This is a genomic window from Mycobacterium sp. FW102-FHT13B02 (genome assembly GCF_058790275.1).
This window is the reverse complement of record NZ_JBYTCM010000001.1, coordinates 511064-561340: the sequence shown is the minus strand read 5'-3', so window position 1 is coordinate 561340 and position 50277 is coordinate 511064. Positions and strand designations below refer to the sequence as shown.

The window sequence follows — 50277 nt, the reverse complement described above, 5'->3', positions numbered from 1 at the left end:
CTCTTGGCCACCAACACATTCTGCCGAAACGCCAGGTCAAAACACCCAGACACGCTCAATCAAAACGCAACAACCACTCAGCGCGGAAAATCGTGCACAAATCGCTCAGAGGGAGTCGACGAAAAGCTTGTGGATGCGCCGGTCGCCGGTGACTTCAGGATGGAATGACGTCGCCAGCATGCGGCCCTGGCGGACCGCGACGGGATGGCCGGCTGCGCGGGCCAGCACCTCGACGTCAGGCCCGACGCGCTCGACCCACGGCGCCCGGATGAACACCGCGTGCACGGGATCATCCAGCCCGACGAAGTCGAGGTCATCCTCGAAGGAATCGACCTGGCGACCGAAAGCATTGCGCCGCACCGTCATATCGATGCCGCGGAGCGGTAGGGCCTCGCGTCCCGGCACGCCCGCGTCGTTGATCTCGGTGGCCAGCAGGATCATTCCGGCGCACGACCCGTAGCACGGCATCCCCGCCGCCAAGCGGTCGCGCAGCGGCTCAAGGAGTTCCAGCTCGCGCAGCAGGTGGCTCATGGCGGTGGATTCCCCGCCCGGAATCACCAGGGCGTCAATGGCATTCAGCTCGGCGAGCCGCCGGACCGTGGATACCTCGGCGCCCGCCTCGCGCAGAGCAGCCAGATGCTCGCGGGTGTCCCCCTGCAAGGCCAGGACACCGACGTGCGGGCTCACTCGGCCGGTGGGACGAAGCCGCGGCTGTAGCGGGTCAGTCCCTCCTGCATCACGGCGGCCACCATATCGCCGTACTGGTTGAAAATCTTGCCCTGCGTCAACGCTCGGCCGCCGCACGCCGACGGCGACGACTGGTCGTACAGCAGCCATTCGTCGGCCCGGAACGGCCGCATGAACCACATGGCGTGGTCCAACGAGGCGATGTTCATATGTTTGCGTACCTCAAGATGATTCACCTGCGCCGAACCCAGCAGGGTCAGGTCACTCATGTAGGCCAGTGCGCAGATGTGCAGCACGTGGTCGTCGGGCAGCGGATCGCGGTGCCGGAACCAGACCTGCTGCTGCGACGCTTTGCCGGGCACCCGCGCCACTTGGTCGCGCGGCACGATGCGCACGTCCCACTCGGCGAACTGGGCGAAACCGGCGTCGTCGAACGCGCCGGCGGACCGGAACCCCGTCGACAGGTCGGGCGGCGGCGGCACCGGCATGACGTCCTGATGCTCGATGCCGGACTGGTCGGTCTGAAAGGACGCCGACATCGAGAAGATATTCTCGCCATGCTGGATCGCGCTGACGCGGCGGGTGCAGAAAGACCCGCCATCGCGAATGCGCTCCACCATGTACACCGTCGGTGCGCGGGCGTCACCGGGACGCAGGAAGTACCCGTGCAGTGAATGCACCTGATACTTCGGTTCGACGGTGCGCACCGCGGACACCAACGACTGGCCGGCTACGTGGCCACCGAAAGTGCGCTGCAGGAAACCCGATTCCGGGCTGAAGACGCTGCCGCGGTAGATGTTGACCTCGAGTTGCTCGAGGTCGAGTATCTGTTCGATTGCCATCTAGCTCTGTTCTTCGCGCAAGCGGCTCATCACCCTGTTGGGCCTACCAGCCCCGCTCGGCGAGCCGATGCGGCTCCGGCACGTCCTCTACGTTGATGCCGACCATGGCCTCACCCAGACCACGCGACACCTTGGCCAGCGTGTCGGGGTCGTCGTAGAACGTCGTCGCCTTGACGATGGCCGCGGCGCGGGCCGCCGGGTCACCGGACTTGAAGATGCCGGAGCCGACGAACACGCCCTCGGCGCCCAGCTGCATCATCATCGCGGCGTCGGCTGGGGTGGCGATGCCACCGGCGGTGAACAGCGTCACGGGCAGCTTGCCGGCCCGTGCGACCTCGACCACCAACTCGTACGGCGCCTGCAATTCCTTTGCGGCAACGTACAGTTCGTCTTCCGACAGCGACGTCAGCCGACGGATTTCGCCGCCGATCTTGCGCATGTGCGTGGTGGCGTTGGACACGTCACCGGTGCCGGCCTCACCCTTGGAGCGGATCATGGCCGCACCCTCGTTGATGCGGCGCAGTGCCTCACCGAGGTTGGTGGCGCCGCAGACGAACGGCACGGTGAACTTCCACTTGTCGATGTGGTGGGTGTAGTCCGCCGGGGTCAGCACCTCGGACTCGTCGATGTAGTCCACGCCGAGGCTCTGCAGAATCTGCGCCTCGACGAAGTGGCCGATGCGGGCCTTGGCCATCACCGGGATGGTGACCGCATCGATGATGCCCTCGATCATGTCCGGGTCGCTCATCCGCGAGACACCGCCCTGCGCGCGGATATCGGCGGGTACGCGCTCCAGCGCCATGACGGCTACGGCGCCTGAGCCTTCGGCGATACGTGCCTGCTCGGGCGTGACGACGTCCATGATGACGCCGCCCTTCAGCATCTCGGCCATGCCGCGCTTGACCCGGGCGGTGCCCGTCTGACCGCTGTTATCCGCTGCGGTATCCACTGCAATCTCCCTCAAGAATTTGGTACAGGCCAAGTCTAGTGGCCGGACCAAATCGGTTATCCGCGCAGGTCACCTGACGTCACCAGATGGGCTGCGGTTCCGCACCCACGCTCGTCACCGGATGTTTGCCGTCCGCCAATTCGCCTGCGAGGGAAAGGTATTCACCGAGCTGTAATGGATAGACAGTCTCACCATCTGCGGCCAGCCGGGCGATGACCGCCGCGTCGCACCAGCGGTGGGCGTGGATCGACTGCCTTTCCACCGTGGTGTGGCCACTGGTCACCGGCTCGAAGCGTGAGGTGCGGTACACAAAGAAGAATTCCTCGCTGCGGATCACAGACCCGTTGAACTCGAACACCGCCTCACGGCGCCACACCGGGCCGGTCAGGTCGACAGGGTCGACCTGCAGTCCGGTCTCCTCGGCGATCTCGCGGGCGGCCGCGTCGGGCAGTGACTCGTCCGGTTCGACCGCGCCCCCGACGGTGAACCACCACCGCGGCGCCATCAGCGGGTCGGCGGCCGGGTCGCTGCCGCAGAACAGCAACACGTGCCCGTCCTCATCCAGCAGCACCACCCGGGCCGACGTGCGCCGTCCCACCGCGCCGGGCTCGTGCCGGGACGCCCGCTCGACGATCTCGAAATAGGTTGGCATGGCCGCGGTTCCGCCAAGATGCAGCCAGCGCACCAGCGTGCGCTCCCGCAGCGCCAGGGTGTCGCGGACGGCATCGTTGTGGAAGCGGCGGGCCAGTAGCACCCGGGCCTCGGCGTCGGCGAGCTCGGCGACCAGGGTGACCGGGATGGACGCCGGGTCAACCTGCGCCAGGGCCGCGGACAGTTCGTTCTCGGCAGCCTCGCGGGCCGCGCGGGGTGCCCGTTCGGCGTCGTCGGCCAGTGCCGCCAGCCGGCGGCCGGCCGGCCTCGACCCGTACGCGTCGGCCGCGACGGCCCGGGCCACCACCGCGCGCCGGGCCAGCGCCCCGTCCAGGGCCTGCCACGACAGGTCATAGCGGACGTGCAGCCGGTCGAGCCGGTGCGCGGTCTGATAGGCCCACACCACGGTGATCAGGACCATCGCCGCCAGCAAGGCCAGCGCGATCACCAGAAACCAGTGCCCCATGATTATTTCTTCTTCGCGCAAGCGCTCATCAGCCGCCCTCCACCCGGACCTTCGTGCCCGACCCCGCGACCGTTTCGTAGACCAGCATGATCTGCTGCGCGACCACCGACCAGTCGTAGCGGCGCACCGCCTGGCTCGCCGACTCGGCGTAGCGGCGACGGGCCGCGTCGTCCGACAGCATCTCGACCAGCGCATCGCCGAGGGCCTCGGCGTCGTCGACCGGCACCAGCCGTCCCGTCTCCCCATGGTCGAGCACGCGCCGGAAGGCATCCAGGTCACTGGCCACCACGGGGGTCCCCGCCGCCATGGCCTCGACCAGCACGATGCCGAAGCTCTCACCGCCGGTATTCGGGGCGCAGTACACGTCGGCGCTGCGCATGGCCGACGCCTTCTCGGCGTCGTCGACCAGGCCGAGGAAGCGCAGGTGCCCCGCGTGCTCGCCGACGGTCTCTTTGAGCGCCTCCTCGTCACCGCGGCCGACGATCAGCACCTCGACGTCGGGGCAGGCCGCCACCAGCTTCGGCAACGCACCGACGAGCACCTGTATCCCTTTACGTGGCTCGTCGAACCGGCCGAGGAACAGCACGGTCCGGCCCGGCCGTGGGTAGCCGGGCAGCAGCGGTGCGTCATCGAATGCCGACACGTCGACGCCGTTCGGAATCTCGACGGCGTCCGACCCCAGCGCCTCCATCTGCCAGCGCCGCGCCAGATCGGACACCGCGATGCGGCCCATGATCTTCTCGTTCCACGGCCGCAGAATCCCTTGAAAGACGTTGAGCGTCAACGACTTCGTGGTCGACGTGTGGAACGTCGCGACGATGGGACCGCTGGCCACCATCAGCGCCAGCAAGGACAGACTCGGGGCGTTGGGCTCGTGCAGGTGCAGCACATCGAAGTCGCCCTCGACGATCCACCGTTTGACCATCCGGCGCGTCGCTGGACCGAACCGCAGCCGCGCCACCGAGCCGTTGTACCGGATGGGCACGGCCTTGCCGCCGGAGACGACGTAGTCCGGCAGGTCGGCGTGCGTCTCCGCGGACGACGGCGCCAGCACGCTGACATCGTGGCCGTAGCCGCGCATCACCTGGGCCAGCTGCAGCACGTGTGCCTGAACGCCACCCGGTACATCGAACGAGTACGGGCACACCATGCCGATGCGCATCAGTCGTTCCCGGCCAACCGGGCCCGACGTTCCTCGGACAAGTCGGCGAGCCACTGGGGCTGCAGCATGTGCCAGTCGGTGGGATGCGCCGCGATACCCGCCTCGAACCGCGTGGCCAGATCCTGGGTGATGGCCACGACGTCACCGCTGGACGTGTCGAGCGGTGACGACACGTCGAACTGCCAGTCGTTGGGTTTGTTCCAGCACTGCACGGTCAGCAGCGTCGCGCCGGTGGTGACGGTCAGCTTGGCCGGTCCCGCCGGCATCCGGGTCGGTTCGCCGAAAAGGTTGACCTGCACGCCATTTCGGGACAGGTCCCGGTCTGCCATGAGGCACACGACGCGGTTTTCCCGCAGTCGCTCGGTGAGCACCTCGAACGGCGGACGCACTCCCCCGGTAAGCGGCAGAATCTCAAACCCGAGGGACTCTCGGTACTCGACGAAACGCTTGTACAGCGACTCGGGCTTCAGCCGCTCGGCCACGGTGGTGAATCTTCCGTACTGGTGCACCACCGAGACGCCGGCCATGTCCCAGTTACCGCTGTGCGGCACCGCCAGGATGACGCCTTTACCGTTTTCGAGCCCCGCTGCAATGTGCTCGGTGCCGACCAGACAATGCCGGAGCTTCTCGCCCAGGGTGCGCTGGTTCATCGACGGCAGCCGGAAGGCCTCCCGCCAGTAGCGGCCGTAGGACGCGAGCGAGGCGCGGATGAGTCGGCCCGGCACCTTGGCCGGCCGGACGCCCAGCACCCGGGCGAGGTTCTTGCGCAGCTGCTCGGGACCGCCACCGCGCGCCGCGTACAGCGCGCCCGCGTCAAACATGTTGCGCGCGGCGAACTCCGGCATGGTCCGCACCAGCCCCCACCCCGCCGCATAGCCGAGGTCTTTGAGGTGCTCGCCCATCGGAACCTCAAAACCGCCGAAGGACGGAACCCCACCGGTGGGCACACTCATCCCTGCTCCTTCGTGGGCGAACTCGAGGGAAGCGGCTCATCGGCGCCCGGCGAGCGGCGCACCGAGGCGACGCGCTGACCCAGCGTGATGACGCTGGCGACGGCCAGCAGCCACATCGCGATGGGCAGTGCCAGCGGCAGCGGATGGATCGGCAGGTCTGAGAACCCGGCGCCGACCAAAACGATGATCAGCCGCTCCGGGCGTTCGATGAAGCCGCCGTCGGCGTTCAGCCCGCTGGCCTCGGCGCGGGCCTTGATGTACGAGATCACCTGCGAGGTGACCAGGCAGATCAACGTGGCGATGGCCAACGGCTTGTCGTGCATCTCGAACGCGACCCACCACAGCAGGCCGCAGAACACCGCGCCGTCACCGATGCGGTCACAGGTCGCGTCGAGCACCGCTCCGAGCCGCGTGCCATAGCCGCGTTCGCGGGCCATGGCGCCGTCGAGCATGTCGGCCAGCACGAAGAACCAGACCGCCACGGCGCCGTACCACAGATGTCCGGTCGGGAACAGCGTCAGCGCACTGATGACCGACGCGGCGGTACCGATGACGGTGACGCTGTCCGGCGTCAGCCCGATGCGCAGTGCGCCCCGGGCCAGCGGGCGGCTCAACTTGGTGTAGGCCGCGCGGGTCAGCAGGTAGAAGTCGCTCACGGCAGGTTGTCTTTCCCGTCGCTACGCTCGCCCCGGTTGTCTTTCCCGTCCTGCGCCGCCCACTCGTCGGCCAGCAGCTTGCGGGTGTCGCGCAGCAACTGCGGGATCACCTTGGTACCGCCGATGACGGTGATGAAGTTGGCGTCGCCACCCCAGCGCGGCACCACGTGCATATGCAGATGGTCGGCCAGCGAGCCACCCGCCGAAGTGCCCAGGTTGAGGCCGACGTTGAAGGCGTGCGGATTCGAGATGGCCTTCATCACGCGAATCGCCTTCTGCGTGAACGCCATCAGCTCACTGCTCTCGGCCTCGGTGAGGTCCTCGAGCTCGGAAACCTTCCGGTACGGCACCACCATCAGATGCCCCGGGTTGTACGGGTACAGGTTGAGCACCGCGTAGACCTGCTCGCCGCGCGCGACGATCAGGCCCTCCTCGTCGGACATCGTGGGAATGTCGATGAACGGCTGCTTCGAGCCCGCGGAGGTGCCCTCACCCGCCTTCATCGGAGCGTCGACGATGTAGCTCATCCGGTGCGGCGTCCACAGCCGTTGCAGATGGTCCACTTCTCCGACGCCTCGGTCCACGATGCTCCGATCCTCGGTCACGCCTGTGCGCCCCGCGCCTCGTTCACCAATTCTGCTGTCGGGAAAGCATTTTCGCGGCGCGCGATCCACCCGGTGATGAGATCGACAGCCTCGGCCACCGGGACGCCGTTGACCTGCGTGCGGTCACCGAAGCGGAACGAAATCGACTCGCCAGCCGCGTCCCTGTCCCCCGCCAACAGCATGAACGGCACCTTCTGGTTGGTGTGGTTGACGATCTTCTTGGCCATCCGGTCGTCACTGCCATCGACCTCTACCCGCACGCCACGCGATTTCAGTTGCGCCGCAACGTCATACAGGTAGTCCAGGTGCGCGTCGGCGACCGGGATGCCGACCACCTGCACCGGGGCCAGCCAGGCCGGGAAAGCGCCGGCGTAATGCTCGGTGAGCACGCCGAAGAACCGCTCGATGGACCCGAACAGCGCGCGGTGGATCAGCACCGGCCGCTGCCGGCTGCCGTCGGCCGCGGTGTACTCGAGCTCGAACCGGTCGGGCATGTTGAAGTCCAGCTGGATGGTCGACATCTGCCAGCTTCGGCCCAGCGCATCCTTGACTTGCACGGAGATCTTGGGACCGTAGAACGCTGCGCCGCCCGGGTCCGGCACCAGGGCCAGGCCGGAGGCCTCTGCGACCTCGCGCAGGGTCTCGGTGGCCTCTTCCCACAGCTCGTCGGACCCGACGTACTTGTCCGGGTCCTTGGTCGACAGCTCCAGGAAGTAGTCGTCCAGGCCGTAGTCACTCAGCAGGTCCAGGACGAACTGCAGCAGGCGAGTCAGCTCGTCGCGCATCTGCTCGCGGGTGGTGTAGATGTGCGCGTCGTCCTGCGTCATACCGCGCACGCGGGTCAGGCCGTGGACGACACCCGACTTCTCGTAGCGGTACACGCTGCCGAACTCGAAGAGCCGCAGCGGCAGCTCGCGGTAGGACCGCCCCCGCGACCGGAAGATCAGGTGGTGCATGGGGCAGTTCATGGGCTTGAGGTAGTAGTTCTGCCCCGGCTTGCGCAGCGTGCCGTCCTCGTTGAATTCCGCGTCGATGTGCATCGGCGGGTACATGCCGTCGGCGTACCACTCCAGGTGCCCCGAGGTGATGTACAGCTGCTCTTTGGTGATGTGCGGGGTGTTGACGAACTCGTAGCCGGCCTCTTGGTGCTTGCGCCGCGAGTAGTCCTCCAGCTCGCGGCGCACGATGCCGCCCTTGGGGTGGAACACCGGCAGACCCGAGCCCAGCTCGTCGGGGAAGCTGAACAGGTCCAGCTCCACGCCCAGTTTGCGGTGGTCGCGGCGCAGTGCCTCCTCGATCAGCTCAAGGTGCTTGTCGAGGGCCTCCTGCGACTCCCACGCCGTGCCGTACACGCGCTGCAGGCTGGCGTTCTTCTGGTCGCCGCGCCAGTACGCGGCGCTGCTGCGGGTGAGCTTGAACGCCGGGATGTGCTTGGTGGTCGGGATGTGCGGACCACGGCACAGGTCACCCCAAACCCGTTCGCGGGTGCGGGGATTGAGGTTGTCGTAGGCCGTCAGCTCGTCGCCACCGACCTCCATGATGTCGGCGTCGCCGGACTTGTCGTCGACCAGTTCGAGCTTGTACGGCTCCTTGGCCAGCTCTTCCCGGGCCTGATCCTTGGACTCGTACACGCGGCGATCGAACAGCTGGCCGTCCTTGACGATCTTCTGCATGCGCTTTTCGAGCTTGGCCAGGTCCTCGGGCGTGAACGGCTCCGCGACGTCGAAGTCATAGTAGAAACCGTCGGTGATCGGCGGGCCGATGCCGAGCTTGGCCTCCGGGAACAGGTCCTGCACGGCCTGCGCCAGCACGTGGGCGCACGAGTGGCGGATGACGCTGCGGCCATCCTCGGTGTTCGCTGCGACCGGGATGACCTCGACGTCCGCCTCAGGGGTCCAGGACAGGTCCCGCAGGCGGCCGTCGGCGTCCTTGACCACGACGATGGCGTCGACCTCGCCGCGCTGCGGCAGCCCGGCCTCGCGGACAGCAGCGCCGGCGGTAGTCCCGGCAGCGACCCGGATCGGGGCTGCTGGGGCGGGGCTGGCGGCGGCGGTCATCGAGACACTCCTACGGGTTAGGTGACGATCGCGACCATGCTATCGGCACCGGTCATCGCTTCGCGGCGCAGCGCCGCCTCAAGGCTGACCCGGCTTGAGCTTCACGAAGAGGGCTTCGGCCTCGGCGAGCACGGTGTCGCCGTCCAGGAGCGCGCCGGTGATGAAGATCTTGCGGCCCTCGACGCGCTCCAGCGCCGCCGTCGCGTGCAGGTCGCGCTCGACGGGAACGATCTGCCGGTAGTTGATGTGCAGGTAGGCGGTGCGCTGGAACGGGCTGTCGGTGAGCCGGTAGGCGGCATGCCCCAGCACCGAGTCGAACAGCAGCCCGATGGCACCGCCGTGCGCGGCCCCGTTACGGCCCAGGTGAAAGCGCCGGAACCGGACCGGACCCGCGATCCGGCCGTCGTCGGTGACCTTGAGATTCGACGGCACGTTCAGGACGTTGCCGCGGTTGGGCAGGTCCAGGCGACGCCCGGACGGTGAGTGCCACTCATCGGCGCGGTAGGGCGCCAACAACGCGTTGGCCTGTTCGATGAGGTTCGCCGCCTGGGTGATGACGTCATCGGGCGCGTCGGCGCCGCGAGCGTTGTCGCTGATCGTCCGGACGGATTCGACGAACCTGCCGTAGTCCGGGCCGCCTTGAGTAGTCGGTTTGGGCGGGTTGAATCCCCCGCCTGCATGCACGGCCTCGGTGTTGTCCACCTGTTTCTCTTATCACGGTGGCAAGGTGGCCTTATGCGACTGAGCGACCTGGCCGGGCTGGCGTTCACCTACCCCGATGTCGGAGCCACCGCCGGCGAGTTGCCGAACGGCTATCACCACGTCCGTGCGTCAGGTCAGATCGGCTCGGGCCGAGCACGATTCGACGAGGCGGCCGACGCGGTGCTGCGCTGGGGCATGCAGCGCGGTGTCGGGATGAAGGTGGAAGCGACCACCGCGACGGCCGCGGCGGGCACCGACATGCTGGGCCATCTCGGTCCCGTGTCGGTGCCGTGTCGCGTGGTGTACGTCATCGATGAACCCGACCGGCGCGGGTTCGCCTATGGGACGCTGCCAGGCCATCCGGAGTCCGGCGAGGAGCTGTTCAGCGTGCGCTACGACCCCGCCACCGACGCCGTGTACGCCGACATCAGCGCGTTCTCCCGGCCGGCGCTGTGGTGGAGCCGGCTGGGTGCGCCCGTCGCGCGGGTGGCGCAGCGCATCATCGGTCGGCGCTACCTGCGCGCGGTCTGAACGACTTGCCGTCCAGCCGCAACACTGTTCAGTTGTCAAGGTGCGCAGCAGGTTTCAGATAACGCGTGAGGCGGCTATGCGGCCACGTCGAGTCGTATGGTGCGGCGGTTGTAGGCCGGGATCGGGTTCCGGTGGGGGTCGACGGTCGCCGGTGGGATGAGCCAGGGGTGTTTGCCCAGGCCCATGACCACGTCCCAGCCGTCGTGATGGACATTGGCATGACAGGCCGGACACAGCAGGCAGCCGTTGCTCAGGCTGGTTTCCCCGCGGTGGGTCCAGTGCACGATGTGGTGCGCATGGGTGCGTCCCACTCCGCACCGATCCAGCACTCCGGTCACCGTGTTATGTCTCAGGACATCGGTGACAGTCCCCCGACCTCGGGGCGCGGGTAATCGCCGACTCCAACCGGCCGCCCGACGAGGCCGCTCCGACCACGTGACCGTCATTCGCGCCGACACCGCCGACCACGTGTTGTAGCTTTCACACGAAACTGACACGGCCAAGGAGTGCTGGGTGGAGCCGACACGATTCGGGCACTACGAGCTGCGCGAACTGATAGGCCGCGGCGGCATGGGCGAGGTGTACATCGCCTACGACACCAACACCCAGCGCACCGTCGCGCTCAAGGTGCTGCCGCCACACCTGGCCAAGGACCCGGTGTTCCAGGAACGTTTCAAGCGCGAATCGCAGGCCGCAGCGGGTCTGAACGAACCGCACGTCGTGCCGATTCACGGTTTCGGCGAGATCGACCACCAGCTCTACCTGGACATGCGGCTCATCGAGGGCCGCACGCTCGCGGAGATCCTGGCCAACACCGAGCACCGCCCCAGCCCCGAATTCTCCGTCGGCGTCGTCGAGCAGATCGCCGCGGCTCTGGACGCCGCGCACGAAACCGGGCTGATCCACCGCGACATCAAGCCCTCCAACATCCTGGTGACCGATCACGACTTCGCCTATCTGATCGACTTCGGGCTCGCCCGCACCGCCGGCGAGCACGGATTGACCACGGCCGGAAGCACTCTGGGCACGCTCGCCTACATGGCGCCCGAGCGGTTCGAAGGCGGCCAGGCCGACCCCCGCTCGGACATCTACGCGCTGGCGTGCGTGCTGTACGAATGCCTCACCGGCCGGCGACCGTATCCGGCCGACAGCCTGGAACACCAGATCGCCGGGCACGTCAGCGCGCCCGCGCCGAAACCATCCGATGTCGACCGGCGGCTCGCCGCATTCGACGACGTGATCGCCAAAGGCATGGCGAAGAAACCCGGCAAGCGTTACCAGCACGCCGGCGAACTCGCCACGGACGCCCGCACCGCACTGACCACACAGGTCCGCGTCGCGGGGCGGACCGGCCCACGAACCGGATCAGGACGCCATGCGGTGCAGTCCGCCGAGCCGAAGCGCGGCACCCGACGCATCGTGATCGCCGTCGGCGCCGTGATCGTGCTGGCGGCCGGCGCCGGCACGGCCTGGCTCTACTGGTCGCGGCAGTACCAGGTCGGACCATCGGGATCGGTCCCGTCGATCGCCGCCAAGGTGCCCGCCGATCTCAGGGATTCCGGCCGGCTGGTGGTCGGGGTCAACATCCCTTATGCGCCAAACGAATTCAAGGGACCCGACGGAAAGTTCACCGGCTTCGACGTCGACCTCATGACCGCGGTGAGCCGGGTGCTCGGGCTCGAGCCGGAGTTCAAGCAGATCGGCATCTCGAAGATCGTCCCGTCGGTCCGCGACGGCGTGATCTCCGTCGGGGCGTCGTCGACGACCGACACCAAACAGCGGGAGAAGTCAGCCGACTTCGTGACGTACTTCAAGGCCGGCGTCCTGTGGGCGCGCCGGACCGGATCAACCGTGGACCCCAATGCCGCGTGCGGTCTGCGGGTCGCCGTCCACGTGGGGTCTGTCGAGGAGACCGACCATCTGCCGGCGCGCAGCGCCGCGTGTGTCGCGGCGGGGGTGGCACCGATCGAGATCGTTCCCATCGCCGGCCAGGACGGCGTCACGGCGGCTCTGCTGGCAGGCACCGTCGACGCGATGGCAGCTGACTCACCCGTGACCGGCTACGCAATCAAACTCAGCGGCGGCAAGCTCGAAGCGGCCGGCGAAATCGTCGACGCGCAGCCCTATGGGTGGCCGGTGCCCAAGGGCTCGTCGCTGGCCTCGGCGTTGCAGTCGGCGCTGACCCATCTGATGCGGACCGGCGAGTACCGGGCGATCGCCACCAAATGGGGTGTCGAGATGGGCGTCATCGACAAACCGGTGATCAACGGCGCGCTGCGGTAGCCGTCACCTCGGTCCGAAATCAGCTCGCCGAGGTTCGCGGCGGTGCCGTTCGGCCACAACTGCCGCGGCTCGATCATGAGCCAACATCAAGACAAGCACACCACCTGCCCGATCGTTGGTTACCGTAATGAAGTGCTGAGCGCCCTCAACGAGCTTGTCGAGAGGGTCGCCCATACCCTGATGGCCGCCGACCAGGGCAACTACGTCCCGGCCAGCGAGCAGGCCTTGGCCGACGTGGCAGCGCATTTCGTGCTGGACGTGGCATTTCTTCGGCACAACGATCACGCGATCGGCGCGACGATCCTGATCGCGCAATGGCCGGCCAGGACCTACGTTCCGGACCCTGATCCGATCGGAACGGTTTACTTCAAAGACGCCGATCCGGTTTTCGCGATGGCCGAGCACGTCAAAGAACCTGTGATCTTGCGGCCGGGGGCCGAGCCGGATGAATACCAGCAGCGCATCGAAGAAGGCACGACCGTCCCCGCCGTCTCGATAGCCGCCGTGCCGATGAACGTCACCGACAAGACCGACGGATCCGCCGGCTTCATCACAACGGGCACAATGGGTTTCATCAAGTACGGCGACCTCGCGTGGACGGATGATGAGATCACGGCACTGAAGGTCATCGCCACCATGTTCGCTCACCTCAAGGCGCGCGTTGAAGCACAAGAATCGGTCAGGCACCTTGCCGAGCATGATGATCTGACGGGCTTGTGCAATCGCCGAAGTCTTCTAGACCACCTCGAGCGCCGGCTCGCGGCCGGTCAGCCGGCCCCTGTCGCAGCGCTATACATCGACCCCGATCAACTCAAAGTGGTCAACGATCTACTCGGTCACGACACCGGGGACCAGGTTCTTGTCGAGCTCACCCAGCGGTTGCGCGAGCACGCCGCCGGCGCCGCCTATCTCTCTCGCCTCGGTGGCGACGAGATCGTCGCGGTGCTCAACGCACCAACCACACTTGCCGATGCCTATGAATACGCCGAACAGCTGCGCGAGACGTTGGCAGCGCGGCTGATGCTCGGCTCGTCCTACATCAGGCACAGAGTGAGTATCGGCGTTGCCGTAGGGACTCCAGGAACCGACTCCGTGTCTGACCTGCTCAAGTATGCCGAGCACGCGTTGACTGCCGCGAAGGCCGCCGGCGGCAACACCGTGATCGCGTTCAGCGACGAACTGGCGGCGCAATATTCGCTCCAGACTGACATCGAAGTGCACCTCCAAGACTGCATTGACAGCGGCGCGCTGCACCTCCAGTACGTGCCCGAGGTCGATCTGCGCAGTGGAGAACTCGCGGCGATGGAGGCGGTGGTCCGGTGGAACCACCCCACGCGCGGACTACTGGTCCGCGACGAGTTCATGCCTGTCGCCGAAGCCACCAATTTCGGCGGTGCCGTGGGACGCGAGGTCATGCGGATGGCCTGCGAGCAATTCCAGCGCTGGCGGATCGAGGGATTAGCGCAGGATGTGATGCTCCGCGTGAAGCTGTCCCCCGCTCAGGTTGTGACCGACGGGTTTACCGACCATCTCACCGCGACGCTGGCCCACTTCAACGTTCCAGCGGCCTCGCTGTGCCTGGAACTGCCTGAAGACCTGCTGGTCGCCGAGGCTCAGCGCTGCAGCCAAATTCTACTGGCGCTGAAAGACATCGGCGTGCAACTGGCGTTGGACAACTTCGGCACCGGATACAGCTTCCTGCCCAGTTTGAAAGAGCTGCCGATCGATTCGCTGAAAGTCGGCCGCGCCTTTGTCCAGACGCTCGATCACGACGGTGAGAACGCCTTGTTCGTCCAGTCGATCGCTGCCCTGGCCGACGCGTTCGGCCTCGAACTGACCGCTGACGGGCTGGAGACCGAGTCCGCAGCAGAACGACTCGTGGCAATGGGTTACCGCCGCGCACAAGGACTTCTGGTGTCAGGTCCGGTTGACGCGAACGGCATGGAAGCACTCCTGAAGGCGCCGAAACTGCGTGCCCCGGCCGCCTGAAAAGACGACCTCAAATGCAATGGCCCGATGGGATCCCGCCCGAGATCCGCAGAGCTTGAACACATACCGGAACTAAGGCTCAGGCGGCAGATAGGTTGCACGGCCAGGCCGAGTTGCTGGGTATGCACCCACACCGACTCGGCGGCCGATCCTCCGGTTGCGTAATCCCGCAGCGTGCTGCCGGTGGTGGTGACGACGGCGAGCGCTGAGCTGGCGGTGATGCGGCTGCGCATGTCGTCGCCGAGCGCTTCACCCGCATTCCAGTCGGCCAGTTGCGCCGAATCGATGTGGTACCTGTACGCACGAGTGATCGCCACCAAATGGGGTGTGGAGATGGGCGTCATCGACAAACCGGTGATCAACGGCGCGCTACGGTAGCCCTCACTTCGGTCCGAGGTCGGCGCCCAGCCACTTGCGGCTGACGGCTGCGTAGCCGCCATTGCCTTGAATGGTGCTGAGCCACTGGTTGATTCGCCCCTGCAGCGCTGTCGCGCCCTTGGGCATCAAGTAGGCCTTCTGCGCGTCGGTGAAGGGCCGGTCGGTCGACACACCACACAATTGCGGATGTTGCGTGACCTGCCAGCGGATTTCGCTGCCGTCGGTGACCATGACATCGGCCTTGCCCTCGATGACCTGATCGAAAATGGTGTTGTTGTCGGGATACCCGACGATGGTCGCGTGGCGCAGGTTGGCCCGGTCGAATTGTTCGTTGGTGCCACCGGGGTTCACCACGACCCGGACTCCCCCGCGGTCGATGTCGGCCAGCGTCCGGTACTTCGCGGCGTCGGCACACCGCACCGCGGCAGCCTTCCCGTCGCGCAGATACGGGTCGGAGAACAGCGCCTTGGCAGCGCGGTCGGCGGTGACGGTGATGCCGCCGACCGCCAGGTCGCATTTCTGCCCAAGGTCGGCCATGAGGGTCGGCCAGGTGGTCGGCACCAGCTGTAGATAGGCACCGGTATCCCGAGCGAAATCTCGGACCAGATCGATGTCCATGCCGCTCCACTGACCGTCGGCATCACGGTAGGTGAACGGCCGGTAATCGCCGGCGCTGCACACCTTCAACGCCTGGCCCGGGGACTCTGCCGGCGGCGAGCTGCACGCCGCAGCCAGCGTGACGACCAGCGCCGACGCACCGTGAATCACTATGCGCCTCATGCAGCCAGACTCTCATGCGACCGCCACGTCGCCTACGCTGGCCATATGCGTCGAGCGGCGGCACTGGCAGTGGCAGGTGTGCTGCTCAGTGCCTGCACCCAGACGGTTTCGGGACAGGCCGCTGCGCCTGCGGAGCTCAAATGGCAACGCCCCATCACTGATTCAGTGTCCAGCCTGGGCGGTACGCTCGGCAGCGTCGGCGAGGCGATGACCGCGCACGACTTCGTCGCCATGTCGCGCGATTGCACGACGCTGCAAGGCACGCTGGACGATCTCAGCAAGCACCTGCCGACCCCTGACGACAACGTGAACTCATCGTTGCAGGACAGCATCGACAACTTCCGCTCGTTCGCGCGGGTCTGCACGATGATGACGCCGGGTACCGCGGACGCTGCGCTCGATCAGTTGAGCGGCTATCTGGATCGCGGCGACAGCTCCATGCGAAAAGCCCTGCAGCAGATGGGAATCGAGCTGCCCGCCCACTGACCCGGCGCTACGGCGCCGAGACGGCAGATGGTTTGGACGCCACCAGCCCCATGCCACGAGGCGGGTGCGATGGCGCCGATAGGACGCCCACAACTGCCGGACGGGGGTACAGTCGCCCCGATCAGCCCGCGGCAGTGCCGGCGGCAGCGGATGTGGCGGCGCGTAATTGCAGAAGTGCCAGTGGGTCATTGCCCTTGCGATGCCCGCTCGGCTCGTGCGCAAACGTACCCACGCAAACAGCGCCCCGCACCGGCCGCGCATTCGGTTGCCGCCCATAGTTGGACAACTCCCAGTATGTTTGCCCTGTCGTTCGGTCCTCACGGTGTGCCCGAAGGAGCAACATGACCATCGCGTCCCAGCGTCACCGCGTCGTCGTCATCGGATCGGGATTCGGTGGCCTACAAGCCGCCAAGGCCCTCAAGCGTGCTGACGTCGACATCACCTTGATCTCGCGCACCACGACGCACCTGTTCCAGCCGCTGCTCTACCAAGTCGCGACCGGCATCCTGTCCGAAGGCGAGATCGCCCCGACGACGCGACTGGTCCTGCGCAAGCAGAAGAACGTCACGGTCCGCCTCGGCGAGGTCGAACACATCGACCTGAGGGCGCAAACCGTCACCTCCAAACTCATGTCGCAAGAGACCGTCACGCCGTTCGACAGCCTGATCGTGGCCGCCGGCGCTCAGCAGTCGTACTTCGGCAACGACCACTTCGCGACGTTCGCGCCGGGCATGAAGACCATCGACGACGCCCTTGAGCTGCGTGGCCGCATTCTGGGCGCGTTCGAGGCCGCCGAGGTGGTCACCGACCCCGTGGAACGGGAACGCCGGCTGACGTTCGTCGTCGTCGGCGCCGGCCCCACCGGCGTCGAACTGGCGGGGCAGATCGCCGAACTCGCCGAACGCACCCTGGCGGGGGCGTTCCGCAGCATCGAGCCGCAGGACTGCCGCGTGATCCTCCTGGACGCCGCCCCCGCGGTGCTACCGCCCATGGGACCCAAGCTCGGCGCCAAGGCCCAGAAACGCCTGGAGAAGCTCGGCGTCGAAATCCAGCTCAACGCCATGGTCAGCGACGTCGACTACAAGGGCATCACCGTCAAGGACAAGGACGGCACCGAGCGCCGCATCGACTGCGCGTGCAAGGTCTGGTCTGCCGGGGTGCAGGCGAGCCCGCTGGGCAAGCTCATCGCCGAGCAGTCCGACGGCACCGAGACCGACCGCGCCGGCCGCGTCATGGTGGAGCCCGACCTCACCGTCAAGGGACACCCGAACGTGTTCGTCATCGGCGACCTGATGGCGGTCCCGGGCGTGCCGGGTATGGCGCAGGGCGCAATCCAGGGGGCCACGTACGCCGCCGACAACATCAAGCGGTCCCTGGCGGGCCACGATGACCCCGCCAACCGCGAGCCTTTCAAGTACTGGGACAAGGGCAGCATGGCGACCGTGTCGCGGTTCGATGCGGTGGCGCAGGTGCCGGTGCCGCTGACAACGAAGAAGCTGGAATTCGCCGGCGTATTCGCCTGGCTGTCGTGGTTGGTGCTGCACCTGGTCTATCTGGTCGGCTACAAGAACCGGGTGACGACGCTGTTCACCTGGTTCGTCACCTTCCTCGGCCGTGGGCGGGCCCAGATGGCGATCACCAGTCAGATGATCTACGCGCGCACTTCGATGCAACTGCTGCAGAACCAGCTGAACGCGTTGGCTGCGGCCGACAAGCTCGAGAAGAACGAGTCCGCCTAACGGTTCTCGCCGGGACTCCACGTGCTCGGAACCATCGGGGCACGCGCCCCGTCGCCGAACTCGTCACCGGCCAAAGCCGTCAGTCCCACCGGCGTGGCACCTGTCCTGGATACGGCTCCGGTGAAACCCATGGGGCCGGCGCCGCTGTTCGACGCTCGGGCCGATGACGCGTCGTCCGAATCTGGGCCGGACTCCCATTCCGGCGTGACGTCAAGATCCATGTATTCGCCGGCTTCTTGCTTGCTCCGGTCGCGGCGCCGACGTGCCTGTCGGGCAGCCGCCGGCGCGGCCGAGGCTGCCTGAGCGGTCGCGGCAGTCCGTGCCGACGCACCAGCGTCAACGCGCGCCTGCCGCTGCAGCCACGCACTCGTACCCATGCCTGGACCATCGCCAACCGCGTACGGGAAGCCCGGGTCGCCGATGGGCGGCGGTGTCGACGCGGGCGATGCGGCGGTGCCGGGTGCCGTCGGCGCAGGAGCGCTTGCCGGAGCAGACGCCGATGCCGGGGCTGCCGCCGACGACACCGGGCTGGTTGCGGGGGCCGCTGCGACAGCCGGCATCGACGGTTCCTGCGACGCGGGCGGCTCCGTGCCGATAGCTTCCGGAGAAACGTGGATGCCGGCGAGCCCCGCGAACCCGGCCACCCAGCCGAGGTTGGCGATCGCCAGCGCCAACGCCGGCTGAATCAGCGCCGGTGCGAACTGACCGAGCACCGAAGCCAGCTGAGAGGCATGGAAGGTGACGTCTGCCAGCACCATCGGCAGGTTGGTCAGCAGCGCGGCCGGATCGGTCAGCACGTTGTTCCACAGTAGTTCGAGGTGCTCGCCCATCTCGGCGCCCACGTCGAACCACCACTCCAGATCGGTCGGGTCTAAATCACCGTGGCCGTGGTCGTGATCATGGCCATGGTCGTGATCATGGCCATGGTCGTGATCGTGGTCGTGATCGTGGTCGTGATCGTGGTCGTGGTCGTGATCGTGGTCGTGATCGTGGTCGTGGTCGTCGTGCGCCACGATCGACGGCGCCGGAGCAGAGTGCGGCGCGGATCCGACCACCACGTCGGACGTGGCTTCATACGTCGCCATCGCGGTGGCGGCTTGCACCCACATGCGAACGTAGTCGGCCTCGGTTACCGCGATGGGAATCGTGTTGATACCAAAGAAGTTTGTGGCCAGTAACGCGGCCTGCGTGGCGTGATTCGCCGCCAACTCGGCCAAGGTCGGCATCATCGTCAACGCAGCGCTGTATGCGCCGGCGATGGTCTCGTGCTGGACTGCGCGCGCATTGCTTTCCACACCACTCTGCGTGAGCCACGCCAGGTATGGGAGGTGCGCGGCTACATAGCTCTCGGCACTGGGCCCCTGCCACGCCCCCGCGTGTGTGCCGGCCAGCACCGCGCGCAGCTCCTCGGCGACCGCCGTGTAGGTCGCGCCGAGCGAAGACCATTGCGCTGCGGCCGCGAGCAGGGCTCCTGGGCCGGGACCGCTGCTGAGCAATGCCGAATGCACCTCTGGCGGAGACGCCATCCACACCGGCATTGCCATCATGCACTACCTCCGACCCATCAACGATAATGAAAACTATATTCATTAAGGTAGCAGCCGGGAGAGCGCCGCGAGAAAATGCGTTGCCGATCAAGTGGAGCCAATGAAAGATGCGACGTGCCCGGACCACGCGTCGCACGCCATTCAGGGAGTTTCCGTGCCCGATTTCTCTCCGGTCGTCACCGACTACTGGGCCGCGGCGTTCAGCGGGGAACCCCTGCACCGCAACGACTATGTGACGGTCACGGTCAATCCCAACCTCGCCGACAACGCACGCGTCGCGGTCCTGCGGACCGCACACGATGACCGCGTCTCGATAGCCGTCACTCCCGACTTAGCCGGTGCGTTGACCAAAGACATTGCCCCACTCGGCAATCCAACGGAGATCGACATCCGGGCGGCGTTCGCCAACCACGGCGTCGCACTGAACGGTGCCGAGAATGTGTTTTATCTCACGGAAGTCGCGGCAGACGACATCCTGGGCGACACCGGACCAACAAACGTTCGTCAACTCACCGACGCGGACGCCGATATTTTCGCGTCGTTCAAAGCGGTTGTGCCCGAGGAAGACTGGGACGGCGCCTATCCCGAACCCGATCACTGGGCAGTATTCGCCGCGTTCGACGAACGCGGCGCCCTGGCCAGCATCGGCAGCATGCACCCATGGGACGACGAGTTCCCATTGGCTGATATCGGCATGCTGACGCTCAGTTCCGCACGGAGCCAGGGGCACGCAAAGACGTTGGCGCGTGAGATGTTTCGCTACGCGCTCACCCAGGGTTTCGAGCCGCAATACCGTAGTCAGCTGGACAATGCCGCGTCGGTCAGGCTCGCGGCCGGTCTGGGGTTGCAGCTGTTCGGGCAATGGGAAATCGCCATGCCCGACGAGGAATGAATTTCACCATGCGGGTTTGTGTGGTGGTCCCGACTGGGATCGAACCAGTGACCTTCCGCGTGTGAGGCGGACGCTCTCCCCCTGAGCTACGAGACCGGGGAATCTCACCGACCGGATCGGTGCGACGACAGACACTAACACGTCCCGTGACCCGAACGGGAATCGCGCCCCGCCGGCAACCCGCCGCCCGAGTCCGAGTCACCCGACCCGACCGCCGCGCCGCCTCAGGAGTCACGGGAGGCAACGCGTGAAACACCCGCCATCACTCGGTCAGCTTCTCGAACCAGCCCGTTTACCAGGGGTTTTCACGCGATTTGTGTCTGCTCGCATTCGTGCACTAATGTCTTGCATCGCAACGGACGAACAAAGTTCAACCGAAGCGAAACGCGGATGTAGCGCAGTTGGTAGCGCATCACCTTGCCAAGGTGAGGGTCGCGGGTTCGAATCCCGTCATCCGCTCGAAGGTGCGAATGGCATCAGCCCCAGTGGTGGAGTGGCCGAGTGGTGAGGCAACGGCCTGCAAAGCCGTGCACACGGGTTCGATTCCCGTCTCCACCTCCACAAGTTTTCAACCCGGCGCGATTAGCTCAGCGGGAGAGCGCTTCCCTGACACGGAAGAGGTCACTGGTTCAATCCCAGTATCGCGCACCACGCTTTACACAGGTCAATGGCAGTAAATAGCCTAGCTACCAGAGCGAAATGACCTGAATATGACCTGACAGTCGGCGCGCTAGCAACCTCAACAGGAGCTAGCCAATGCCCTCAGGTCACGCCCATCTCGACTTCCTCGCACCGCCGGTCGGCGCCGTCAGCGTCGGAGACTGGCTGGTCTACGGTGACGAATCAACACGCATCTGCACCATGTCACGGCGCGGCCGTGTCGTCGCACGCACCTCACAGGCACTCGACGGTTCCACCGACCCGACCATGATCGAGCTCGGCGAAGAGTTGTGGGTCGACGTCGATACCGCTCGCCAGCTCTATCGCGACCTCGGCCAGGTGCTCGACGACCTGGCGCCCATCCCCTACGTCCTGAACGACTGACCAAAACAAGCCCCCGCGGGCACGTCTCGCGGGGGCTCGTTGCCGTCCGTCGTCTTCTGCAGAGCCCGACGTAAACCAGCCTGCGCGCAGTAGCCCAGTCCCCCGCCTGCGCCGAGGGCCGCGCCCGTAGCCGCCTGATCACCGCACGAGCGCGCCACGAATAGCCACGCCGACGTCTCGGCGGGGCTACTTGTCGTGGCCGAGACGCGATATCGGGCGATGGTTCGTGGGAGCTTCGGGGAGGGGATCAAGCAAAGGCAACCCGTAGGGTTTCCACGCGCGACCCGCTACGGTCCAAGGCATGACGCTGTCACCCGAGCTACGCGCACAGATTGAGGCCGCCGCCGAGCTGGCCGCCGCGAAGTTCCCTGGGTTTTCACAGGAGCAGATCGAGCGGGCTGCAGTGATCCTGCGTGCCGAGCACGGCCGAGCTAAGAGGGCACGCCCGACTCAGCCCGACGAGCCTGCTCAGCATCCGTAACCAGCTCGACCGCCACCGGATCGCGCCCAATCACCGGCCCCGCCACCGCCAGAGCAGCGAGCAGCGCGTCCACAGCGGTCACCGTCGTCACATGCCCAGTCACAGCGCACTCAGCACGGGCGCCGAAGGACACCATCGCGTCGAGCGCAGTGAACTGCGATTCGAGCGCGATCGACGTCTCGGGCGATCGCTCGACGCCCTCGTACGTCAGCGTCACGCACCAGTCAGTCATGTCAGTCATGTCAGTCATGTCAGTCATGTCAGTCATGTTGGCCCCCTTAGCCTTCCGAACCGTCGAGAAAATAGCCGGCCAGACTACGACAGTCACGCCACTGCTGTCACTCGAATTGAGTGGTGTGGTCCTGAAATATGGAACTGGCCCGACGTCGCAAAGACGCGGACTGCATCACGCGGCCCGCTACCACGCCCCCGGTCCGCCCGCCCAAAAGACATCCCTCGGTCGCGACAATGCGCGAAGATGGCTGGCGTGGTCACCGAGCCGGACACTGAACTCGCCAACCTCAAATCACAGGCGTTCAAAAGCGCGCAGGAAGCAATGGGCACCGCCTACATTTTCGAGGTTCGCGCTCGCTGGTTTCGCCGGCAACTGAATTTGTTGGCGTTCGCGGGACTTGCTCTCCCCCTGGTTATCGGCGGCATCGCGCTTGGCTACGGCGCGAAAAGCAGTGTCCTAACCGTCCTGATTCCAGTAGCCACCGTCCTCGGAATATTCCAACTAGTCGCATCCTTGTGGTCCCTCGTCGGCCAATGGGTCAGCAACTACGACAGCGCGGCACGCGCGATCGTCTCGAATCGCCTACTTTCACAACAATTCGAATCACTCGGCCGATCATCTTCGTTGACAGCCAAGGAATTTAGACAACAATTGGAGGTTCTCAACGCAACCGACAAAGCTCAACGACAATCGGACTACCTGCAGGAAGTTACTGATACCGAGAAGCGCATGGGCATGCGCGCAGTGCTCGTTCAATATCAAAAGGAGTGTCGCAAGTGCAAGAAAATACCCTCGAACATGACTCCCACCGAGTGCGGAGTATGCGGTGACTACCCCGGGTGGCGGCTCCGTTGATCGGCAGGTGGCTAATGTGCTCAGGGGCTATTTGAGCCTCTCAACAAACCAGAGAAGCGAATTTGTGCAAGCACTCAATTCGTACATCCGTGGCGATGCAACCGAGCAGCGCGCATTCAGCACCAAATACGGCAAGATAAGCCTAGGACCGCTCAACGACCCCTGCGTTTGCTGCGGCAAGTAGCGACCGAAGCTGTCTGCTAAGCAACCAGTCTCAGCCTCGCGCCGTAGCCCATCCGCTTTGATCGCGGGAGCAGATCGAACGGACGCCGCCGATTCGGCATCCTGCTGCCACCACTCCTCTTGCGAGTACGTCGGCAGAGGCTCGCCACTGCCCGCGCCCGCGAACGCGGCCACGTCAACGGTAGCCTCTCCGTTCATGGCACTCGACCCATCTGTTGCCCTCAATGTCTGTGAGAACGCGCTGCGTGAACTCATGCGACACGCGTTCCGCGAGGCATGGGGTCCTGGGTGGCTGGACAAGGTGAGTACACCCGAACAACGCGCTGGATGGTCCGAGCGCGCAGCCGTCGATCAGGCGCACACCCGCAAGGGCGCTGCGCAGGTACCCGCCCTCGAACTCGATTACAGCCACTTCTACGAGCTGCTCGCGTTCGCTGACAAACACTGGGATCGACTGGCTGCGGCGCTCGGCAAGAAAGCCGTCACATTCGCTCTCCTTAAACGATTCGAAGACGTTCGCGACCGGGTTGCACACGGTCGGACGCTTCTGGACTTCGAGCAGGAACTCATGTCTGGAATTGCTGGACAAATCCGAAATCAGGTGACCATCTACATGAGCACAAAAGACCAGTACGGCGACTACTACCCGCGTATTGATTCGATCCTTGACGAGTTCGGTCACCAGATCGTTAGCGGCACTCAGATGGGCGACGGCGAACTCATGGGACACGTGCAAACAAGTCAGGTGCTGCGACCAGGACAGATCGTGCGATTTAGATGCCGCGGGACCGACCCGCAGGGCCGCGACCTAACTTGGCGCTTGACGTGCGGTCACGCCCATACCGACGAAGCAGTCGCCGCGAACGGCGACGAGGTCATTTTGACCTGGGAAGTCAACGAGGACAACGTACGAGCATCGGTAGCGGCCGAGATTTACATGACTTCCAGCGGCAAATATCACAGATGCGCCGGTTTCGACCAGAGGGCCTTTTTCATGTATAGCGTTGCGCCGCCAGAAGAATCGGCGTCGTAGCCCAGCATCACCACAGGTCGATATGGCTGCGGGCCACACAGTCGTCGTCACATTCGCTCGGCCGCTGCCCTCGATCAGCGAGGTAGGCATGCGCGGCGGATTCGTCCCACCCGACCAGCTCGCCGTCAGCGTCGAACACAGCGAGGGCATTGGGCACTCTGATGTCCACCGAGTGTTGCTTGCATGGTCGGTTCTTCGGCCTAACTGGCACCGTTGCCGCCTTCATCGGTGTCCTCGTCGTCGGCCCAGTCCTTGGGCAATCCGACGTCGCGAATCAACTTCGCGAGCAGCAGCCGGCGAGCGCGCACCTCAGCGAACAGCGGATGCATCCGCAGGCCCTGGCTTGACTCGATAACCGGCTCAGTTTGAGCGAGTTTGGCCCGCAAATCGGCCAGTTCGTCGACCGTGTAGCAAGCTTGCTCAAGCACCGCGGCGGCCGAGGCATCCAGCTCGAAATTGCTTGTCACACCGGCCCACAGACGGCGCCCGGCGGTCCTCAAACCACGCGGTGTAGCCACAACAACCCCCTTCAAGGGCCAATTCGTCAAAATGCTGGGGAGAGAAACCCGCCTATGCCACGAGGCGCCACTGCGACGCCCGGCGGGGTACCGCCCCAGGGCCTCAGCGACGGGTGCGGCAGTCTTGGGGCGACGCAGTGGCCTCGCGCAGCTCCGGGCAGGCAGGCGGGCGCAGCGAGGCCACTGCAGGTTGTGACGACACCGTCGCGGCGCAGGTATCTGCGATGGCAGTCCTTTGCCGCTTTCGCGCTCCTGTGGAGTCTCGGCTGACGCCGCGACGGTGCCGGGTCTGTCAGGCGATCGTGAACTTGCCGATGCGCTCAGGTCGCACGACTGCATGCCCAATGCGCCATGTGGCACGCAGGCTCACGCTGTCGCTTGAGAAGTACTCGTGCTCAGAGTTCGCGATGCGTACATCACCGACAGCGGACACGATCGCGGTCTGATCGACGACGAACCCCACGCCGGTAGGCACAGCGATGTTGACCAGCACGGGCAGCGACAGCAGCATCGGCACAGCGTCGGTAGTGCCGGCACCGAGCAGGGATTCGTTGACTTCGACGCCGCCAACCTTGAGCTTGCGCAGGCGTGCCCAGGTCTTGGGCGACACCGCAATCAGCGACGGGGTGGCCAGGTTCTCTTGCAGCTCGGCGACCAGGTCGACCAGCGCGTCGAGGTTGTCGGCGACGGCGCCGCCATCGACGAGGCCGGCGGTGTGGGCCAGGCCGGCGACGGGGGCCACCGCGGGCGATACCGGGGCCGTCTCGTTGAACAGTGCCAGATCAGCGCGGCGGGTCACGGCCCGAGCCACGGACTGCGAGAGCTGGCCGGCGGTCTGGTCCTGCGTCCACTGCTCATTGGAGACGCGGACGAGCTGCGTGATCTTGGCGGTGTGGACGATCACCTCGGCGAGCTGCGGATCGGCCTCGGGGATTTCGGCGGCCTCGGCGGTGAACTGCGCGGTGTCATCCTTGACGTACGCCACGCGCACCGACGGGGCGTCACCCTCGACGCTGCCGGATACGGTGGTGGCCTGCAGGATCGCAGCGTCAGGGACAGCGTCGGCCGGGGCGAACGTGTAGACGTCGGGACGCCATGCACCCGCACTCGACGGAGTAGTGATAGTGGTCATTATTCTGTTGTCTCCCAATAGTTTTGGCGCGGACAAGGCACTACTCGCGCGCACAAATCAGCAATGGTGATTGATTGCGGCGCCGGGCCTGCGATCTGAAACTGTTGTCCGCGCCGGGCGGCAACAGCACCATAGTAACATACCCCTGGGGGTATGACTAACGGTTCAGTCTTTGTTTCGCGGTCCGAACGCCGATGCGAACGACGGCCCCGACAGTGATGTTTGGCGGCCCGTCGTGCCCGACACGAGTTCACCGCCAAAAATGTTGCGGCGCGGTGCTTCTTTGATGCCGAACGTTTCTTTCGCGGTCGACATCGCCGCTGTCAACTTGCCGGTGTCGATGGTGCCGTCATCGGCTAGCAGGTCGCCGAGTTGGGCCACCGCGAACACAGCGGCCGGGCGCATCCCGGCAGCGATGACTTGTTGCTCGACGAGTTGGCGTTGCAGGGCCGTGAGTCGGTCCTCCGCATTGTTAGCGCGGTCGCGGTATCCGGCCGACTCGCGGCGCAGCTTCTCGACCGCGCTGCGCGGAAACGTGTCGGTGGGGTCGACGTCAGCCGGTACCTCGACGGAATCGGCCTTTTCGACGTCGTCGATTGAACTCGCTTCCGTCGGCGCCGTGGTCTGGCCCGCGTTGGTGTCGGTCATGGGGTTGGGCTCTCCTCGCTGGTGGTGAGTGGATGGGTGACGGTGGCCCGCTCTGACCGTCGTCGCACGCCGGTCGGCGTGAGTTCGTAGTACGTCACGTCGACCTGGGTTGCGCTGTTCGCCAAGGCGACTAGGTCGTCGATCACTGCAGCAGGCCGTGGCACGGTGTCGCGCGGCGGGCGCTGGTAGTCGTCGAATGCTGCCCGCAGCGGGTCGCGGCGCTCAGACATGCTGGCTGGTCTCCTTTCGGGCGTTAGGACTCACGTAGAACGTCGTGCGTTCACGCCCCGGCCGATAGAGGGTCACGTGGCCGTCGTTGACTTTGAGTAGTCGGCCCGGGACGCGTCGGCGCTGTCCTCGGGCGTTCACGACCACGCGGGCGACGCCACGTACACGGCCACGACTGGATACTTCGTAGTAGCCAGCGAATCCGTCGACCGGGCGCCAAAGCTCGACGGCGCTCATTGGCGTGTCTCCATACCCGCGAGCTGTCCCAGTGAGGCGAGCAGCAGATACCACCTGTCACGTCCGCAGGGCGCTTGCCGCTCCCCCGGCTGGGACTGGCCGCGCGGCCAAACGTGCCGGTGGTCACGACCGCAAAAGGGGCAAGGCCCGACGATGACCCACCGACCGCCGTCGCGGTCGACGACCCGCCGAACGACCACGCCGGGCGCCACCACGCCTTGCGAAACGAGCTGCGCCACAACACTTGCCGCGTCACCGCCACTCAGGTCGAGGTTGTGCCGGATGCCGGCGGAGTCGATGACAGATATGCGAACGGGGTTGTTTGTGCTCATCGCCGCACCCCCGAACCCGCTGCCCGGTCGGCTGCCTTAGCAGATGCCGGGTCGATTGCGTAGGTGCGCAATTCGCCGATGCGGTTGCAATGGGCCACAACGTCTGATGATGGTGCCCCTGAATGCCATTGGTGGACATGTTCGGTCCAGCAGAACGGGCACATGACGTGAACAAGGCGCCCGGCCCCGGCGTACGAGACCCGCTCAGCGCGAGCAACGTACTGTGCGCCTGGCCGAGGTTGGTGGCGAGTGTGTCGCAGACTCATTTGGCCACCGCCTGCAGCAGCCGCCCCAGTTCGGCTGCGTCGTCGAGTGTCAGCTCGAATTGGACGCTGACGCCGAATGCGTCGGTGGTGTTGACGTGCACGACGGTGGTCGGATCACCGGCAATGTCGACTGTGTCGACCCGCATCTCTGTCTCATCGCCCATGGGACGATTACCTGCCTTCCATATATTCAATTGTGTTGGTGTACAGCGTTTTACAGCCAGGGCAGCAGTACTCGCGCCTGCTCGACTACCCCGTCGAGACATTCGAGGCAGGCGCACGCCATCGCAGTTGTGATCTGGCGTTGGTCTGGCGAACGACGTGCCCTGATGTCCGCACGCACCTTTGCGTATGCGGCCGCTGCACGTTCGTGCTGCTCGTGGTCATCACGCGTTGCCCGGCGGATGCCGGCGCTGATTCGGGCCGTATGAAACCGCTTACTGCTCATTGCGCAGTCGTGCATCCGCGTGGCTCCGCAAATTCCGCAGTTCACTGATAAGGCCAGGGCGTCGCGGGTTTCGTTGCGTTCAGCCACCGCGGTGCCCTTCATCGCCCCAGCGCCTTGCAGCCGTCTGCCAACGATCGTATTGGCGGGGCATTCTTGTTGCCCGCAGCAAAGTTTGAAAGCGACCCTGCCCCCGCGCGAAAGCGTCCCTGAGCGGTTTTCGCCAAGGGTCGTATTGCAGGGTCAGTTTTACTCGCACAAAGGGACGGTTCTCGTTGATATAGGGTCGCTTTTGTTTTGCGCAAAACATGTACTTACCTGCGTGTATGTTGCTGACAGGGTCGGCAGGGACGCTTTTTCCGAGTTGACGGACCCTATCGCTTATGTTGTGTGCGTTTTGCCTGCTCACATCGGCATTCGGACGGTTCGCGCCCTGCGAAGTGGGACTCATATGCAGAAAGCGACCCTGCCGACCCTGCCAAGTCCTCCAGCAAACACCAGGCTGCGCCCGATTCCTCGGACGCAACTCGGAACGCAGGCCCGGTCTGCGGCGCGAGATTCCGCGCAGTTGGGCAGCAGCCTCGCAGTCCTCGAATGTGATGATGCGCGTTTCGGTGTCTGTCATGCGGTGGCCGTCAGACGTGAGCGGCGGGAATGGGCTGCATCGCGTTTTCGACCTCGTCGAGCCGCAGGCGAACGGTGCGAGTGTTCCCGATTCGATAGCCGGTCAATCGACCGTCACTGATCATCGTTCGGATTGTGCGGACGCCCACGCCCAGTATCTCGCCGGCCTGCTTCTGGGTGATGAACTTCGCGCGAGTCAACGCTTCGGCACGTGGCATGGTCAGACACTCCCTGTATTCAATTTTGTACCGGCGCTTAGAGCCAGCGGCAGAATGCTACACCCGCCACCGCGCAGTTTTGAACAACCGGCCGCAAACTGAGCCAACCCGCCGCAAAACGCGCGACACTTCGTCTAATTTCCTTACTTGCCAACGGGTTTCGGTGGCATCACCAAATCGGACAGCAATGCCGCAATCTGCCTATCTCGACCCCGGGCCGCATGTTGGTAGCGCATCGCCGCACCCGGCGTCGAATGACCTAAGCGGACCATCAGCTCGGCCAATGTGGCGCCGGTCGCCGCCGCCAGCACCGCGCCGCTGTGGCGTAGGTCATGCCACCGCAGGTCGTCGCGCCCGGCCTCGCTGCGAGCCCGGTAATACTGCCGATAGAGCGATGCCGGGGCGAGATGCCCACCCTTTTGCGCCGGGAATAGCAGCGCATCACGGTCGCCGCCGACAAACCGAGTGAGATGATCGTCGATCGCTGGCAGTAGATGCGGCGGCACCGCAACGTCGCGGATGCCTGCATCAGACTTCGGCGTGGTGACCTCGAACCCGTCGTCGACACGAACGACCGCACGTTCTACCCGAACAGTGGCGTAGCGCACCGGATCGTCGCCCTCGACCTCGGCGGGTTCAAACGCGAACACAATGTCGCGGCGGCGCAGCTCGGTCAGCTCGCCGAACCTCAGCGCGCACCAGCTGGCCAGCAGCACCATTAGCTGCAGCCGGTCGGGCATCGCGGCGGTGATCGTCGCGATTTCGTCGAGTGATGCCGGCCTGATCTTGTGCACGCGCGTCGACGCGCCGGCACCGCGAATCACACACGGATTCGTCGTGGCTTTCCCGTCGCTCACCGCAGTGCCCATGATGGTGCGCATCAAGCCATAGGCGTGAGCACGGAGCGTGGGCGTGTCGTCGCCCATCTTGGTATGCCAGGCACGAACATCGTCGGCAGTGATGGATGCGATGGGTAGCGCCCCGAACGCCGGCAGCAGGTGGTGCTCAAGCATTTTCGTGTAATGCTCGCGCGATCGCTGTTTCAGGTCGCGGTGGCGCATCCAATCATCGGCGTATGTCCTGAAGGTCAGACGCGGGGTCGGTGTGGTGCGTGCCTCGGGCGGTTGCCACTGCTGCTTCACGATTTCGGCCTGCTGCAGCGCCAGCCACGCGCGGGCGTCTTTCGTGGTCAAGAACAGGGTTGGCGCTTTGTGGCGACGTCCGTCAGGTCCGTAGTAGCGCGCCCGGTACCCGGTCGCGAGCTTGTCCACGGAACCGAATGTTCCTGTCGCTCGGTCTTTTCTGCCGGCGCCGCGCGTCATTTTGTGCCCCTCCGTGCTGTACTGTCGCCGTCAGGTCGTGACCTGATTATGACCTGACACAGCATACAAACGTTCCGCAGATTGCCGGAGTCTTCCGCTACACTAATCGAGGTCAGAGCAGGTAACACGCACATCTGCGCTGATCAACCCGCCCACGCTAGCAAACCGACTGAACTGGTTCAATCCCAGTATCGCGCACCACGATCTTCAGGACAGGTCCGGTTTTCGAACCGGGCGTTTTCTTGTTTCGCGGCAACCAGCAACCGCACGTGCCTTCACAGCCAATCTGCAGGAATTTCCCCATTCCGCTTACAGACCAGCACAAGCCCAGGTAGCGTCCAGCTCGCAATATCGGCATATTGCCGTCCGAGCTAACTCTCCGAGGTCGAAAATGTTGCGCGCTTTGATCGTTGCTGCCCTGATCGCGTCTGCCGGGGTGGTCATCGCCCCCGCCGCGCAAGCATCGGGATACAAGAACTGTTCGGCAGCCCACGCCGATGGTCGGTACAACATCCCGCAGGGCGATCCCGACTACAAGGCGTCCCAAGACCGCGACGGCGACGGGATCGCCTGCGAAGGCTAAATCTGAGGCCGTCGGAATACGACTCAGACCGCGGCAGCCCGCGCGCCTTCATCGAGTTCCGCACGGACGTGTCGCTCTACCAGGAGGGGCACGAAATCCCGCACGCTACTCGAGGCGAAACCGTCGTGCGTTTGCCGGACTGCGGTGGCGATCTGCGCGGGATCGAGCGACGGGTATCGAGCCGTCAAGCGTGCCACGACTTCGCCGATCGCTCGCTCTTCGCTGAACTCGCGCATCGACCTATTCTCGCGCGGCGCTCCCCCGCGCGCGGCTAAAGCGCGAAATGAGTCCGGTCACCGACCGGCGGTCACCTCGTCGTAGAAGACGCCCAGCCGGTCGATGCGCCACAGCTGCCCATAAACGACGAGTACGGCGCCAAAGACCGCCGGCCAGATGAGCAGCGCGGCAAGGCCCCACGTCAGCAGGGCTACGCCGGCCACCGCGCCGACGATCCAAACTCGTTGCACCACAGCGAAACCCGCCGGCATGCTCGAGCGATCCTGCAGCCACAGCCGTTCGCCATAGATGCCGCGAGACGACCAGGCAACCGGTTCGTCGACGGGCGCGAACGCGTGCGGATTCCACCACAGCCAGAGGATGACGACGCCGACGGGCACCAACGCCCACCACCCGATCCAGACGCGGCTCCAGATCGCGAGCATCATCAGCGGGATGGCCGCGAATCGTGTCCACACGCTCCATGGGTTGGCGTGGCGGCGCCAGGCCTCGTCGCTCATGCCGGCCGCGCGGGCGTACCTGTCCAGATGTTTCATCTGAGCATCCCCCTTGCCAGAGTCCGGATGGTCGCCTCGAGCACGGCGTCATAGTCGGTGCCGAACCGGTCCTTGTTCATCACGAGCAGACCGACCGACCGCATGACCCCCAGCAGGGCCTCCGGCGCGATGTCGTCGACCAGGACGCCGGCCCGCTGGCCGGCCGCGAGGTAGTCGAGCACCGGGCTGACGATCCGCCGCATGACCCGGGCGAGTTGCTCGGGCCCGACACGTCGGGTGACCGCCGTCAGCTCATCGGCACGCATCAGGAGCCTCCGATAGAACGGATCGTCGACGAGCACGTCGGTGATGGCGCGCATGAGGGCGACCAGGTTCTCCTCACCGACGGGCCGGCCCAGGGCCCCGGCGAGCCCTGCACCGACCAAGGGCGCACGCCGCAGCATCGCTTCCAGATAGAGCGATTCCTTCGAATCGAAGAAGGCGTAGAAGCTGCCTTTGGCAATCCCCGCCGGCTGGACGAGCTCGTCCAGCGACGTCTTCTTCAGGCCCTGGGAGGCGAACAGCTGCTCGGCCGTATCCACCAGGATGCGCGCGATGTCGTCCTTTTCATCGGACGTGAAAGCGACGGCCATATCTATGACTCCTTTGGCCATTCAGTCATAGGGTACTCGTTTCAGCTGTGGCGACCAGGGCATCCCAACTCCACTCGCAGGCCACGAGGCGCCGCGACAGTGAACACGCTAGGACCCCCGCCACGCAACGAGTAACGATTTACTGCTGCGCATCGATGAAGTAGACCGAGCCGTCTCATTCAATAGCTGTTCGGCGATATCGACCCGATATCCAGCTAACTCAACCGCCGCGACCTCCGTCGCGGTGACCCGCACGGGTCAGTCGCCTACTCAGAGGTGTCACGAGACAGTCATCGCTGCAGTTCAAATGCCTTGCCAGCGCGGCGTTGCCCGATCGGGGACCTTGATCACCGCGACGTCACATGCGTCCCAGTCGGCCACTCAGCAGCGCTCACCCTTGATTTGACCAGCAAATATCAATCTTCAAAATCAAGATGACCAAAAAGTTCGCTCAGATGCTTGCGAAGCGCTGGAATGTGGACTAGAAATATTTGCTGTAAGCGAGTTTCGCTCCAGGAGGGACACCAGTCATGGCTAACATCACCACTCGCATCGCAGGATCGATCGCACTGGCCGGAGGCGCCGCCATCGTCGCGCTCGCCGGTGCCGGCGCCGCCTCGGCCGCCCCGACCCCGCCGCCGCCGAACCCGATCCAGGCGATCGGCCAGTTCGGCACCCAGCTCAACCACGCCGTTGGCCAGTTCGGCACTGACAACGAGCAGGCCCTCGGCAAGGCCGGTACCTACTACAACCAGGCCACCGGCACCGCTGGTAGCTACTACGAGCAGGGCGCGGGCCAGCTGGGCACCTTCGCCACCCAGCAGCTCGTCGGCCTGGTGGGCGGCGTCTTCGCACCGCAGCACTGATCGCGCGAACCGTCATCGTCAGGGCGTGGGCCACAACGGCCCACGCGCTGCGGTGTTTTCTGCACCACTGCGCACCCCACGCACATTGCTAGAAGAGCTAAACTTTGTCGTCATGAGCTCAAAGACGTCGATCGCCGCCGCCGCGGCACTGGCCGTGGTGAGCTGGGCCACTTCGACGGCCATCGCCATGGCCGACCCCACGCCGGCTCCCCCGGGTCCCGCCGCCCCCAACCCGGCCGGCCCGAAGACCAGCATCGACGGCGACGGCCTGTTCATCGTCGGCAAGGACATCGCGCCCGGCACGTACGCCACGGCCGGCCCGGTCGGCGATCACCGCTGCTACTGGCGCCGCATGAACAACGTGGATCCGCACGCCAAGGACAACGTCATCGACAGCGCCATGAGCGCCAAGCCGCAGGTCGTCCTCATCGACGTGACGGACAAGGCATTCAAGACCAGCGGCTGCCAGCCCTGGCACGTCACCGACGCCGCGCCGGACTCCCCCGGACCGGGACCGAACATCTCCCCGCAGGCGCGCGCCGCGATCGCGATTCTCGGCACCCTCGGCGGCGGTGGTGGTCCCGCGCCGGCACCCGCACCGGCACCGGCGCCGCCCGCGCAGTAGTAGTGCATCCTTAGCGGCATGGACGTCGACACGCTGCTGCAATCGATCCCGCCACTGGCGGTGTATCTCGTGGTGGGGCTCGTGATCGGGCTGGAAAGCCTGGGCATCCCGCTGCCGGGCGAGATCATTCTGGTCACGGCTGCGGTCCTGGCGACGCGACACACCCTCGACATCGACCCGGCCGCCGTCGGGCTCTCGGCCGCCGCCGGCGCCATCATCGGCGACTCGATCGGATACAGCATCGGCCGACGCTTCGGCATGTCGCTGTTCGAACGCCTCGGCCGCAGGTTTCCCAAACACTTCGGGCCGGGCCACGTCGCGCTTGCGCGCCGGCTCTTCAGCCGCTGGGGCGTCTGGGCCGTCTTCTTCGGCCGCTTCGTCGCACTGCTGCGCATCTTCGCGGGCCCCCTGGCCGGTGCTCTCAAGATGCGATACCCCCACTTCCTGGCGGCGAACGCGGCCGGCGGCGTGGTGTGGGCCTGTGGCACCACTGCCGTCGTCTATTACCTGGGCGTGGCCGCCGAGAAGTGGCTGGCCCGGTTCTCCTGGGTTGCCTTGCTGGTCGGCGCCCTGCTCGCCTTGACCGTCACCCTGGTGCTGAAGGAGCGCACGGCCAAGGCGATCGAGCAGCTGGAAACCGAGCACGACTGGGATACCCTCCGCCACTCATAAATTTCGTCAACTTGCGGTTGACGATCTCCTGTCGTCAACCTAAGGTTGACGTATGTCCGAATCCGCACATACGTCGACCCCCAACCCGATCGCCGGCACCATCCGCCTCGACGACCTGATCGAGACGATCAAGAAGGTGCACACCGAACCGCTCGACCAACTCACCGACGCGATGCTCGCCGCCGAACACCTCGGTGACATCGCCGACCATCTCATCGGCCACTTCGTCGACCAGGCCCGCCGCTCGGGCGCGTCCTGGACCGACATCGGCAGCAGCATGGGCGTCACCAAACAGGCCGCCCAGAAACGCTTCGTCCCCAAGGAACCCCGGTTCGACACCATGGATCCGAAGGACGGATTCAGCCGCTTCACCCCGCGCGCCCGGACCGCCGTCGTCGAAGCCCAGCAAGCCGCACACACGTCGCGCAGCGCCGAGATCACCCCCGACCATCTGTTGCTCGGACTGCTCACCGATCCGGGCTCACTGGCGATGGTCCTGCTGAGCAACCAGGGTGTCACCGCCGACCAGATTCGCACGGCCGCCGCCGTCCCCGTCGGCGCCGCCGAACCCAAGGCCCTGATCCCATTCGACAGCGCCGCCAAGAAGGTGCTGGAGCTGACCTTCCGCGAGGCACTTCGGCTGGGGCACAACTACATCGGGACCGAGCACATCCTGCTGGCACTGCTCGAATCCGAGGACACCGACGGACCCTTGCACCACCTCGGGGTCGACAAGGGCCGCCTCGAAACCGAGCTGGAAAAGATGCTCAGCGACTTCGTCGCCGCCCAGCAGTCGCCCGGGGGCCAGCCCGGGCAGGCGTGAGTGTCCACTGACAGGGACGAAACGATCCACCGACCACGCTGAAGTGGCCAGATCTGGTCCATTCGGGCGAGGCCGTGATGGCGGTATGCCATCATGCGAGGCAGTCATAACTGAGAGGACGCGATGAGCACGGGCGTGAACGGCAACAGGACCTACCGCTGGTTGGCGGGTTTGCTCGGTGCGTTGACCCTGCTGGCCGCCACGCTGGCGCCGTCGGCGGCAGCCGAAACGAGCATCGGCAACCTGGGTCAGACCCTCCACGTCGACTTCAAGGGTCTCGTTGCGGATGTCACCGTCCACAACGTATTGCCGTCGGACGAACCGCCGGGCTGGACCTGGAACGGCTCGCCGCGCTGGCGCAATCAGGGCGGCCCCTGGAAGGCCGACGTCACCGTGCACGTCATCTCGACACCCAACCCCTACTGGATGGCCTCCGGTGTCACCTTCAGCGGCGTCACCCCGTACGCCGACGCGTACGTGTCCAAGCACACCGACGACCCCAACGCGTTGGAAACCAAGCTGCTGAACTCGCCGGCGGGCTCGACCGTCGACGGCGTCGTCTACTGGGACGTCTATCGCGGGCTGGTGACCAACGTGGTCATGCTGAACCCGGCCACCGGCACCCACCTGGCGCAGTGGAACATCTGGCAGCCGGGCGACCAGCTGCCCTGAGGCTCCCAAGATCGCACATAAACTGCCCCTGCCCCTTGCGGACAGGGGCAGTTTTGTGGCTGGGGACAAGGAGATTCCGATGACGGTTCAGGTGCGGGCGGCGCAGGCCGACGATATCGCCGAGCTCGCTGACGTGGCTGCCGCGACCTTCCCGCTGGCGTGCCCCCCGTCGTCGACACCGGACAACATCGCCGCGTTCATCGCCGCCAATCTGTCCGCGGATCGTTTCGACGAGTACTTGAAAGATCCCGGGCGCGCCGTGTTCGTCGCGCACGACGACGCCCGAATCCTGGGCTACACCATGCTGATTCGTGGCGTGATCGACGACGCCGACGTGCAGCGTGCGGTGCCGGAGCGACCGGCCGTCGAACTGTCCAAGTGCTACGTACTGCCCGACGTCCATGGCGGCACGGTCGCCGCGGCACTCATGGATGCCTCGCTCGGGTTCGCCCGGGACCTCGGTGCCCGCTGCGTGTGGCTGGGCGTCAACGAGGAAAACGGGCGCGCCCAACGGTTTTACCGCAAGCACGGATTCGAGGTCAGCGGCACCAAGACCTTTCAGCTCGGCGAGCGAACCGAGAGCGACTACGTGCTGGTGCGGCCGCTGTCGCGCTAGGCGTGGAGCTGGGTGCCCTCATGGGTCAGCGCGAGCAGCCGGGACGTGGCGCGCAGGTACTTCTTGCGGAAGCCACCGGCGAGCATCTCCTCACTGAAGACGGTGTTCATCTTCTCCCCCGACGCCACCACGGGAACGCCGGCGTCGTAGAGGCGGTCGATCAGCGACACCAGGCGCAGCGCGACGGCCTGGTCGTACACCATGTGCACGCCGGTGATGAAAACCCGTTGCACGCCTTCGATCAACGCGTGATAGCGCGACGGGTGCATGGTCGCCAGGTGCGCGCACAAGGCGTCGAACTCGTCGAGCGTGGCGCCCTCGACACCGACGGCCCAGGACCGCACCTCGTCCTCCGACGGCGGCACCGGAGCCGACGGCAGTGCGCGCTGCCGGTAGTCGGGGCCCTCGACCCGGACGGTGGTGAAAATACTTGACAGCGTGTTGATTTCCCGCAGGAAGTCCTGCGCGGCGAAGCGCCCTTCACCGAGCTGTTCGGGCAGCGTGTTCGACGTCGCCGCGATGGACACGCCGCGCTCCACCAGCGCCGAGAGCAACCGGGAGATCAGAGTGGTGTTGCCGGGATCGTCGAGCTCGAACTCGTCGATGCAGACCACCACATAGTCGGACAGCAGGTCGATGCACTCGGTGAAGCCGAACACGCCGGCCAGCTGGGTCAGCTCACCGAACGTGGCGAATGCGGCAGGGCCCGCGTCGGCCCCGGCCAGCGAGTAATAGGTCGACGCCAGAAGGTGGGTCTTGCCGACGCCGAAGCCGCCGTCGAGGTACATGCCGACACCGGGCAGCGCTTCGCGCTTGCCGAACAACTTCTTCTTGCCGGCCCGCTGGCGGGTCGCGTCGTCGCAGAATTTGCGGGCCGAGACCACCGCCGCGGCCTGCGACGGCTCATTCGGATCCGGGCGGTAGGAGTCGAAGCTGACGTCGGCGAAGGTGGGTGGCGGAACCAGTTCGGCGATCAGTCTTTCCGGCGTGACGGTCGGGTGACGATCGGTCAGGTGCGCGACTTGGCTGGCCCCAGGCATTAACGCACCATAGCGGCGTGTTGCAATGATTCACGTGTCCGATCCCGACGCTGCGACGCAGCTCACAGAGCTCAGCGCGGTAGGCGCCGCCTTCCCGGCCGGCTCGGAGACCAGCGACGACACAGTGCTGGCGCCGTTCTACAGCTACCCCGCCGACCTCGACCGGCCCTGGGTGCGGGCCAACATGATCTCCAGCCTGGACGGCGGAGCCACCGACGACGGCCGCGCCGGCGGCCTCGCCGGTCCGGGCGACCGGGCACTGTTCGGCTACATGCGCCAGCAGGCCGACGTCATCCTGGTCGGCGCGGCGACCGTGCGCATCGAGAACTACTCCGGCGCCCAGATGTCCGCGGCACAGCGGCAGGCCCGTCAGCTCCGCGGCCAGGCCGAGGTGCCGCCGATCGCGGTGATAACCCACAGCGCGGACATCCCGCACGACGCCAAGTTCTTCACGCGCACCGAGGTGCCGCCGCTGATCCTCACCAGCCGCGACAGCATCGACGACACCTGCCGCCGGTTCACCGGGCTCGCCGAGGTCATCGACGCCTCCGGCACCGCACCCGACCGGGTCGACCCGCACGTCGTGCTCCGCATCCTCGACGAGCGCGGGCTGCGGCGGGTGCTGACCGAGGGCGGGCCGTCAGTGCTGAACATGTTGATCGAAGAAGATCTGATCGACGAGATGTGCGTGACCATCGCCCCCATCCTGGTCGGCGGATTCGCCCGGCGGATCGCCTCCGGTCCCGGTGAGGCCCACACCCGGCTGCGCCGCAGCCACGTGCTCACCGACACCGCGGGCTACCTGTACACGCGCTACGTCCGCTGACGGGTCCGGGCGACCGGCATCGCTACTGTGGTGGCCATGCGTCGCCGCCTGCTGCTCCCGGCCCTGAGCCTGTCGACCGTGGTGCTGTCGACGGTCGTCGCGGGATGCGCTCCGCTGCTGGCCACCAACCCCCGGTACGTCACCGACTCCGGTGCCCGCCCGCAGGGCGCAGCCACCACCTCCAAGGCGCCTGAGGGGCCGCCGCCGATCGCCGTGCCCAAGAAGGACCTGACGTGGCGCGAGTGCACGTCCCGGGTGTTCGGCGACGCGACGGTGCCCGCCGTGCCCGGCGTCATCCTCGACTGTTCCGATTACGATGCCGACCTCGATTCCCTGGGCGGCTCGGCCGGCACCGTCAGCATCGGCGTCGTACGTGCCCGCCTCGCCACCACCCCGGCCGACGCCGGACCGATCGTCATGACCACCGGATCGGACATCCCGACCTCACGTCAACTGCCGGTGTGGCTGCAGCGCGGCGGCGTCGACCTGCTGAAGACGCGCCCGGTCGTCGCCGTCGACCGCCGCGGCATGGGCATGTCCGGCCCGCTGAGCTGCGTGTCGACCAATGACCGCCAGGACCTACTGGACCAGGCCCAGTTCCTCGCCGGCGACGACCAGGTCGCCAACCTCGCGAAGGTCGCCACCTCGGCCACCACCGACTGCACCGACAGCATCGCGCCCGGAGAATCGGCCTACGACAACGCGCACTCGGCGGAGGACCTGGAACGCCTGCGCAGCACCTGGGACGTACCCGCGCTGGCCGTACTCGGCATCGGCAACGGCGCCCAGGTCGCGCTGGCGTACGCGGCGTCGCACCCGACCAAGGTCGCCCGGCTGGTGCTGGACTCCCCCTTGCCGCTGGGCGTCTCCGCCGAAGCCGCGGCCGAGCAGCGGGTCAAGGGCCAGCAGGCAGCGCTCGACGCGTTCGCCGCGCAGTGCGTGGCCAACAACTGCCCACTGGGCCCGGACCCCAAGGGCGCCATCGACGGCATGCTGGCCGACGCGCGTGCCGGCCGGGGTGCCGGCGGCGCCTCGACGGCCGGCCTGGTCGAGTCGATCACCACCGCACTCGGCTATCCGCGTGGCGACGGGCTGGCCAATACCCAATTTCTCGCCGGCGCACTGGCTTCGGCCCGAAACGGTGACCCGACCGCCCTCAACGCGCTGAGCGCGACGGCCGAGGCGACACGCCAGACCGACGGCCAGTTCGTCAACCGGTGCGACGACTCCGTCAACCGCCCCACCCCGGACCGGGTCCGCGAACTGCTCGTCGCCTGGCCCAAGAAGTACCCGCAGTTCGGCGCCGTCGGCGCACTCAGCCTGGCGCCGTGCCTGAGCTGGCCCAGCAGCCCCGCACCAGCACCGCCCAAGGAGCTGAAGGTCCCGATCCTGCTGCTGGGCACCCACAACGACGCGATCATCGGCGGCGACGGCATTGCCGCGGTGGCGGCCATGGCGATCAACGCGGGCACCAACAGCCGGCGCGTCATGTGGCAGGGCACGGGCCACGGCACCATCGTCTACACGGCGTGCGCCCTGCCGCCGGTGCAGGCGTACGTGAACACCGGCAAGCTGCCGGACACCGACACGTTCTGCCCGGCCTGAGCGGCCCGCCCAACACCCCGTTATAGGGTTCGGTGGTGACGCGCCCTCTATCGCTTCTGAGCGTCTTCGGTCCCCGCAGCGGCCCACCGAGCACCGCGGACGTCGTTCGCAATGCGCTGTGGCCCATCGCGATCGTGTCGATCATCCACCGCAGCTACGTGCTGACGACCAACGGTTACATCACCGATGACTTCGGTCCGGTGTACCGCGCGGTATCCAACTTCCGGCGGCACTGGGCGATCTACAACGAGCATTTCAACTACGTCGACCCGCACTACCTGTACCCGCCCGGCGGCACGCTGCTGCTGTCGCCGTTCGGCTTCCTGCCGGAGTTCGCCTCCCGGATGTGGTTCGTCGCGTTCAACTCGGTCGCGATCATCATCGCCGCCTGCCTTCTGGTACGGCTGTTCAAGTTCTCGCTCACGTCGGTGGCGTTGCCGGCCCTGCTGCTGGCCATGTACTGCACCGAATCGGTCACCAACACTTTGGTTTTCACCAACGTGAACGGGTGCATCCTGCTGGCCGAGGTGTTGTTCTTCACCTGGCTGCTGGACGGCAAGAAGAATCACGAGTGGTTGGCCGGCGCCGCGATCGGCCTGACCCTGGTACTCAAGCCACTGCTGGGTGTCCTGCTGCTCCTGCCGTTGCTGAACCGCCAGTGGCGGGCGCTGGTCGCCGCGTTCGCGATGCCGCTCATCTTCAACGCCGTGGCCTGGCCGCTGTCGGCCGATCCGATGGGCTTTGTCCGCAACACGGTGCCGTACATCTTCCAGACCCGCGACTACTTCAACAGCTCACTGCTGGGTAACGGCATCTACTACGGCCTGCCGATGTGGCTCATCATGGCGCTGCGCGTCGCCTTCGTGCTGCTGGCCGCGGCCAGCCTGTGGCTGCTGTACCGCTACTACCGCGAGCGCGACCAACTGTTCTGGATGCTGACCTCGTCGGGCGTGCTGCTGATCACCTCGTGGCTGGTGCTGTCCCTGGCGCAGGGCTACTACTCGATGATGCTGTTCCCGTTCCTCATGACGGTGGTCCTGCCGCGATCGACGATCCGCAGCTGGCCGGCCTGGCTCGCGGTGTACGGCTTCCTCACCATGGACCGCTGGCTGATGTGGCGCTGGCCGACCACGGGCCGCTTCCTCGAGTACATCAGGATCACCTACGGCTGGTCGCTCATGCTCGTCGTGGTGTTCTGCGTGCTGTACTTCCGCTACCTCGATGCCAAGAAGGACGGCCGGCTGGATCAGGGCATCGACCCGTTGTGGTTGTCGAGGGACGAATCGAAGTCCGAGCCTGCGGCAGCCTCCGCGGGTAGCGTGGGCGCATGACTCGCAGCGAGGAGCCGAAGGCGGATCGCGCATGACACTGCCGCCCCCCAAAGTTGAACTCTCCGACGCCCAGTGGCGCGAGAAGCTCTCGGCGGAGGAGTTTCACGTGCTGCGCGAGGCCGGGACGGAACGCCCCTTCGTCGGCGAGTACACCGACACCAAGACCGAGGGCATCTACCAATGCCGGGCCTGCGGCGCTGAGCTGTTCCGCAGCACCGAGAAGTTCGAATCCCATTGCGGCTGGCCGTCGTTCTTCGACCCGGCCGATTCGGACGCGGTGATCCTGCGGGCCGACAACAGCCTCGGCATGCGGCGCGTGGAGGTGCTGTGCGCCAATTGTCACAGCCACCTCGGGCACGTCTTCGAGGGCGAGGGCTACCCCACCCCAACCGACCAGCGCTACTGCATCAACTCGATCTCGCTTCGTCTGGTTCCGGCCGAGAGCTGAGACGTGGTTGCACAGCCCACCGACGCACAATTACGGCGGTGGCGTCAGCATCTGGCCAACGAACGCGCCGAGGCCGCCGTCTACCGGGATCTGGCGCAGCGCCGTGCGGGCGCCGAACGCGACATCCTGCTGCAACTGGCGACCGCCGAAGGTCGCCATGAGACGCACTGGCTGACGCTGCTCGGCGACCAGGTCGGCAAGCCACGCCGCCCCGACGTCCGGACTCGGCTGCTGGGCTTTCTCGCCCGTCACCTCGGATCGGTGTTCACGCTGGCCCTGGCCCAGCGGGCCGAAGCCCGCTCGGAGTACGACCACGACGCCGATGCCACACCCACGATGGCGGCCGACGAACGCATCCACATGGAGGTCGTGCGCGCCCTCGCCAGCCGCGGCCGCGACCAGCTGTCGGGCAGTTTCCGCGCCGCGGTGTTCGGGGCCAACGACGGACTGGTCAGCAATCTGGCGCTGGTGCTGGGCGTCGGCGCGACCGGGGTATCGAGCGCGACGATCCTGGCCACCGGTCTGGCCGGGTTGATCGCGGGAGCGCTGTCCATGGGCGCCGGCGAGTATGTGTCGGTCAACTCTCAGCTCGAACTGCTGGAGGCCTCGTTGCCCAGCGCCACGGCAGGTACCGCGGTGCAAGCCCTCGATGTCGACGCCAACGAGCTGGAGCTGGTGTACCGGGCCCGCGGGATGAGCCCACAGGAGGCCGCCGCCCGGGCTGCCGGAGTGTTCGCGAACCTGCGGTCGGGTGCACTGGCCGAGTCACCGCTCGGCGAGGTGTCGACCGAGAAACACGAAGCCGTGGGCACCGGAGTGCGGGCCGCGGTGTCCAGCTTCCTGTTCTTCGCGTCCGGCGCGCTGGTCCCGGTGCTGCCCTACCTGTTCGGGCTCACCGGCATCGCGGCTGTGGTGGTCTCGGCGGTCCTGGTCGGCTTGGCGTTGCTGTCGACGGGCATGGTCGTCGGCCTGCTCTCCGGCGGACCGCCGCTGCGACGGGCGCTGCGCCAGTTGATGATCGGCTACGGCGCCGCCGCGGTGACCTATGCACTGGGCCTGCTGTTCGGCGCCACTGCCGGCTGAGCACTACGGCAGGTTCGCGACCAACTGCTCGATACCGACGCGCGGGCCGGTGAAGAACGGCGTCTCCTCGCGGACGTGCCTGCGGGCGTCGGTGTAGCGCAGCTTCCACATCAGTTCGACGATGCGGGCCAGGTCCGGACCTTCGAACGCGAGGATCCACTCGTAGTCGCCCAGCGCGAAGGCCGGCACGGTGTTGGCGCGCACATCGGGGTACTCACGCCCGCCCATGCCGTGCTCGACCAGCATCCGGCGGCGGTCCTCGTCGGGCAGCAGGTACCAATCCAACGACCGCACGAACGGGTAGACGCAGATGTAGTCGCCGGGGTCCTCGCCCGCGATGAACGCCGGCAGGTGGCTCTTGTTGAACTCGGCCGGACGGTGCAGCGCGACGACGCTCCACACCGGTTCGCTGGCAGCGCCGAGGGCGGTGCGACGGAAGCCGGTGTAGGTGGCCTGCAGGTCCTCGACGCGTTCGGCGTGGGTCCACATCATGAAGTCGGCGTCGGCCCGGAAGCCGGCGACGTCATAGAGCCCGCGGACCACGACGCCCGCGTCCTCGCGCTTCTTGAGGTAGGCGGCGGTATCGGCGGCGATGGCGGCCCGCGACTTCTCGTCAGCAGGCAACTCATCCGGCTGGACGGCGAAGACCGAGATCATCATGTACCTGGTCACCGCATTGAGGGCGTCGTAGTCGAGCTTGGCCATTGTCTTTTCTGCTCCTCGCGTGCGCTAAAGCTCTATCGTGCCCTATCGCTGAACGTCACCACGAACCACTAGCTCCGTGGCCGCCCGGGTTGCCGACGCGACGCAGGCCGGCACCCCGATGCCGTCCAGATAACCGCCGGCCACGGCCAGCCCCGAGGGCAGTCCGGCCCGCAGCTCCTCGACCAGTTCGAGATGGCCCGGCCCGTACTGCGGCATGGCGTCGATCCAGCGCTGCACCAGGTAGTCCACCGGCTCGGCGGTGATACCGAACAGCGTCCGCAGGTCCTCCAGGGACCAGGCCAGCAGCCGGTCGTCGCCGACATTGCGCGCCAGGTCATCACCGAACCGGCCGAACGACAACCGCAGCAACTCCACGTTGCCGCCGCGTCCCCATTTCCTGGAGGTCAGGGTGATCGCCTTGGCGTGCAAGGCTTCTCCCGCCGCCATCAGGACACCGGACTGTTGCGGCAACGGGGTCCCGCCCGGCAGCGCCAGCGCCACCACCGCCGCAGACGCCACCGGGATCAGCCGGGCCATGGCCGCGCTGCCCGGTGCGATGTCGGCGAGCAGCGTGGCCACCCGTGGCGCCGGGACGGCCAGCACGACCGCGTCGGCCGACCAGAGCTTGCCCTCGTCGTCACGTAGCTGCCACCCGCGACCGAGGTTTCTCCCGTCGCTCCGCTCGCCCAGGCCCGGGACCAGCCCTTCGATGCCCACCTGCGCCCACTGAGCTCCGGTGCGCCGGACCAGTTCGTCCACCAGGACGGCGTAACCGCCGTCGACGGCGCCGAACACCGACGCGCTCGTGGGAGGCGCGGAAGCGAGCACCGAGGCGACCGCCGCAGTCAGGCTCGGGGCGCCGCGATCCAGCGCGGCGGCCAGGGCCGGGACGGCTGAACGGATCCCGATGGTCTTGGCCGAACCGGCGTAGACGCCCGCCAGCAGTGGGTCGACCGACCGCGTCACCACTTGGGCGCCGAAGCGGTCACCGACCAGTTGCGCGACAGTCGGGTCGGCGTCGAGCTGCCAGTGCAGCGGTCGCGTCGGCTCGCTCGTGATCTGCGCCAGCGTCGCGTCGTCGACCAGGCCGCGCAGGTTCGCGCCTGGTCCCGGAATGCCCTGCATAGTGCCCTCGGGCATCGGGTGGAGGCGGCCACCGCTGCAGATCAGCGGGCGGACGCCGGTGGTGCCGATCTGCCGCAGGCCCAGTTCTTTCAGCAGCGACGTCACCTCGGGCCGGCGCGCCACAAAGGCCTCAGCACCCACGTCCAGGCTCTGCCCGGCGAGCCGTTCGGTGCGGAGCACACCGCCCAGCCGATCTGCCGGATCGAAGACTGTGATGCGTGCAGCTGGGTCAGCCTGGCGCAGCCGGTACGCCGCGACGAGGCCCGAAATGCCGCCGCCGACAACGCAATACGTCTTACTCATCTACAGACTCACAGCGAGTGCGCCAGTGCCACCGCTTCGGTGACCACGCCGGGATCGGTGGCCGGCAGCACACCGTGACCCAGGTTGAAGATGTGCCCGGCCGCGCCGGCCGCGACGGCCCGGCGACCGTCGGCGACGACCTGACGGACGGCGTCGTCGACCACACGCCAGCCGGCCAGCAGGACTACCGGATCGAGATTGCCCTGCAGCGCCTTACCCGGACCGACCCGGCGTGCGGCGTCGACGAGATTGGTGCGCCAGTCGACACCGACGACGGTCGCGCCGGCCTCCCCCATGGCGCCGAGCAACTCGGCGGTGCCGACGCCGAAGTGCGTCATCGGGACGCCTTCGTCTTTCAGCGAGGCGAAGATGCGGGAGCTGTGCGGCAGCACATAGGTGCGGTAGTCGGCGAGTGACAGGGTGCCGGCCCACGAGTCGAAGAGCTGGATCGCGTCGACACCGGCGGCCAGCTGGGCGCGCAGGAATTCGATGGTCAGGTCTGTCAGTTTGTCCATGAGGTCGTGCCACGTCGCGGATTCGCCGAGCATCATGGCCTTGGTCTTCTCGTGGTTGCGGCTCGGGCCACCCTCCACGAGGTAGGAGGCCAGCGTGAACGGTGCGCCGGCAAAACCGATCAGCGGCACGTCACCCAATTCCTTGGTCAGCAGGCCGATCGCCTCGGTGACGGGCGCCACCTGATGGGGCACGAGCGGCTTGATGCCCTCGACGTCGTCCGGAGTACGGATGGGGTGCGCGATCACCGGCCCGACGTCGGGCACGATGTCCAGATCGATGCCCGCGGCCTTCAGCGGCACCACGATGTCCGAGAACAAGATCGCGGCGTCGACGCCGTGACGGCGCACCGGCTGCATGGTGATCTCGCAGACCAGCTCCGGGTTGAAACACGCCGAGAGCATGGTGTGGGTGGCGCGCAGAGCGCGGTACTCGGGCAGGGACCGGCCGGCCTGCCGCATCATCCACACCGGGACCCGGTCTGGGGTGCGGCCGCCCGCGGCAGCCAGATAGGGCGAATGCGGCAGTTCACGACGAGTGCTCATCACCGCTAATGCTGCCATGTCCGGAACGTTCGCTTATACCCTGTCGGGCAGCCAAATGTCGGGCTATCGGCGCGCCTGCTTACGCGACCGCCCGGATCGGGCTAGCGTCCCAGAATGTGACCTCCGCCGAGCCGGCCCAGTTCCGCACTGCTGTTGCGGCAATGAACGCCGCCACCGTGCGCCAGGAGATCGAACTCGGCCCGATCCGTCCACCGCAGCGACTGGCCCCCTTCAGCTATGCACTGGGCGCAGAGGTGCGTCATCCCGACGCCTCCGCCGTACCGGAGAGCTCGGAGGGCGATGCCTTCGGACGTCTGATCCTGCTGCACGATCCCGAAGGCGCTGAAGCCTGGGACGGCACCATGCGTCTCGTCGCTTACATCCAGGCCGACCTGGACTCCACCGAGGCCGTCGACCCGCTGCTGCCCGAGGTGGCGTGGAGCTGGCTGGTCGACGCGCTCGAGTCGCACGCCGACGGCGTCACCGCGTTGGGCGGCACCGTCACCGCGACGACGTCGGTGCGCTACGGCGACATCTCCGGCCCGCCCCGGGCCCACCAGCTGGAGCTGCGGGCGTCGTGGACCGCGACCTCCCTGGAGCTGGGACCGCACGTGCAGGCCTTCTGCGAGGTGCTCGAACACGCCGCCGGACTGCCGCCTGCCGGCGTGACCGATCTGGGTTCGCGCACTCGCGCGTGACCGCATGACTGACACTGATTCGATCGGGATGTCTGACGATGATCCCGATGTCACGCCCCTGCTGGCGCCCGTAGATGGCGTCCCCGCCGTCGCCATCTACGCGAGCGACATCGCCCGTGCCGGTGAGCTTTTGGCATCGGGACACGGCGCGTTCGCGATCGACGCCGAGCGGGCCTCCGGCTTCCGCTACTCCAACCGGGCCTACCTGATCCAGATCCGCCGCGCAGGCGCCGGCACGGTGCTGATCGACCCCGTCAGCCACGGCATCGACCCGCTGAAGGCGCTGGCGCCGGTGGCCGAGGTCGTGAACACCGACGAGTGGATCCTGCACGCGGCCGACCAGGACCTGCCGTGCCTGGCCGAACTCGGGATGACGCCGCCGTCGTTGTACGACACCGAGCTGGGCGGTCGACTGGCCGGTTATGACCGGGTGAACCTGGCGGCAATGGTGCAGCGGTTGTTAGGGCTGGGGCTGAAAAAGGGCCACGGCGCCGCCGACTGGTCCAAGCGCCCGCTGCCCGCGGACTGGCTTAACTACGCGGCACTGGACGTCGAGGTGCTGCTGGAGTTGCGTGCCGAGGTGGCCGCCGAGCTGGAGTCGCAGGGCAAAAGTCACTGGGCCGCACAGGAATTCGAGCACATGCGGACCGTCGAGCCCAGCCCGACCCGGCGTGACCGCTGGCGGCGGACGTCGGGCATCCACAAGGTGCGCGACGGCCAGGCGCTGGCCGCCGTGCGGGAGCTGTGGCAGACGCGCGATCTGATCGCGCAGCGGCGAGACATCGCGCCCGGCCGCATCCTGCCCGACGCGGCGATCGTCTCCGCCGCCGTCGCCAACCCCGACACCATCGAAAAGCTCACCGCACTCCCGATTTTCGGCGGTTCCCGGCAAAAGCGCAGTGCGCAGGTGTGGCTCGACGCGTTGGCCCGGGCCCGGGAAGCCGAACCGCCGGCATCCGAGCCGAACAACGGGCTGCCGCCACCCGCCCGGTGGGCGCGCCGCAAGCCCGAGGCATTCGAGCGGCTGGAGAAGTGCCGCGCCGGGCTTTCCGAACTGTCGGAACAGGTTTCGATACCAACGGAAAACCTGCTGACACCGGAGACCGTGCGCCGACTGTGCTGGGATTGGCAGCCGGTTCCTGATGTCGCTGCCACGGTAGACGAATTCCTGGCCGCTGCCGGCGCCCGTCCGTGGCAGCGGGAGCTGTGCGGGCCTGTCCTGACTGCTGCGTTGAGTTGAGTACTCGGAACTTTCACGTCCGCAGCGCGGAGGGTCGCCGCCGACGCAGGGTCAGTCCACCCCCACGCTGACCCTGTACTCCCGGCGCAAAAGTGCGAGTAGGTAGCGCAGCCAATTCAGGCTCAACGCGGATCCAACTCCGTTCGGCGTTGATCCTGAACCGGGGAACTACAAATGCGAGTGGGTTGCCCCGCCGGCGCGGCCTCGACCGATCACAGGGTGCCGATCACCGGCACCCCGTCATGCTGGGGCGCATCCCGGTAACCCGCCCTGGGTGCGGGATCAGCGGGCCCCGAACGGCCGCCACAGATAGGGCGTGACGAACTCCAGGAAATGCTCGAGCACCGCGGCGGGCGCCTCGATCTGCGGCCAGTGCGCGATGTCGTCACGCAGCATCACCACGTCCGGGTTCGGGATGACCTCGCGGTACCTGGCCGCCATGTGGGCACCGGAGTTCGGATCGGACGGGCCGTCGATGAGCCGCATCGGGATCGTCGTCTCCCGCATCGCGCGCACCCACCGGTTGCGGTGCGTGTAGCGGTCGTTGATGAACCGGCCGACCTGGTGCATCACCTTCTTGCCGTCGTTGTAGTCGAGGATTTGGTGGAACTTGTCCATCAGCTCCTTCGACGGTTTCGTGTTGACGCCGAACATCTCGTTGATGGTCGGGTCGGCCAGACGCCGCGACAACGGGCTGCCCTGCAACGGACGCATGATGTCGCCCAACGGAGTTTGCGACATCGCCTTCTGCAACAGCCGCGGCGTGTAGGACTCGACGAACAGCCCGCCGTTGAGCCAGGTGACCGACTCGATGTTCTGTTTACCGTAGGCCTGATCACCAAACTGGTTGCGGGCCAAGAGCTCCTGCCCGACAGAGTCCCCCAGGTCGTGGGCCAGGATGTGGATGGAGCCGACCCCGAGATGCGCCAGCAGCGCCTCGTGCATGTCGGCGTGGTCGTGCACCGAATACCGATACGCCGACGGTTTAGCGGAGAACCCCATGCCGATCATGTCCGGCGCGACGAGGGTGAACTTCTCTGCGAGCGTCGGCCAGATCAGCGACCAGTCCCAGGAATTGAACGGGTAGCCGTGGATGAGCAGCAGTACCGGACCGCTGCCGAGTTCCAGGCCGCCGAGCCGATAGAAGATGTCGAATCCGAGATAGTCGAAATACTGGCCGGCCGACTTCCATGCTTCGAGTTCGTCGTGCATGTGGTGAGCCTATGCGCGCCGACGTCGTGACGCTCTACGCAGCACCGACCAGGCATGTCAGCCCGCCGAACTACCATTGACAGCATCAATCAGTGAAGGACATCGGGATGATTCGGCTCCTCCTACCGCTCGTGGTCGTGACAGTCGTCCTCGCCGTCATCATGATCGTCGGAGGCGCCGCATTCGGGGCGGCCTTCACGTCCGAGGCGGATCGGAAAGCCGGCCGCCCCTCTCGCAGCCCCATCTCCGTGATGACCAAGGCCTGGCTGGTGTCGGCTGGTGTGGTGATCGTGGTCGGGATCGCGACGGAGGGCATCGCCCTCGTGCCCGCTCTGGGCGTATGTGCCATCGGTCTGCTGATCACTCAGCTGGTGATCGGTGGCCGCACCAGCTCCACACCGACGCACGAACCGTCGCCGCAAGAAATCGAACGTGCCCGGCTCACTGAGGAGTTCGGAGCCCACGGCATTGAGATGCTCGACGGGGCCCAGGCCGCCATCGATCGGATCAGGCGGTCCGAAGCCGCGACAGGAGGCTGGCTCGGCGATCCGCAGGACCTGAGCTTCACCGGCGACCTGGCGACCATCCGCGACCACTGCCGAGCCACACGAGAACTCAACGGCCTGATCAAGGAGCTCAGCGACCTCGCCGATCCCGACTCGGACGACCTGGCGATGCTGGACGACGCCCGGACGAAGGCGCGGCAGCTGGAAGGCCAGTCGCGACAGCGGGTCGCTGACCTGCGCACGTGTGCCGACAAGGCCGAGGAGATCGACCGGTCACTGCGCGATGACCGCACCCGGGCAGAGCTGGCCGAAAAGCGTGACGACGTCCGGGGTCGCCTGGCTGCCAAGCTGTACGGGATCGACGCGGCGCCGACCCAGGCGCCGTCGTCGTCGGTGGACAAGATCACCGCCCTCGCCGCGGCGTACGCGGAGATCCGGGGCAGGGTCGATCGCGAGTCCGAGGACTAGCAGCCCCGGGCTAGGACGGCTGCGCGAACCGCAGGTGGTTGCCCGACGGGTCGGTGATCGTCATCGTCGGACCACCTGGCCCGTCGTCCTCGATACCGGGGCGCGAGTAGCGGTGCTCCTTGGCGATCAGCTCAGCCTGGAAGGCCACCACGTCGTCGACCGGAATCCACAGCGCCGTGTTCGGGCTGCCGTCGCCGTAGTGCTCGGACAGGTGCAAGGTCATCTCGGACCGGCTCACCTGCACGTACAG

57 protein-coding genes, 4 tRNA genes and 1 pseudogene (1 of these 62 running past the window's edge) are annotated in these 50277 nt (G+C 66.4%); 28 read left to right on the top strand and 34 right to left on the bottom strand.

Features of this window, described 5'->3' with window-relative positions:
• Positions 1-105 precede the first annotated feature (105 nt).
• The 10 genes from pdxT to AC3WTE_RS02770 all read right to left on the bottom strand — a co-directional run bounded on the left by pdxT (position 106) and on the right by AC3WTE_RS02770 (position 9730).
• A complete protein-coding gene (pdxT, locus tag AC3WTE_RS02815) occupies positions 106-687 on the bottom strand; it encodes a pyridoxal 5'-phosphate synthase glutaminase subunit PdxT (RefSeq protein WP_459369853.1) in 582 nt (193 codons plus the stop codon).
• A complete protein-coding gene (tesB, locus tag AC3WTE_RS02810) occupies positions 684-1529 on the bottom strand; it encodes an acyl-CoA thioesterase II (RefSeq protein ID WP_492435431.1) in 846 nt (281 codons plus the stop codon). Before tesB ends, pdxT begins: the two co-directional genes overlap by 4 nt.
• 43 nt (positions 1530-1572) lie before the next feature.
• Positions 1573-2478 (bottom strand): pyridoxal 5'-phosphate synthase lyase subunit PdxS, encoded by a 906-nt coding sequence (gene pdxS / locus AC3WTE_RS02805; protein WP_020101778.1) that lies wholly within the window; start codon positions 2476-2478, stop codon positions 1573-1575.
• A gap of 79 nt (positions 2479-2557) precedes the next feature.
• Positions 2558-3595 carry an NUDIX hydrolase gene (locus tag AC3WTE_RS02800; RefSeq protein ID WP_492435429.1) on the bottom strand — a complete coding sequence of 346 codons (1038 nt, stop codon included), beginning with the start codon at positions 3593-3595 and terminating at the stop codon, positions 2558-2560.
• A 28-nt stretch (positions 3596-3623) separates the two neighbouring features.
• A complete protein-coding gene (locus tag AC3WTE_RS02795; protein WP_492435428.1) occupies positions 3624-4757 on the bottom strand; it encodes a glycosyltransferase family 4 protein in 1134 nt (377 codons plus the stop codon).
• Positions 4757-5710: a phosphatidylinositol mannoside acyltransferase gene (locus AC3WTE_RS02790; protein ID WP_492435427.1), complete on the bottom strand. Its 954-nt coding sequence runs from the start codon at positions 5708-5710 to the stop codon at positions 4757-4759. Before AC3WTE_RS02790 ends, AC3WTE_RS02795 begins: the two co-directional genes overlap by 1 nt.
• Positions 5707-6366 (bottom strand): phosphatidylinositol phosphate synthase, encoded by a 660-nt coding sequence (gene pgsA / locus AC3WTE_RS02785; RefSeq protein ID WP_459369849.1) that lies wholly within the window; start codon positions 6364-6366, stop codon positions 5707-5709. The genes AC3WTE_RS02790 and pgsA overlap by 4 nt, the downstream gene beginning before the upstream one ends.
• Complete coding sequence (locus AC3WTE_RS02780) at positions 6363-6971, bottom strand: ATP adenylyltransferase (RefSeq protein WP_492435424.1); 609 nt, start codon at positions 6969-6971, stop codon at positions 6363-6365. The genes pgsA and AC3WTE_RS02780 overlap by 4 nt, the downstream gene beginning before the upstream one ends.
• Complete coding sequence (gene thrS / locus AC3WTE_RS02775; protein WP_492435423.1) at positions 6968-9028, bottom strand: threonine--tRNA ligase; 2061 nt, start codon at positions 9026-9028, stop codon at positions 6968-6970. Before thrS ends, AC3WTE_RS02780 begins: the two co-directional genes overlap by 4 nt.
• Positions 9029-9106: 78 nt before the next feature.
• Positions 9107-9730, bottom strand: a complete 624-nt coding sequence (locus tag AC3WTE_RS02770) for a PaaI family thioesterase (protein ID WP_492435422.1) — start codon at positions 9728-9730, stop codon at positions 9107-9109.
• 33 nt (positions 9731-9763) lie between these two features.
• Here AC3WTE_RS02770 and AC3WTE_RS02765 point away from each other — a divergent pair, with 33 nt between their 5' ends.
• Entirely contained in the window at positions 9764-10261 is a 498-nt protein-coding gene (locus AC3WTE_RS02765) for a DUF1990 domain-containing protein (protein WP_492435421.1), read from the top strand.
• A 74-nt stretch (positions 10262-10335) separates the two neighbouring features.
• Here the strand turns inward: AC3WTE_RS02765 and AC3WTE_RS02760 are convergent.
• Positions 10336-10581 (bottom strand): annotated as a pseudogene (locus AC3WTE_RS02760) (HNH endonuclease); the annotation flags it as partial.
• A 193-nt stretch (positions 10582-10774) separates the two neighbouring features.
• On the opposite strand from AC3WTE_RS02760, the gene stpK7 reads away from it, so the two are divergent.
• The 3 genes from stpK7 to AC3WTE_RS02745 all read left to right on the top strand — a co-directional run bounded on the left by stpK7 (position 10775) and on the right by AC3WTE_RS02745 (position 14911).
• Positions 10775-12544 carry a serine/threonine protein kinase StpK7 gene (gene stpK7 / locus AC3WTE_RS02755; protein ID WP_492435420.1) on the top strand — a complete coding sequence of 590 codons (1770 nt, stop codon included), beginning with the start codon at positions 10775-10777 and terminating at the stop codon, positions 12542-12544.
• 42 nt (positions 12545-12586) lie between these two features.
• Positions 12587-14533: a putative bifunctional diguanylate cyclase/phosphodiesterase gene (locus tag AC3WTE_RS02750; protein WP_492435419.1), complete on the top strand. Its 1947-nt coding sequence runs from the start codon at positions 12587-12589 to the stop codon at positions 14531-14533.
• A gap of 183 nt (positions 14534-14716) precedes the next feature.
• Positions 14717-14911 carry a hypothetical protein gene (locus tag AC3WTE_RS02745; protein WP_492435417.1) on the top strand — a complete coding sequence of 65 codons (195 nt, stop codon included), beginning with the start codon at positions 14717-14719 and terminating at the stop codon, positions 14909-14911.
• 3 nt (positions 14912-14914) lie between these two features.
• Here AC3WTE_RS02745 and AC3WTE_RS02740 read toward each other — a convergent pair whose 3' ends face one another.
• Positions 14915-15691 carry a transporter substrate-binding domain-containing protein gene (locus tag AC3WTE_RS02740; RefSeq protein WP_492435415.1) on the bottom strand — a complete coding sequence of 259 codons (777 nt, stop codon included), beginning with the start codon at positions 15689-15691 and terminating at the stop codon, positions 14915-14917.
• A gap of 69 nt (positions 15692-15760) precedes the next feature.
• Between AC3WTE_RS02740 and AC3WTE_RS02735 the strand changes: the two genes are divergently transcribed.
• Together AC3WTE_RS02735 and AC3WTE_RS02730 are read left to right on the top strand one after the other, a co-directional pair.
• On the top strand, positions 15761-16177 hold the full coding sequence (locus AC3WTE_RS02735) for a hypothetical protein (RefSeq protein ID WP_492435413.1): 417 nt from the start codon (positions 15761-15763) through the stop codon (positions 16175-16177).
• 341 nt (positions 16178-16518) lie between these two features.
• Positions 16519-17916, top strand: coding sequence for an NAD(P)/FAD-dependent oxidoreductase (locus AC3WTE_RS02730; protein WP_492435411.1), 1398 nt, complete (start codon positions 16519-16521; stop codon positions 17914-17916).
• Here AC3WTE_RS02730 and AC3WTE_RS02725 read toward each other — a convergent pair.
• Positions 17913-19463, bottom strand: a complete 1551-nt coding sequence (locus tag AC3WTE_RS02725; RefSeq protein WP_492435409.1) for a PPE family protein — start codon at positions 19461-19463, stop codon at positions 17913-17915. The two genes, AC3WTE_RS02730 and AC3WTE_RS02725, sit on opposite strands and share 4 nt — an antisense overlap.
• 154 nt (positions 19464-19617) lie before the next feature.
• Between AC3WTE_RS02725 and AC3WTE_RS02720 the strand changes: the two genes are divergently transcribed.
• Positions 19618-20355 carry a GNAT family N-acetyltransferase gene (locus tag AC3WTE_RS02720; RefSeq protein ID WP_492435407.1) on the top strand — a complete coding sequence of 246 codons (738 nt, stop codon included), beginning with the start codon at positions 19618-19620 and terminating at the stop codon, positions 20353-20355.
• A gap of 21 nt (positions 20356-20376) precedes the next feature.
• Here AC3WTE_RS02720 and AC3WTE_RS02715 read toward each other — a convergent pair.
• Positions 20377-20451: transfer RNA gene (locus AC3WTE_RS02715), tRNA-Val, on the bottom strand.
• Between the two features lie 290 nt (positions 20452-20741).
• Between AC3WTE_RS02715 and AC3WTE_RS02710 the strand changes: the two genes are divergently transcribed.
• The 4 genes from AC3WTE_RS02710 to AC3WTE_RS02695 all read left to right on the top strand — a co-directional run bounded on the left by AC3WTE_RS02710 (position 20742) and on the right by AC3WTE_RS02695 (position 21399).
• Positions 20742-20814 (top strand) — tRNA-Gly (locus AC3WTE_RS02710).
• A 28-nt stretch (positions 20815-20842) separates the two neighbouring features.
• Positions 20843-20916 (top strand) — tRNA-Cys (locus AC3WTE_RS02705).
• 15 nt (positions 20917-20931) lie between these two features.
• Positions 20932-21006 (top strand) — tRNA-Val (locus AC3WTE_RS02700).
• 105 nt (positions 21007-21111) lie between these two features.
• The gene (locus AC3WTE_RS02695) at positions 21112-21399 is read left to right on the top strand and encodes a hypothetical protein (protein WP_492435405.1); all 288 of its coding nucleotides are present in this window, start codon (positions 21112-21114) and stop codon (positions 21397-21399) included.
• Positions 21400-21830: 431 nt separating this feature from the next.
• Here AC3WTE_RS02695 and AC3WTE_RS02690 read toward each other — a convergent pair whose 3' ends face one another.
• The gene (locus tag AC3WTE_RS02690; RefSeq protein WP_492435403.1) at positions 21831-22121 is read right to left on the bottom strand and encodes a hypothetical protein; all 291 of its coding nucleotides are present in this window, start codon (positions 22119-22121) and stop codon (positions 21831-21833) included.
• Positions 22122-22358: 237 nt separating this feature from the next.
• Here AC3WTE_RS02690 and AC3WTE_RS02685 point away from each other — a divergent pair, with 237 nt between their 5' ends.
• Both AC3WTE_RS02685 and AC3WTE_RS02680 read left to right on the top strand, forming a co-directional pair.
• Positions 22359-22970: a mobilome CxxCx(11)CxxC protein gene (locus AC3WTE_RS02685; protein ID WP_492435401.1), complete on the top strand. Its 612-nt coding sequence runs from the start codon at positions 22359-22361 to the stop codon at positions 22968-22970.
• Positions 22971-23349: 379 nt separating this feature from the next.
• Positions 23350-24186 carry a hypothetical protein gene (locus tag AC3WTE_RS02680; RefSeq protein WP_492435399.1) on the top strand — a complete coding sequence of 279 codons (837 nt, stop codon included), beginning with the start codon at positions 23350-23352 and terminating at the stop codon, positions 24184-24186.
• 7 nt (positions 24187-24193) lie between these two features.
• Here AC3WTE_RS02680 and AC3WTE_RS02675 read toward each other — a convergent pair whose 3' ends face one another.
• The 10 genes from AC3WTE_RS02675 to AC3WTE_RS02630 all read right to left on the bottom strand — a co-directional run bounded on the left by AC3WTE_RS02675 (position 24194) and on the right by AC3WTE_RS02630 (position 30156).
• Positions 24194-24355: a hypothetical protein gene (locus AC3WTE_RS02675; RefSeq protein ID WP_492435397.1), complete on the bottom strand. Its 162-nt coding sequence runs from the start codon at positions 24353-24355 to the stop codon at positions 24194-24196.
• A gap of 31 nt (positions 24356-24386) precedes the next feature.
• Positions 24387-24653: a hypothetical protein gene (locus AC3WTE_RS02670; RefSeq protein ID WP_492435396.1), complete on the bottom strand. Its 267-nt coding sequence runs from the start codon at positions 24651-24653 to the stop codon at positions 24387-24389.
• A gap of 343 nt (positions 24654-24996) precedes the next feature.
• Positions 24997-25836, bottom strand: a complete 840-nt coding sequence (locus AC3WTE_RS02665; RefSeq protein ID WP_492435394.1) for a phage major capsid protein — start codon at positions 25834-25836, stop codon at positions 24997-24999.
• Positions 25837-26001: 165 nt separating this feature from the next.
• The gene (locus AC3WTE_RS02660) at positions 26002-26484 is read right to left on the bottom strand and encodes a hypothetical protein (RefSeq protein WP_492435392.1); all 483 of its coding nucleotides are present in this window, start codon (positions 26482-26484) and stop codon (positions 26002-26004) included.
• Entirely contained in the window at positions 26481-26714 is a 234-nt protein-coding gene (locus tag AC3WTE_RS02655) for a hypothetical protein (RefSeq protein ID WP_492435391.1), read from the bottom strand. Before AC3WTE_RS02655 ends, AC3WTE_RS02660 begins: the two co-directional genes overlap by 4 nt.
• Positions 26707-26949 carry an NUMOD4 domain-containing protein gene (locus AC3WTE_RS02650; protein ID WP_492435389.1) on the bottom strand — a complete coding sequence of 81 codons (243 nt, stop codon included), beginning with the start codon at positions 26947-26949 and terminating at the stop codon, positions 26707-26709. The genes AC3WTE_RS02655 and AC3WTE_RS02650 overlap by 8 nt, the downstream gene beginning before the upstream one ends.
• A gap of 594 nt (positions 26950-27543) precedes the next feature.
• A complete protein-coding gene (locus AC3WTE_RS02645; RefSeq protein WP_492435388.1) occupies positions 27544-27711 on the bottom strand; it encodes a hypothetical protein in 168 nt (55 codons plus the stop codon).
• A gap of 50 nt (positions 27712-27761) precedes the next feature.
• Entirely contained in the window at positions 27762-28097 is a 336-nt protein-coding gene (locus AC3WTE_RS02640) for a hypothetical protein (protein ID WP_492435386.1), read from the bottom strand.
• 530 nt (positions 28098-28627) lie between these two features.
• Entirely contained in the window at positions 28628-28834 is a 207-nt protein-coding gene (locus AC3WTE_RS02635; protein WP_492435384.1) for an excisionase family DNA-binding protein, read from the bottom strand.
• Between the two features lie 143 nt (positions 28835-28977).
• Positions 28978-30156: a tyrosine-type recombinase/integrase gene (locus AC3WTE_RS02630; RefSeq protein ID WP_492435383.1), complete on the bottom strand. Its 1179-nt coding sequence runs from the start codon at positions 30154-30156 to the stop codon at positions 28978-28980.
• Positions 30157-30547: 391 nt separating this feature from the next.
• Between AC3WTE_RS02630 and AC3WTE_RS02625 the strand changes: the two genes are divergently transcribed.
• Complete coding sequence (locus tag AC3WTE_RS02625; protein ID WP_492435381.1) at positions 30548-30739, top strand: excalibur calcium-binding domain-containing protein; 192 nt, start codon at positions 30548-30550, stop codon at positions 30737-30739.
• A 23-nt stretch (positions 30740-30762) separates the two neighbouring features.
• Here AC3WTE_RS02625 and AC3WTE_RS02620 read toward each other — a convergent pair whose 3' ends face one another.
• Genes AC3WTE_RS02620 through AC3WTE_RS02610 form a run of 3 tightly spaced genes read right to left on the bottom strand, consistent with a single transcriptional unit; the run spans position 30763 to position 32105 of the window.
• Positions 30763-30975 (bottom strand): three-helix bundle dimerization domain-containing protein, encoded by a 213-nt coding sequence (locus tag AC3WTE_RS02620; protein ID WP_492435379.1) that lies wholly within the window; start codon positions 30973-30975, stop codon positions 30763-30765.
• A 57-nt stretch (positions 30976-31032) separates the two neighbouring features.
• Positions 31033-31512, bottom strand: a complete 480-nt coding sequence (locus tag AC3WTE_RS02615; RefSeq protein WP_492435377.1) for a DUF6653 family protein — start codon at positions 31510-31512, stop codon at positions 31033-31035.
• Entirely contained in the window at positions 31509-32105 is a 597-nt protein-coding gene (locus AC3WTE_RS02610; protein WP_492435376.1) for a TetR/AcrR family transcriptional regulator, read from the bottom strand. Before AC3WTE_RS02610 ends, AC3WTE_RS02615 begins: the two co-directional genes overlap by 4 nt.
• A 530-nt stretch (positions 32106-32635) precedes the next feature.
• On the opposite strand from AC3WTE_RS02610, the gene AC3WTE_RS02605 reads away from it, so the two are divergent.
• From AC3WTE_RS02605 to AC3WTE_RS02580, 6 genes are all read left to right on the top strand, one after another.
• On the top strand, positions 32636-32971 hold the full coding sequence (locus tag AC3WTE_RS02605) for a hypothetical protein (protein WP_492435374.1): 336 nt from the start codon (positions 32636-32638) through the stop codon (positions 32969-32971).
• Between the two features lie 112 nt (positions 32972-33083).
• A complete protein-coding gene (locus AC3WTE_RS02600; protein WP_492435373.1) occupies positions 33084-33596 on the top strand; it encodes an Rv1352/Rv1906c domain-containing protein in 513 nt (170 codons plus the stop codon).
• An 18-nt stretch (positions 33597-33614) separates the two neighbouring features.
• Complete coding sequence (locus AC3WTE_RS02595; RefSeq protein WP_459369795.1) at positions 33615-34268, top strand: DedA family protein; 654 nt, start codon at positions 33615-33617, stop codon at positions 34266-34268.
• A gap of 52 nt (positions 34269-34320) precedes the next feature.
• On the top strand, positions 34321-35091 hold the full coding sequence (locus AC3WTE_RS02590; RefSeq protein WP_492435370.1) for a Clp protease N-terminal domain-containing protein: 771 nt from the start codon (positions 34321-34323) through the stop codon (positions 35089-35091).
• Positions 35092-35214: 123 nt separating this feature from the next.
• Positions 35215-35763 (top strand): hypothetical protein, encoded by a 549-nt coding sequence (locus AC3WTE_RS02585; protein ID WP_492435369.1) that lies wholly within the window; start codon positions 35215-35217, stop codon positions 35761-35763.
• A gap of 79 nt (positions 35764-35842) precedes the next feature.
• A complete protein-coding gene (locus AC3WTE_RS02580) occupies positions 35843-36379 on the top strand; it encodes a GNAT family N-acetyltransferase (RefSeq protein ID WP_492435367.1) in 537 nt (178 codons plus the stop codon).
• On the opposite strand, the gene zapE is transcribed toward AC3WTE_RS02580, so the two are convergent.
• Complete coding sequence (gene zapE, locus AC3WTE_RS02575; RefSeq protein WP_492435366.1) at positions 36376-37419, bottom strand: cell division protein ZapE; 1044 nt, start codon at positions 37417-37419, stop codon at positions 36376-36378. The genes AC3WTE_RS02580 and zapE overlap by 4 nt on opposite strands.
• A gap of 34 nt (positions 37420-37453) precedes the next feature.
• Here zapE and AC3WTE_RS02570 point away from each other — a divergent pair, with 34 nt between their 5' ends.
• From AC3WTE_RS02570 to AC3WTE_RS02550, 5 genes are read left to right on the top strand one after another with little or no spacing between them, the layout of a single operon-like run.
• Positions 37454-38245: a pyrimidine reductase family protein gene (locus AC3WTE_RS02570; protein ID WP_492435364.1), complete on the top strand. Its 792-nt coding sequence runs from the start codon at positions 37454-37456 to the stop codon at positions 38243-38245.
• A gap of 36 nt (positions 38246-38281) precedes the next feature.
• Positions 38282-39850, top strand: a complete 1569-nt coding sequence (locus AC3WTE_RS02565; RefSeq protein WP_492435362.1) for an alpha/beta fold hydrolase — start codon at positions 38282-38284, stop codon at positions 39848-39850.
• A gap of 35 nt (positions 39851-39885) precedes the next feature.
• Entirely contained in the window at positions 39886-41181 is a 1296-nt protein-coding gene (aftC, locus tag AC3WTE_RS02560) for an arabinofuranan 3-O-arabinosyltransferase (protein ID WP_492435360.1), read from the top strand.
• Positions 41182-41212: 31 nt separating this feature from the next.
• Positions 41213-41629, top strand: a complete 417-nt coding sequence (msrB, locus tag AC3WTE_RS02555; protein WP_492435359.1) for a peptide-methionine (R)-S-oxide reductase MsrB — start codon at positions 41213-41215, stop codon at positions 41627-41629.
• Positions 41630-41632: 3 nt separating this feature from the next.
• Positions 41633-42712 (top strand): VIT1/CCC1 transporter family protein, encoded by a 1080-nt coding sequence (locus AC3WTE_RS02550; RefSeq protein WP_492435357.1) that lies wholly within the window; start codon positions 41633-41635, stop codon positions 42710-42712.
• 3 nt (positions 42713-42715) lie between these two features.
• On the opposite strand, the gene hemQ is transcribed toward AC3WTE_RS02550, so the two are convergent.
• Genes hemQ through hemE form a run of 3 tightly spaced genes read right to left on the bottom strand, consistent with a single transcriptional unit; the run spans position 42716 to position 45903 of the window.
• On the bottom strand, positions 42716-43417 hold the full coding sequence (gene hemQ, locus AC3WTE_RS02545; protein WP_492435355.1) for a hydrogen peroxide-dependent heme synthase: 702 nt from the start codon (positions 43415-43417) through the stop codon (positions 42716-42718).
• A 42-nt stretch (positions 43418-43459) separates the two neighbouring features.
• Positions 43460-44845 (bottom strand): protoporphyrinogen oxidase, encoded by a 1386-nt coding sequence (locus AC3WTE_RS02540; protein ID WP_492435353.1) that lies wholly within the window; start codon positions 44843-44845, stop codon positions 43460-43462.
• Positions 44846-44853: 8 nt separating this feature from the next.
• Positions 44854-45903, bottom strand: coding sequence for a uroporphyrinogen decarboxylase (gene hemE, locus AC3WTE_RS02535; protein ID WP_492435502.1), 1050 nt, complete (start codon positions 45901-45903; stop codon positions 44854-44856).
• Between the two features lie 161 nt (positions 45904-46064).
• On the opposite strand from hemE, the gene AC3WTE_RS02530 reads away from it, so the two are divergent.
• Both AC3WTE_RS02530 and AC3WTE_RS02525 read left to right on the top strand, forming a co-directional pair.
• On the top strand, positions 46065-46601 hold the full coding sequence (locus AC3WTE_RS02530; protein ID WP_492435500.1) for a DUF3000 domain-containing protein: 537 nt from the start codon (positions 46065-46067) through the stop codon (positions 46599-46601).
• Between the two features lie 4 nt (positions 46602-46605).
• Positions 46606-47841, top strand: coding sequence for an HRDC domain-containing protein (locus AC3WTE_RS02525; protein ID WP_492435352.1), 1236 nt, complete (start codon positions 46606-46608; stop codon positions 47839-47841).
• Between the two features lie 282 nt (positions 47842-48123).
• Here the strand turns inward: AC3WTE_RS02525 and AC3WTE_RS02520 are convergent, their stop codons facing one another.
• On the bottom strand, positions 48124-49053 hold the full coding sequence (locus tag AC3WTE_RS02520) for an alpha/beta fold hydrolase (protein WP_492435351.1): 930 nt from the start codon (positions 49051-49053) through the stop codon (positions 48124-48126).
• A gap of 107 nt (positions 49054-49160) precedes the next feature.
• Here AC3WTE_RS02520 and AC3WTE_RS02515 point away from each other — a divergent pair, with 107 nt between their 5' ends.
• Positions 49161-50027 carry a hypothetical protein gene (locus AC3WTE_RS02515; protein WP_492435350.1) on the top strand — a complete coding sequence of 289 codons (867 nt, stop codon included), beginning with the start codon at positions 49161-49163 and terminating at the stop codon, positions 50025-50027.
• Between the two features lie 10 nt (positions 50028-50037).
• On the opposite strand, the gene AC3WTE_RS02510 is transcribed toward AC3WTE_RS02515, so the two are convergent.
• A protein-coding gene (locus AC3WTE_RS02510) for a glyoxalase superfamily protein (RefSeq protein WP_492435349.1) crosses the window boundary here: on the bottom strand, positions 50038-50277 show its 3' portion. It continues 135 nt past the right edge of the window; 240 of the gene's 375 nt are visible here — the last part of the coding sequence; its start codon lies off the right edge, out of view; its stop codon occupies positions 50038-50040.

Excerpts from the sequence above, each read along its gene's own strand:
- tesB (WP_492435431.1), bottom strand. The coding sequence starts at position 1,529 with ATGGCAATCGAACAGATACTCGACCTCGAGCAACTCGAGGTCAACATC.
- AC3WTE_RS02800 (WP_492435429.1), bottom strand. The coding sequence starts at position 3,595 with ATGGGGCACTGGTTTCTGGTGATCGCGCTGGCCTTGCTGGCGGCGATG.
- AC3WTE_RS02795 (WP_492435428.1), bottom strand. The coding sequence starts at position 4,757 with ATGCGCATCGGCATGGTGTGCCCGTACTCGTTCGATGTACCGGGTGGC.
- AC3WTE_RS02790 (WP_492435427.1), bottom strand. The coding sequence starts at position 5,710 with ATGAGTGTGCCCACCGGTGGGGTTCCGTCCTTCGGCGGTTTTGAGGTT.
- thrS (WP_492435423.1), bottom strand. The coding sequence starts at position 9,028 with ATGACCGCCGCCGCCAGCCCCGCCCCAGCAGCCCCGATCCGGGTCGCT.
- AC3WTE_RS02765 (WP_492435421.1), top strand. The coding sequence starts at position 9,764 with ATGCGACTGAGCGACCTGGCCGGGCTGGCGTTCACCTACCCCGATGTC.
- AC3WTE_RS02740 (WP_492435415.1), bottom strand. The coding sequence starts at position 15,691 with ATGAGGCGCATAGTGATTCACGGTGCGTCGGCGCTGGTCGTCACGCTG.
- AC3WTE_RS02730 (WP_492435411.1), top strand. The coding sequence starts at position 16,519 with ATGACCATCGCGTCCCAGCGTCACCGCGTCGTCGTCATCGGATCGGGA.
- AC3WTE_RS02725 (WP_492435409.1), bottom strand. The coding sequence starts at position 19,463 with ATGATGGCAATGCCGGTGTGGATGGCGTCTCCGCCAGAGGTGCATTCG.
- AC3WTE_RS02695 (WP_492435405.1), top strand. The coding sequence starts at position 21,112 with ATGCCCTCAGGTCACGCCCATCTCGACTTCCTCGCACCGCCGGTCGGC.
- AC3WTE_RS02690 (WP_492435403.1), bottom strand. The coding sequence starts at position 22,121 with ATGACTGACATGACTGACTGGTGCGTGACGCTGACGTACGAGGGCGTC.
- AC3WTE_RS02685 (WP_492435401.1), top strand. The coding sequence starts at position 22,359 with ATGGCTGGCGTGGTCACCGAGCCGGACACTGAACTCGCCAACCTCAAA.
- AC3WTE_RS02680 (WP_492435399.1), top strand. The coding sequence starts at position 23,350 with ATGGCACTCGACCCATCTGTTGCCCTCAATGTCTGTGAGAACGCGCTG.
- AC3WTE_RS02665 (WP_492435394.1), bottom strand. The coding sequence starts at position 25,836 with ATGACCACTATCACTACTCCGTCGAGTGCGGGTGCATGGCGTCCCGAC.
- AC3WTE_RS02660 (WP_492435392.1), bottom strand. The coding sequence starts at position 26,484 with ATGACCGACACCAACGCGGGCCAGACCACGGCGCCGACGGAAGCGAGT.
- AC3WTE_RS02655 (WP_492435391.1), bottom strand. The coding sequence starts at position 26,714 with ATGTCTGAGCGCCGCGACCCGCTGCGGGCAGCATTCGACGACTACCAG.
- AC3WTE_RS02650 (WP_492435389.1), bottom strand. The coding sequence starts at position 26,949 with ATGAGCGCCGTCGAGCTTTGGCGCCCGGTCGACGGATTCGCTGGCTAC.
- AC3WTE_RS02645 (WP_492435388.1), bottom strand. The coding sequence starts at position 27,711 with ATGGGCGATGAGACAGAGATGCGGGTCGACACAGTCGACATTGCCGGT.
- AC3WTE_RS02640 (WP_492435386.1), bottom strand. The coding sequence starts at position 28,097 with ATGAAGGGCACCGCGGTGGCTGAACGCAACGAAACCCGCGACGCCCTG.
- AC3WTE_RS02635 (WP_492435384.1), bottom strand. The coding sequence starts at position 28,834 with ATGCCACGTGCCGAAGCGTTGACTCGCGCGAAGTTCATCACCCAGAAG.
- AC3WTE_RS02630 (WP_492435383.1), bottom strand. The coding sequence starts at position 30,156 with ATGACGCGCGGCGCCGGCAGAAAAGACCGAGCGACAGGAACATTCGGT.
- AC3WTE_RS02625 (WP_492435381.1), top strand. The coding sequence starts at position 30,548 with ATGTTGCGCGCTTTGATCGTTGCTGCCCTGATCGCGTCTGCCGGGGTG.
- AC3WTE_RS02620 (WP_492435379.1), bottom strand. The coding sequence starts at position 30,975 with ATGCGCGAGTTCAGCGAAGAGCGAGCGATCGGCGAAGTCGTGGCACGC.
- AC3WTE_RS02615 (WP_492435377.1), bottom strand. The coding sequence starts at position 31,512 with ATGAAACATCTGGACAGGTACGCCCGCGCGGCCGGCATGAGCGACGAG.
- AC3WTE_RS02610 (WP_492435376.1), bottom strand. The coding sequence starts at position 32,105 with ATGGCCGTCGCTTTCACGTCCGATGAAAAGGACGACATCGCGCGCATC.
- AC3WTE_RS02605 (WP_492435374.1), top strand. The coding sequence starts at position 32,636 with ATGGCTAACATCACCACTCGCATCGCAGGATCGATCGCACTGGCCGGA.
- AC3WTE_RS02600 (WP_492435373.1), top strand. The coding sequence starts at position 33,084 with ATGAGCTCAAAGACGTCGATCGCCGCCGCCGCGGCACTGGCCGTGGTG.
- AC3WTE_RS02595 (WP_459369795.1), top strand. The coding sequence starts at position 33,615 with ATGGACGTCGACACGCTGCTGCAATCGATCCCGCCACTGGCGGTGTAT.
- AC3WTE_RS02590 (WP_492435370.1), top strand. The coding sequence starts at position 34,321 with ATGTCCGAATCCGCACATACGTCGACCCCCAACCCGATCGCCGGCACC.
- AC3WTE_RS02585 (WP_492435369.1), top strand. The coding sequence starts at position 35,215 with ATGAGCACGGGCGTGAACGGCAACAGGACCTACCGCTGGTTGGCGGGT.
- AC3WTE_RS02580 (WP_492435367.1), top strand. The coding sequence starts at position 35,843 with ATGACGGTTCAGGTGCGGGCGGCGCAGGCCGACGATATCGCCGAGCTC.
- zapE (WP_492435366.1), bottom strand. The coding sequence starts at position 37,419 with ATGCCTGGGGCCAGCCAAGTCGCGCACCTGACCGATCGTCACCCGACC.
- AC3WTE_RS02565 (WP_492435362.1), top strand. The coding sequence starts at position 38,282 with ATGCGTCGCCGCCTGCTGCTCCCGGCCCTGAGCCTGTCGACCGTGGTG.
- msrB (WP_492435359.1), top strand. The coding sequence starts at position 41,213 with ATGACACTGCCGCCCCCCAAAGTTGAACTCTCCGACGCCCAGTGGCGC.
- hemQ (WP_492435355.1), bottom strand. The coding sequence starts at position 43,417 with ATGGCCAAGCTCGACTACGACGCCCTCAATGCGGTGACCAGGTACATG.
- AC3WTE_RS02540 (WP_492435353.1), bottom strand. The coding sequence starts at position 44,845 with ATGAGTAAGACGTATTGCGTTGTCGGCGGCGGCATTTCGGGCCTCGTC.
- hemE (WP_492435502.1), bottom strand. The coding sequence starts at position 45,903 with ATGAGCACTCGTCGTGAACTGCCGCATTCGCCCTATCTGGCTGCCGCG.
- AC3WTE_RS02530 (WP_492435500.1), top strand. The coding sequence starts at position 46,065 with ATGAACGCCGCCACCGTGCGCCAGGAGATCGAACTCGGCCCGATCCGT.
- AC3WTE_RS02525 (WP_492435352.1), top strand. The coding sequence starts at position 46,606 with ATGACTGACACTGATTCGATCGGGATGTCTGACGATGATCCCGATGTC.
- AC3WTE_RS02520 (WP_492435351.1), bottom strand. The coding sequence starts at position 49,053 with ATGCACGACGAACTCGAAGCATGGAAGTCGGCCGGCCAGTATTTCGAC.
- AC3WTE_RS02515 (WP_492435350.1), top strand. The coding sequence starts at position 49,161 with ATGATTCGGCTCCTCCTACCGCTCGTGGTCGTGACAGTCGTCCTCGCC.